56 protein-coding genes (2 of these 56 cut by a window edge) are annotated in these 57296 nt (G+C 72.9%); 38 read left to right on the forward strand and 18 right to left on the reverse strand.

Annotated elements, in window-relative coordinates; genetic code table 11:
- Both ABZU53_RS14245 and ABZU53_RS14250 read right to left on the reverse strand, forming a co-directional pair.
- Positions 1–413, reverse strand: partial view of an alpha/beta hydrolase gene (locus ABZU53_RS14245; protein ID WP_355066146.1) — the 5' portion only. Its footprint begins 640 nt before the window's first position; the window shows 413 of its 1053 coding nt (coding positions 1–413); the start codon lies at positions 411–413; its stop codon lies beyond the left edge, outside the window.
- A 97-nt stretch (positions 414–510) separates the two neighbouring features.
- Positions 511–951, reverse strand: coding sequence for an HPF/RaiA family ribosome-associated protein (locus ABZU53_RS14250; RefSeq protein WP_354858779.1), 441 nt, complete (start codon positions 949–951; stop codon positions 511–513).
- 304 nt (positions 952–1255) lie between these two features.
- Here ABZU53_RS14250 and ABZU53_RS14255 point away from each other — a divergent pair, with 304 nt between their 5' ends.
- From ABZU53_RS14255 to ABZU53_RS14265, 3 genes are all read left to right on the forward strand, one after another.
- Positions 1256–2029, forward strand: a complete 774-nt coding sequence (locus tag ABZU53_RS14255; protein WP_355066148.1) for a single-stranded DNA-binding protein — start codon at positions 1256–1258, stop codon at positions 2027–2029.
- A gap of 214 nt (positions 2030–2243) precedes the next feature.
- Positions 2244–3401, forward strand: coding sequence for a cobalamin biosynthesis protein (locus ABZU53_RS14260; protein ID WP_355066150.1), 1158 nt, complete (start codon positions 2244–2246; stop codon positions 3399–3401).
- Positions 3398–4939 (forward strand): cobyric acid synthase, encoded by a 1542-nt coding sequence (locus ABZU53_RS14265; protein WP_355066152.1) that lies wholly within the window; start codon positions 3398–3400, stop codon positions 4937–4939. The genes ABZU53_RS14260 and ABZU53_RS14265 overlap by 4 nt, the downstream gene beginning before the upstream one ends.
- A 10-nt stretch (positions 4940–4949) precedes the next feature.
- On the opposite strand, the gene ABZU53_RS14270 is transcribed toward ABZU53_RS14265, so the two are convergent.
- Entirely contained in the window at positions 4950–5351 is a 402-nt protein-coding gene (locus ABZU53_RS14270) for a rhodanese-like domain-containing protein (protein WP_354858820.1), read from the reverse strand.
- A gap of 468 nt (positions 5352–5819) precedes the next feature.
- Here ABZU53_RS14270 and ABZU53_RS14275 point away from each other — a divergent pair, with 468 nt between their 5' ends.
- The 5 genes from ABZU53_RS14275 (at position 5820) to ABZU53_RS14295 (ending at position 11041) form a co-directional block, all read left to right on the forward strand.
- Positions 5820–6482: a hypothetical protein gene (locus tag ABZU53_RS14275; RefSeq protein ID WP_355066222.1), complete on the forward strand. Its 663-nt coding sequence runs from the start codon at positions 5820–5822 to the stop codon at positions 6480–6482.
- Positions 6483–6550: 68 nt separating this feature from the next.
- Complete coding sequence (locus ABZU53_RS14280; RefSeq protein WP_354858790.1) at positions 6551–7696, forward strand: M48 family metallopeptidase; 1146 nt, start codon at positions 6551–6553, stop codon at positions 7694–7696.
- Positions 7697–7732: 36 nt separating this feature from the next.
- Positions 7733–9076, forward strand: a complete 1344-nt coding sequence (locus tag ABZU53_RS14285) for a dipeptidase (protein ID WP_355066224.1) — start codon at positions 7733–7735, stop codon at positions 9074–9076.
- 77 nt (positions 9077–9153) lie between these two features.
- Positions 9154–9360: a hypothetical protein gene (locus tag ABZU53_RS14290; protein WP_007464240.1), complete on the forward strand. Its 207-nt coding sequence runs from the start codon at positions 9154–9156 to the stop codon at positions 9358–9360.
- An 88-nt stretch (positions 9361–9448) separates the two neighbouring features.
- Positions 9449–11041: an ATP-dependent DNA ligase gene (locus ABZU53_RS14295; protein ID WP_355066226.1), complete on the forward strand. Its 1593-nt coding sequence runs from the start codon at positions 9449–9451 to the stop codon at positions 11039–11041.
- 43 nt (positions 11042–11084) lie between these two features.
- On the opposite strand, the gene ABZU53_RS14300 is transcribed toward ABZU53_RS14295, so the two are convergent.
- Positions 11085–11906, reverse strand: a complete 822-nt coding sequence (locus ABZU53_RS14300; protein WP_355066154.1) for an SURF1 family protein — start codon at positions 11904–11906, stop codon at positions 11085–11087.
- A gap of 173 nt (positions 11907–12079) precedes the next feature.
- Between ABZU53_RS14300 and ABZU53_RS14305 the strand changes: the two genes are divergently transcribed.
- A complete protein-coding gene (locus ABZU53_RS14305; protein ID WP_355066156.1) occupies positions 12080–13483 on the forward strand; it encodes a cobyrinate a,c-diamide synthase in 1404 nt (467 codons plus the stop codon).
- On the forward strand, positions 13480–14049 hold the full coding sequence (locus tag ABZU53_RS14310) for a GNAT family protein (RefSeq protein ID WP_354858796.1): 570 nt from the start codon (positions 13480–13482) through the stop codon (positions 14047–14049). The genes ABZU53_RS14305 and ABZU53_RS14310 overlap by 4 nt, the downstream gene beginning before the upstream one ends.
- A 9-nt stretch (positions 14050–14058) precedes the next feature.
- Here the strand turns inward: ABZU53_RS14310 and ABZU53_RS14315 are convergent, their stop codons facing one another.
- Positions 14059–16188, reverse strand: a complete 2130-nt coding sequence (locus ABZU53_RS14315) for a transglycosylase domain-containing protein (protein WP_354858798.1) — start codon at positions 16186–16188, stop codon at positions 14059–14061.
- A gap of 122 nt (positions 16189–16310) precedes the next feature.
- On the opposite strand from ABZU53_RS14315, the gene cobC reads away from it, so the two are divergent.
- Genes cobC through cobA form a run of 3 tightly spaced genes read left to right on the forward strand, consistent with a single transcriptional unit; the run spans position 16311 to position 19745 of the window.
- Positions 16311–17393, forward strand: a complete 1083-nt coding sequence (cobC, locus tag ABZU53_RS14320) for an Rv2231c family pyridoxal phosphate-dependent protein CobC (RefSeq protein ID WP_355066228.1) — start codon at positions 16311–16313, stop codon at positions 17391–17393.
- The gene (gene cobT, locus ABZU53_RS14325) at positions 17393–18472 is read left to right on the forward strand and encodes a nicotinate-nucleotide--dimethylbenzimidazole phosphoribosyltransferase (protein WP_355066229.1); all 1080 of its coding nucleotides are present in this window, start codon (positions 17393–17395) and stop codon (positions 18470–18472) included. The genes cobC and cobT overlap by 1 nt, the downstream gene beginning before the upstream one ends.
- 40 nt (positions 18473–18512) lie before the next feature.
- Positions 18513–19745: a uroporphyrinogen-III C-methyltransferase gene (gene cobA, locus ABZU53_RS14330; RefSeq protein ID WP_355066157.1), complete on the forward strand. Its 1233-nt coding sequence runs from the start codon at positions 18513–18515 to the stop codon at positions 19743–19745.
- 347 nt (positions 19746–20092) lie between these two features.
- Here the strand turns inward: cobA and otsB are convergent, their stop codons facing one another.
- The 4 genes from otsB to ABZU53_RS14350 form a co-directional block, all read right to left on the reverse strand.
- Positions 20093–22699, reverse strand: a complete 2607-nt coding sequence (gene otsB, locus ABZU53_RS14335) for a trehalose-phosphatase (RefSeq protein WP_355066159.1) — start codon at positions 22697–22699, stop codon at positions 20093–20095.
- Positions 22696–24096 carry a trehalose-6-phosphate synthase gene (locus ABZU53_RS14340; protein WP_355066161.1) on the reverse strand — a complete coding sequence of 467 codons (1401 nt, stop codon included), beginning with the start codon at positions 24094–24096 and terminating at the stop codon, positions 22696–22698. Before ABZU53_RS14340 ends, otsB begins: the two co-directional genes overlap by 4 nt.
- 143 nt (positions 24097–24239) lie before the next feature.
- Positions 24240–24563, reverse strand: a complete 324-nt coding sequence (locus ABZU53_RS14345; RefSeq protein WP_355066163.1) for a hypothetical protein — start codon at positions 24561–24563, stop codon at positions 24240–24242.
- Between the two features lie 58 nt (positions 24564–24621).
- Complete coding sequence (locus tag ABZU53_RS14350) at positions 24622–24906, reverse strand: hypothetical protein (protein WP_354858810.1); 285 nt, start codon at positions 24904–24906, stop codon at positions 24622–24624.
- 210 nt (positions 24907–25116) lie between these two features.
- Here ABZU53_RS14350 and ettA point away from each other — a divergent pair, with 210 nt between their 5' ends.
- From ettA to ABZU53_RS14370, 4 genes are all read left to right on the forward strand, one after another.
- Positions 25117–26793, forward strand: coding sequence for an energy-dependent translational throttle protein EttA (gene ettA, locus ABZU53_RS14355; RefSeq protein ID WP_355066165.1), 1677 nt, complete (start codon positions 25117–25119; stop codon positions 26791–26793).
- The gene (locus ABZU53_RS14360) at positions 26793–27239 is read left to right on the forward strand and encodes a thioesterase family protein (RefSeq protein WP_354858814.1); all 447 of its coding nucleotides are present in this window, start codon (positions 26793–26795) and stop codon (positions 27237–27239) included. The genes ettA and ABZU53_RS14360 overlap by 1 nt, the downstream gene beginning before the upstream one ends.
- Positions 27236–27967, forward strand: coding sequence for a hypothetical protein (locus tag ABZU53_RS14365; RefSeq protein WP_355066167.1), 732 nt, complete (start codon positions 27236–27238; stop codon positions 27965–27967). Before ABZU53_RS14360 ends, ABZU53_RS14365 begins: the two co-directional genes overlap by 4 nt.
- 132 nt (positions 27968–28099) lie before the next feature.
- A complete protein-coding gene (locus tag ABZU53_RS14370; protein WP_234582140.1) occupies positions 28100–28684 on the forward strand; it encodes a YbjN domain-containing protein in 585 nt (194 codons plus the stop codon).
- A 33-nt stretch (positions 28685–28717) separates the two neighbouring features.
- Here ABZU53_RS14370 and ABZU53_RS14375 read toward each other — a convergent pair whose 3' ends face one another.
- The 3 genes from ABZU53_RS14375 to ABZU53_RS14385 all read right to left on the reverse strand — a co-directional run bounded on the left by ABZU53_RS14375 (position 28718) and on the right by ABZU53_RS14385 (position 31888).
- Positions 28718–29107, reverse strand: a complete 390-nt coding sequence (locus ABZU53_RS14375) for a globin (RefSeq protein WP_354860608.1) — start codon at positions 29105–29107, stop codon at positions 28718–28720.
- Positions 29108–29215: 108 nt separating this feature from the next.
- Positions 29216–30595, reverse strand: a complete 1380-nt coding sequence (locus ABZU53_RS14380; RefSeq protein ID WP_354860607.1) for an MFS transporter — start codon at positions 30593–30595, stop codon at positions 29216–29218.
- 234 nt (positions 30596–30829) lie between these two features.
- On the reverse strand, positions 30830–31888 hold the full coding sequence (locus tag ABZU53_RS14385; protein WP_355066231.1) for a mechanosensitive ion channel family protein: 1059 nt from the start codon (positions 31886–31888) through the stop codon (positions 30830–30832).
- 265 nt (positions 31889–32153) lie between these two features.
- On the opposite strand from ABZU53_RS14385, the gene ABZU53_RS14390 reads away from it, so the two are divergent.
- The gene (locus ABZU53_RS14390; RefSeq protein WP_354860605.1) at positions 32154–32690 is read left to right on the forward strand and encodes an HNH endonuclease; all 537 of its coding nucleotides are present in this window, start codon (positions 32154–32156) and stop codon (positions 32688–32690) included.
- A gap of 61 nt (positions 32691–32751) precedes the next feature.
- Here the strand turns inward: ABZU53_RS14390 and ABZU53_RS14395 are convergent, their stop codons facing one another.
- Complete coding sequence (locus tag ABZU53_RS14395; RefSeq protein ID WP_355066169.1) at positions 32752–34344, reverse strand: DUF6194 family protein; 1593 nt, start codon at positions 34342–34344, stop codon at positions 32752–32754.
- A gap of 55 nt (positions 34345–34399) precedes the next feature.
- On the opposite strand from ABZU53_RS14395, the gene ABZU53_RS14400 reads away from it, so the two are divergent.
- Positions 34400–35179 carry a MerR family transcriptional regulator gene (locus ABZU53_RS14400; RefSeq protein ID WP_355066171.1) on the forward strand — a complete coding sequence of 260 codons (780 nt, stop codon included), beginning with the start codon at positions 34400–34402 and terminating at the stop codon, positions 35177–35179.
- Here the strand turns inward: ABZU53_RS14400 and ABZU53_RS14405 are convergent.
- The 3 genes from ABZU53_RS14405 to ABZU53_RS14415 form a co-directional block, all read right to left on the reverse strand.
- Positions 35125–35898, reverse strand: a complete 774-nt coding sequence (locus ABZU53_RS14405; protein WP_354860612.1) for a class F sortase — start codon at positions 35896–35898, stop codon at positions 35125–35127. The genes ABZU53_RS14400 and ABZU53_RS14405 overlap by 55 nt on opposite strands.
- 75 nt (positions 35899–35973) lie before the next feature.
- Positions 35974–36501 (reverse strand): hypothetical protein, encoded by a 528-nt coding sequence (locus ABZU53_RS14410; protein WP_355066173.1) that lies wholly within the window; start codon positions 36499–36501, stop codon positions 35974–35976.
- Positions 36502–36597: 96 nt separating this feature from the next.
- Positions 36598–37062 (reverse strand): Lrp/AsnC family transcriptional regulator, encoded by a 465-nt coding sequence (locus ABZU53_RS14415; protein ID WP_354860599.1) that lies wholly within the window; start codon positions 37060–37062, stop codon positions 36598–36600.
- Between the two features lie 148 nt (positions 37063–37210).
- Between ABZU53_RS14415 and ABZU53_RS14420 the strand changes: the two genes are divergently transcribed.
- The 14 genes from ABZU53_RS14420 (at position 37211) to ABZU53_RS14485 (ending at position 50312) form a co-directional block, all read left to right on the forward strand.
- Entirely contained in the window at positions 37211–38113 is a 903-nt protein-coding gene (locus ABZU53_RS14420) for a tryptophan 2,3-dioxygenase family protein (RefSeq protein ID WP_354860597.1), read from the forward strand.
- A gap of 14 nt (positions 38114–38127) precedes the next feature.
- Positions 38128–39408: a kynureninase gene (kynU, locus tag ABZU53_RS14425; protein ID WP_355066175.1), complete on the forward strand. Its 1281-nt coding sequence runs from the start codon at positions 38128–38130 to the stop codon at positions 39406–39408.
- Entirely contained in the window at positions 39405–40742 is a 1338-nt protein-coding gene (locus ABZU53_RS14430) for an NAD(P)/FAD-dependent oxidoreductase (protein WP_355066177.1), read from the forward strand. The genes kynU and ABZU53_RS14430 overlap by 4 nt, the downstream gene beginning before the upstream one ends.
- Positions 40743–40765: 23 nt before the next feature.
- Entirely contained in the window at positions 40766–42247 is a 1482-nt protein-coding gene (locus ABZU53_RS14435) for a 2-hydroxymuconic semialdehyde dehydrogenase (RefSeq protein WP_355066233.1), read from the forward strand.
- A 20-nt stretch (positions 42248–42267) separates the two neighbouring features.
- Positions 42268–43065: a fumarylacetoacetate hydrolase family protein gene (locus tag ABZU53_RS14440; RefSeq protein ID WP_355066179.1), complete on the forward strand. Its 798-nt coding sequence runs from the start codon at positions 42268–42270 to the stop codon at positions 43063–43065.
- A complete protein-coding gene (locus ABZU53_RS14445) occupies positions 43062–43997 on the forward strand; it encodes an acetaldehyde dehydrogenase (acetylating) (RefSeq protein ID WP_355066181.1) in 936 nt (311 codons plus the stop codon). The genes ABZU53_RS14440 and ABZU53_RS14445 overlap by 4 nt, the downstream gene beginning before the upstream one ends.
- Positions 43994–45052 (forward strand): 4-hydroxy-2-oxovalerate aldolase, encoded by a 1059-nt coding sequence (gene dmpG / locus ABZU53_RS14450; protein WP_355066183.1) that lies wholly within the window; start codon positions 43994–43996, stop codon positions 45050–45052. Before ABZU53_RS14445 ends, dmpG begins: the two co-directional genes overlap by 4 nt.
- Positions 45049–45822 (forward strand): fumarylacetoacetate hydrolase family protein, encoded by a 774-nt coding sequence (locus ABZU53_RS14455; protein ID WP_355066185.1) that lies wholly within the window; start codon positions 45049–45051, stop codon positions 45820–45822. Before dmpG ends, ABZU53_RS14455 begins: the two co-directional genes overlap by 4 nt.
- A complete protein-coding gene (locus ABZU53_RS14460) occupies positions 45819–46241 on the forward strand; it encodes a RidA family protein (protein WP_355066187.1) in 423 nt (140 codons plus the stop codon). The genes ABZU53_RS14455 and ABZU53_RS14460 overlap by 4 nt, the downstream gene beginning before the upstream one ends.
- On the forward strand, positions 46238–46762 hold the full coding sequence (locus ABZU53_RS14465) for a 3-hydroxyanthranilate 3,4-dioxygenase (RefSeq protein ID WP_354860585.1): 525 nt from the start codon (positions 46238–46240) through the stop codon (positions 46760–46762). The genes ABZU53_RS14460 and ABZU53_RS14465 overlap by 4 nt, the downstream gene beginning before the upstream one ends.
- Positions 46762–47769 carry an amidohydrolase family protein gene (locus ABZU53_RS14470; protein WP_355066189.1) on the forward strand — a complete coding sequence of 336 codons (1008 nt, stop codon included), beginning with the start codon at positions 46762–46764 and terminating at the stop codon, positions 47767–47769. Before ABZU53_RS14465 ends, ABZU53_RS14470 begins: the two co-directional genes overlap by 1 nt.
- 316 nt (positions 47770–48085) lie before the next feature.
- Positions 48086–49549, forward strand: coding sequence for an amidase (locus ABZU53_RS14475; protein ID WP_355066191.1), 1464 nt, complete (start codon positions 48086–48088; stop codon positions 49547–49549).
- Between the two features lie 72 nt (positions 49550–49621).
- The gene (locus ABZU53_RS14480) at positions 49622–49918 is read left to right on the forward strand and encodes a hypothetical protein (RefSeq protein WP_354860609.1); all 297 of its coding nucleotides are present in this window, start codon (positions 49622–49624) and stop codon (positions 49916–49918) included.
- Positions 49905–50312 (forward strand): DUF5130 family protein, encoded by a 408-nt coding sequence (locus ABZU53_RS14485; RefSeq protein WP_354860579.1) that lies wholly within the window; start codon positions 49905–49907, stop codon positions 50310–50312. Before ABZU53_RS14480 ends, ABZU53_RS14485 begins: the two co-directional genes overlap by 14 nt.
- Before the next feature lie 154 nt (positions 50313–50466).
- Here the strand turns inward: ABZU53_RS14485 and pepN are convergent, their stop codons facing one another.
- A complete protein-coding gene (gene pepN / locus ABZU53_RS14490) occupies positions 50467–53016 on the reverse strand; it encodes an aminopeptidase N (RefSeq protein WP_355066193.1) in 2550 nt (849 codons plus the stop codon).
- Positions 53017–53237: 221 nt separating this feature from the next.
- On the opposite strand from pepN, the gene ABZU53_RS14495 reads away from it, so the two are divergent.
- The 4 genes from ABZU53_RS14495 (at position 53238) to ABZU53_RS14510 (ending at position 56461) form a co-directional block, all read left to right on the forward strand.
- Positions 53238–53861, forward strand: a complete 624-nt coding sequence (locus ABZU53_RS14495; RefSeq protein ID WP_354860576.1) for a disulfide bond formation protein DsbA — start codon at positions 53238–53240, stop codon at positions 53859–53861.
- Positions 53862–54044: 183 nt separating this feature from the next.
- Complete coding sequence (locus ABZU53_RS14500) at positions 54045–54617, forward strand: hypothetical protein (RefSeq protein WP_355066195.1); 573 nt, start codon at positions 54045–54047, stop codon at positions 54615–54617.
- An 88-nt stretch (positions 54618–54705) separates the two neighbouring features.
- On the forward strand, positions 54706–55905 hold the full coding sequence (locus tag ABZU53_RS14505) for a DUF1015 family protein (protein WP_355066197.1): 1200 nt from the start codon (positions 54706–54708) through the stop codon (positions 55903–55905).
- Between the two features lie 88 nt (positions 55906–55993).
- Positions 55994–56461 carry a ribose-5-phosphate isomerase gene (locus ABZU53_RS14510; RefSeq protein WP_354861770.1) on the forward strand — a complete coding sequence of 156 codons (468 nt, stop codon included), beginning with the start codon at positions 55994–55996 and terminating at the stop codon, positions 56459–56461.
- A gap of 15 nt (positions 56462–56476) precedes the next feature.
- Here the strand turns inward: ABZU53_RS14510 and ABZU53_RS14515 are convergent, their stop codons facing one another.
- Positions 56477–56818 (reverse strand): hypothetical protein, encoded by a 342-nt coding sequence (locus tag ABZU53_RS14515; protein ID WP_355066199.1) that lies wholly within the window; start codon positions 56816–56818, stop codon positions 56477–56479.
- A 182-nt stretch (positions 56819–57000) separates the two neighbouring features.
- Here ABZU53_RS14515 and ABZU53_RS14520 point away from each other — a divergent pair, with 182 nt between their 5' ends.
- On the forward strand, positions 57001–57296 hold the 5' portion of the coding sequence (locus tag ABZU53_RS14520) for a hypothetical protein (protein ID WP_354861766.1). 250 nt of this gene lie beyond the right edge of the window; 296 of the gene's 546 nt are visible here — the first part of the coding sequence; it begins with the start codon at positions 57001–57003; its stop codon lies off the right edge, out of view.

Below are 57296 nucleotides of genomic sequence, written 5' to 3' on the forward strand. Positions count from 1 at the left end.
CCGGCGTCGCGGCGGGCGTCCGCCCAGAGCGAGATGATCAGGCCGCCGGTGGAGTGGCCCATCGCCAGGAGGGTGTCGTGCCCGTCGTCGGAGCGGATGATCTCGGCGGCGGCGTCCAGCTCCGGGAAGTAGTCGCTGATGTCGCGGCAGAAGTTCGGCGTCTGGTGCGCGAGCAGGCTGCGGCCGTACTTGCGCAGGTCGAGGGCGTAGAAGTCCCAGCCGCGCTCGGCGAAGAAGTCGGCCAGGTGGGTCTGGAAGAAGTAGTCGACGAAGCCGTGCACGTAGAGCACCGCCCGCCCGGTGGGGCGCTCGGCCCGCCGCCGGACCAGGGTCGCGACAACGGGGCCTTCGTCGTCGGTGCCCAGGTCGATCGTCTGCCGCTCGTACGGCGGCCCCAACACGTCCGGTTCCACGAACGCGACGCTACGCCGGCAAGCTACCCGGCGGTAGCCCCACGCTGCCTGCCCCGACCGGCCGTGCCTGCCGGCCGGGGCATGGCAGGGGTACGCGTCAGGCCGTCTCGGCGTCGGCGCGGCTCGGGTCGGCGGCGGGCAGCGCGTCCGACTCGTCGGTCGGGTCGACCTCGCCCTGCGGCTGCGGGATGTCCCGCAGGTGCTTGTTGTGCCGGGGCTCCTGCCGGGTCTTGGCGTCGTTGAGCCGCCGGCGCAGGTCGTCGCGGACGTCGTTGAGGGCGGCGTGCAGGTCCTCCTCGGCGGAGGTGGTGACGATCTTCTGCCGGCCGGCGATCCAGCACTCCAGGGTGACCTTCTGGCCCCGGGCCTCCCGGTCCTTCACCGACACCTCCAGCTCGGTGGCGTCGGCGTGGAAACCGGCCAGCCGGGCGTCGAGGGTGGCGAACTGCTCGGCGATCCAGTTGCGGTCGCCCTGGGAGAACCCCGCACCCACCCGCAGGCACTCGCCCACGGTCGCCGGGTTCGCCACGGCGCTCATCGCCGCACCTCGGAAACGGTTGCGGAGCCGAAAGTAGTGATCGTCATGGCGCTGACCTCTCGTCGACGTGGAGCTTGTCGGTGGTGCGTTGATCAAATCCATACCCAGTTCGGGCGGCTCCGGAACCGTCGGCGCCCGGACAGGTAGGTCGGCCGTACCACATCGGGGGTGTGATCAGGGCGTTGTCCACAGGTGGCCTCGTCATCCACAGGTCGGGGTGGTGGTGCTGGCGGTAGCCGGCGAGAGCACACAGGCTCGGTGCCGAGTCGACTCGCTGGCAGACCCCGGATCCCCTGGAGGGACGATGTTCGACACGTACGTCACGATTGTCGGCAACATTCTGACGGCGCCCGAGTGGCGGCGTACGACCCAGAGCAACACCCTGGTGGCCAACTTCAAGGTCGCCTCCACCGCCCGCCGGCTCGACCGCGACAGCGGTCGATGGGTCGACGGCAACTCGCTGCGCGTCCGCGTCAACTGCTGGCGCAAGCTGGCCGAGGGCGTGGCCGCCTCGGTGATGGTCGGCGACCCGGTGGTGGTCTGCGGCCGGCTCTACACCCGCGACTGGACCGACGACGCGGGCAACCACCGCACCCTCTACGAGCTGGAGGCGGTCGCCGTCGGCCACGACCTGTCCCGGGGGCGGGCCCGCTTCCTGCGCAACCGGCCGACCATGACCACCAGCACGGTCGAGGACGCGGCCATCGAGAGCCGCGTGCACGGCGAGCCCACCGAACCGGTGCCCGACGAGCAGGCGCCGGTGCTGCGCGACGACCGCCCGCTCGACGACGATTTCGAGTTGCCTGAGTACGGCTCGCTGCGTACCAGTCCGCTGGGCCACGGCCCGCTCGACGACGTCTCCCTTGAGGGCGGTGACTCTCTCGACGACGGCTTCCCCGGCGGCGACGGGCCCGCGGCCCTCGACGACGAGCTGGCCCTCGCGGTGAGCGCGGACGACTCCGACCTGGAGGGCGACCCCGACGACGAGTTGGGGCCGGTGCCCGAGGAGGGCCGGCCGGAGGCTCCGCCGTCCGGTCGGGGCCGGCGGGGCCGGGGGCGGGTTCCGCAGCTGGCGTGACGGTTCGCATCCGGCCGGAGTCGGTGTGACAGTTCGGCCCAGTCGCCTGAGGTCGGTGCCGACGACGGTGCGCGCCGGCGGCACGACGGGGGCGGGGTGGCGACGCGACCGGCGTCGTCACCCCGCGTGACGGAGGTGGGGTTCGATGGAGCACGGCGGCCGCGGCTGGCGCAGGGGGTGCTCGTCTAGGCTGGCCGGCCGGGGGGTGGTACGCGTGCGACGGACAGCGCCGGTGGCGAACGCGGTGGGCCTGGTGGCCGGTTACGCGTTGGACAGGCTGTTCGGCGACCCTCGCCGGTGGCATCCGGTCGCCGGGTTCGGCCAGGTGGCGGGCGCTCTGGAGAGTCGCCTGCACCGGCCGGACCGGACGGCCGGCGCGGTGTTCACGGCGCTGGCCGTCGGTGGGCCCGTGGTGCTCGGGGCGGTCGCTGCGGCGGCCACCCGGCACCGGCCGGTGAGCCGTGCGGTGCTCGTCGCCGCCGGCACCTGGACCGTGCTGGGCGGCCGTACTCTCCGACACGAGGCCGCCGTCATGGGCCGAACGCTTCGTGACGGTGACCTGCCCGCCGCCCGACGGCGCCTCGGCAACCTCTGCGGCCGGGACCCCTCGACCCTGGACGAGTCGGAGTTGGCCCGGGCCACCGTCGAGTCGGTCGCGGAGAACACCTCCGACGCGGTGGTCGCCCCGCTGGTCTGGGGAGCGGTCGCCGGCCTGCCCGGGCTGCTGGGCTACCGCGCCGCCAACACCCTCGACGCCATGGTCGGGCACCGATCGGAGCGTTACGCGCGGTTCGGCACCCCGGCCGCCCGGCTGGACGACCTGCTCAACCTGGTGCCGTCCCGGCTGACCGGGCTCCTCACCATCGCCGTCGCGCCGGTCGCGAACGGCGACCGGGAGCAGGCCTGGCGGGTGTGGCGACGGGACCGCAACGATCACCCGAGCCCCAACGCCGGCCAGTGCGAAGCGGCGATGGCCGGCGCGCTCGGCGTCCGCCTCGGTGGCCGCAACAGGTACTTCGGGCGCTCCGAGGTCCGCCCGTTCCTGGGCGACGGCCCCCGTCCCGAGGCACGACACCTCAAGCGGGCAGCCCGCATCTCCGGCGCTGTCGGCCTGGCCGCCCTCGGGCTGGCGGCCGCGTACCCGGTGACCGTCGGCCGCCTGGCCGGCGCCGTTGCCCGTCGCAGTCTGCGGGCCGTCGCGGCCGGGTCCGGGAACGGCCTGCGGTCCGGCGGGGCCGAGGGCGGCCTGCGGTCCGGCGGGGCCGGGGGCGCCCTGCGGATGGCTGGACGGAACGGCCGGCTGCTGTTCGGCGGGGTCGCGTCGGAGCGGGGCCTGTTCCGCGGTGCGGCGCGGCGGGTGAGCGGGCGGTGAGCGGCGGGCTGCTGGTCGCCGGCACCACCTCGGACGCCGGCAAGAGCGTGCTCACCGCCGGCATCTGCCGATGGCTGCACCGGCAGGGCGTGAAGGTGGCGCCGTTCAAGGCGCAGAACATGTCGAACAACTCGGCCGTCGTGGTCGGGCCGGACGGGCGTGGCGGCGAGATCGGCCGCGCGCAGGCCATGCAGGCCGCCGCCTGCGGGCTCGCCCCGGACCTGCGCTTCAACCCGGTGCTGCTCAAGCCCGGCAGCGACCTGGCCAGCCAGGTGGTTCTCCTCGGTACGGCGGTCGACACGATCACCGCCGGCACCTTCCGACAGGTGCGGCCCCGGCTCGCCGAGACCGCGTACGCGGCGCTGGCCGAGCTGCGGGCCGCGTACGACGTGGTGATCTGTGAGGGCGCCGGGAGCCCGGCGGAGATCAACCTGCGGGCCGGGGACTACGTGAACATGGGGCTCGCGCGGCACGCCAACCTGCCCGCCATCGTGGTCGGCGACATCGACCGGGGCGGCGTCTTCGCCTCGATGTTCGGCACGGTGGCCCTGCTCGACCCGGCGGACCAGGCGCTCATCGCCGGCTTCGTGATCAACAAGTTCCGCGGCGACCTCGGCCTGCTCCAGCCCGGGCTGGACATGCTGCGTCAGGTGACCGGCCGTCCCACGTACGGGGTGCTGCCCTGGTCGCTCGACCTCTGGCTGGACGCGGAGGACTCGCTCGCCTACGGCCGGGTGCTCGGCCGCCCCGCCGCTCCGCACGGCACCGACTGGCTGGACGTGGCAGTCGTCCGGCTACCCCGGATCAGCAACGCCACCGACGCGGAAGCGCTGGCCACCGAGCCGGGCGTGCGCGTACGCCTCACCGTCGAGCCGGCCGAGCTGGCCGCCGCCGACCTGATCGTCCTGCCCGGCTCGAAGTCGACAGTCGCGGACCTCACCTGGCTACGCGAGACCGGCCTCGCCGACGCGGTGACCAGACACGTGGCGGCCGGCAAGCCGCTGCTCGGCCTCTGTGGCGGCTTCCAGATGCTCGGCCGCGCCATCCACGACCCGGTCGAGAGCCGGCAGGGCAGCGTGCCCGGGCTCGGCCTGCTGCCCATCGAGATCACCTTCGATCCGCGCAAGACCGTCCGGCAGTCGGTCGGCACCGGCCCCGGCGACGTGGCGGTCCGCGGCTACGAGATCCACCACGGGTACGTCTCACAGACCGACCCCGCCCTGACCCCGTTGCTGACCGGGGCCGACGGCGACGGTGAGGGCGCGGTGCTCGGCGCGGTGCACGGTACGCACTGGCACGGGGCGTTCGAGTCCGACGGGTTCCGCCGCTGGTTCCTCACCGAGGCCGCCCGGCTGGCGGGTCGTACCGGGTTCCGGGTCGCGCCGGGCACCAGCTTCGCGGCAGCCCGGGAAGGCTCGCTCGACCTGCTCGGTGACCTCGTCGAGGAGCACCTGGACACCGACGCCCTCTGGCGCCTCATCGAGAGCGGCGCACCCCCCGGTCTTCCCTTCATCCCACCCGGCGCCCCGCGGCTCTGAGCAGGGTGGTTCAGGGCCGGATGTCGGCGGGGCGGTCCGTGGTGGGCAGGCCGGCCGCCAGCCACGCGTCGACGCCGCCGATCATGTCGGTGGCCCGGCGCAGGCCGAGGGTCTGGAGGCTGGCGGCGGCCAGGCTGGAGCTGTAGCCCTGGCGGCACACCACCACGATCTCCCGGTCGTAGGCGGTGGCCTCCGGGATGCGCCAGGCGCTGGCCGGATCGAGCCGCCATTCCAGCACCGTGCGGTCGATGACGACGGCGCCGGGCAGGTCGCCCTGTTCGCGGCGCTGTGCGTCGGTACGGGTGTCGACCAGCAGAGCGCCACCGCGGACCGCCTCGACGGTCTGCTGTGGAGTCAATCGGTGCAGCCCGGCGCGGGCCTGTTCGAGGAGGGCGTCAATGCCGGGGCTCATCACGTCTCGGAGCACCACCCGATCATGCCGACTCGGGTGCCAACACGCGCGGCGAACGGGCCGCCCGTCACCCGTCGCCCGCCCCAATTCCCCCGGTCGTGAGAATGACCGGCCCGGGGCGTCAGCCGGACGTGTCACCCCACCGAAACCGGCGTGATCGACTCGGTTTCCGTGATGTCGGGGTGTGCTGGCCGACGGGATACCCCGACATCAATGAGGCCGAGTTGATCTGGGCGGTGAACCCCCGTTGCCGGGGTGTGAGCGGGGCATACTTCGGTCGTGCACGGACTCGTCACCAGAGGGCTTGCCCACAGGGGCCCGCAGCGGCGCGGCCCCGACCGCACGGGGCCGGCACGGGATGAGGGCGGGGCTCAGGGCGGGAACGAGGGCGTAGACGAGGGCGGGGCCGCGGGCGTGGACGGGGCTGAGGGCAGGGCTCAGGGCGGGAACCAGGGCGTAGACGAGGGCGTGGACGTCGGCGGGTCGACCGAGCGATCCGCCGCGCCGGTGCCGCCGGTGGTGGTCGTCGAGGCGTACGCCGAGTTGGCCCGTCGGGTGCTCGCGGGCCCGGCGCGGTTGGGGCGGACCCGGCTGGTCGCGGTGGACGGGCCGAGCGGCGCGGGCAAGAGCCGGTTCGCCGCGCACCTCGCGGACGCCCTGGCGGCGCTGCCCGGCGGGCGCCCGCCGGTGGTGCACACCGACGACCTGCTCGACGGCTGGGACGACCAGCTCACCTTCTGGCCTCGTCTCGACACGGAGGTGCTGACCCCGCTGCGCCAGGAAGAGCCGGGCGCGTACCGGCGCTACAGCTGGGTGCGGCGGTGCTTCCTACCCCGCCCGGTGCCGGTGCCGGTGACGCCGGTGCTGATCGTGGAGGGGGTCAGCGCGGCCCGTGCCGTCGTCCGGCCGGAGCTGACCCTCGCCGTCTTCGTCATCGCGCCCGCGCCGCTGCGGCTGGCCCGTGCGGTCGAGCGGGACGGGCCGGAGATCCTGCCCGAGCTGCGCCGCTGGCATACCGGGGAGCGGGCGCACTTCGCCGCCGACGACACCGCGGCGCGCGCCGACCTGGTGGTCGACGGTGCGCCGACGCTGCCGCTGGACGCGTCCCGGTACTACGTGCGGGTCCGCTGACCGGGCATGGACGCCGGCCACCCGCTGCGGCACGATGCGAGGAGTCACGGCGAAACGGGGGCCCCATCATGACGGCAGCGGACGCGCCAGCGCGGCGCCGGATCACCCTCACCGGCATCAGCTCGCGGGCCTGGGAGCATCCGGCCGACCGGGGCGCCCTGGTCGCGCTGCGTGAGCTGCGTGGTTTCGACGACGTGGTGCGGGCGTTCTTCGGCATGTGGAACGAACGGGGTTTCCGGCTGTCCGTGCTGGCGTCCGGCATCCGCGTCGATCACCGGCAGTATCCGGCGGTGTGGCAGCGCTACACCGAGGCCGCGGCGGCGCTCGACGTGGCCGAGCTGCCCGAGCTGTATGTGACGCAGTCGCCCTGGCTGGGCGCCGAGGCGGTGGGTCTGGACCGGCCGTTCATCGTGCTGAACTCCGCGTGCGTGCAGCAGCTCGACGAGGACGAGCTGCGCTGCCTGCTCGGCCACGAGTTGGGGCACGTGGGCAGCGGGCACGCGGTCTACAAGACGATGCTCATGATCCTCACCCGGTGGGCGGCCAACCTGAGCTGGTTGCCGGTGGGCGCGTTCGCGCTGCGGGCGATCATCGCCGCGATGCTGGAGTGGTGGCGCAAGGCGGAGCTGTCCGCCGACCGGGCCGGCCTGCTCGCCGGGCAGGACCCGGCCGCCGCGCTGCGGCTGCTGATGAAGCTCGCGGGCGGCGGCGACCTGTCGCAGATCGACACGACCGCCTTCCTGGAGCAGGCCGCCGAGTACGCCGGCGGCGGCGACCTGCGCGACAGCCTGCACAAGATCCGGATGACGGCGTGGAGCACGCACCCGGCGCCGGTGGCGAGGGCCGCGCAGTTGCGGCAGTGGATCGACTCCGGGGCGTACGGGCGGGTGCTGTCCGGGGACTATCCGCGCCGCGACGACGACGCCTCGACAAGCGTCTCGGAGGAGATCAAGGCCGCCGCCGAGTCGTACCGGGAGGAGTTCAGCCGCTCCACCGACCCGCTGGTCGGGTTGCTGCGCCGCCTCGGCGACGGCGCCAGCGACGTCGGCGGGTGGGTGGGCGGCACGGCCGGTCGGGCCCGCTCCTGGATGGACGCCGCCACCGAGGCCGCCGGCCGCGCGCACCGCGCCGGCCGGGCCGCCCCGGGCGCGCGGGCGGGTTCCGACCCGGCGGGCGGCGGTGACGGTACGGGCTCGGCCAACACGCCTGGGTAAGGCCGGCATACGATTCCGGTCATGACCTCACCGATCATGTCCGAGTCCGAGGTGCGGGCCGCCGTCGAGCGGGAGATGCCCGGCGTACGCGCCGACCTGGAACGCCTCGTCCGCATCCCCGGCATCGCCTTCGAAGGCTTCGACCACTCACACGTGGAGCGTTCCGCCGAGGCGGTCGCCGAACTGCTGCGCGGCTGCGGCCTGGACGTCGACATCGTGCGCTCCGGCGGGCAGCCCGCGGTGATCGGCCGTCGGGCCGCCCCACCCGGTGCGCCCACCGTGCTGCTCTACGCCCACCACGACGTGCAGCCGGTCGGTGACCTGTCGCTGTGGGAGTCCGACCCGTTCGAGCCGGTCGAGCGCGACGGCCGCCTGTACGCCCGGGGCGCGGCCGACGACAAGGCCGGCATCATGGCGCACGTCGCGGCGCTGCGCGCGTACGGGGACGCGCTGCCGGTCGGCGTGGCGCTGTTCATCGAGGGCGAGGAGGAGTACGGCTCCGACTCGCTGGAGCAACTGCTGCGCGAGCACCGCGACGAGATCGCCTCGGACGTCATCGTGATTGCCGACTCCGGCAACTGGGACATCGGCGTACCGGCGCTGACCACCTCGCTGCGCGGCGTCGTCAACTGCTTCGTCGAGGTCCGCACGCTGGACCACGCCGTGCACAGCGGCATGTTCGGGGGTGTCGTCCCGGACGCGCTCACCGCGCTGGTCCGCCTGTTGGCAACCCTGCACGACGACGCCGGTGACATGGCGGTGGACGGGCTGGTCAGCCGGGAGGGCGCTGCCGTCGACTACCCCGAGGACCGGATGCGGGCTGAGTCCGGACTGGCCGAGGGTGTCCAGTTCATCGGCACCGGCCGGCTCACCGACCGGGTCTGGACGAAGCCGGCGGTGTCGGTGCTCGGCATCGACGCGCCGTCCACCGGCGAGGCGCCGAACGCCCTGGTCCCGGCCGCGAAGGCGAAGCTCAACGTCCGTCTCGCGCCGGGAGACGACCCGAAGCGGGCGTACGCGGCGGTGCGCGCCCACCTGGAGAAGCACGCGCCGTGGGGCGCCCAGGTGACCGTCACTCTGGAGCACGATGGCGACCCGTGCGTGATCGACGCGTCCGGGCCGATGTTCGACGCCGCCCGCTCGGCGTTCCGCGCCGCCTGGGACGGCACCGACCCGGTCGACATCGGCATCGGCGGTTCGATCCCGTTCATCGCCACGTTCCAGGAGATGTTCCCGGATGCGGCGATCCTGGTGACCGGTGTGGAGGACCCGCACGCCCGCGCGCACGGCCCGAACGAGAGCCTGCACCTCGGCGAGTTCGCCAAGGTCTGCCTCGCCGAGGCGCTGCTGCTGGGCAAGGTGGCCGCGGCAAGCAGTTAGGTGTCGGAACGACAACTTTGCGTCTGATCTGGGAGTTTGCGGCGTGTCGCCGGGCGGCTTGTTATAGCCTTTCGAACATGAGTACGAACGAGGTGATGGCCCGGTTGGGGGCCGCCGTCAGCGCACTGGGGGACGTCGACGTCTCCGCGTGGTCCGAGGACACGCTCAACGACCAGCTCGGTGAGCTGTCCGCCGCCCTGGTCGCCCTCGACTCGGTGCTCTCCCGGGTCGCCGGCGAGGTCCGCGCCCGAGGGTTGCGCATCGAGGAGCCCGTCTCCGCCTGATTCCCGCCGCCCCCTCGTGGGCTGCGGCACCGCGCCGACACCGCCCGGGCACGGCAATGCCCGGGCGGTGTCGGAGGTGGCTGGCAGGATGGGCTTCGTGCGGTTCATCGACCTGGCGGCCACCTCCGCCGCCGTGGGCGCCACCAGCGGCCGGCGGGCCAAGGTGGAGCTGCTCGCCGACGCGCTGCGCCGGCTCGACCCGGCCGAGGTGGAGCCCGGCGCCGGCTATCTCGCCGGTGAGCTGCGTCAGCGGCAGACCGGCGTGGGCTACGCGAGCCTGCGTGACCTGCCGCCACCGGCCACCGAGCCGACGCTGACCGTGGCCGCCGTCGACGCGGCCATCGAGCAGATCGCCGCCGTGCAGGGCGCCGGGTCGCAGGCCCGCCGCCGGGCTCTGCTCGGCGGCCTCTACGCGGCGGCCACCGCCGACGAGCAACGGCTGCTCACCGGCCTGTTCGGCGGTGAGCTGCGCCAGGGCGCCCAGGCCGGGCTGCTCGCCGACGCCGTGGCCCGGGCCGCCGAGGTGCCGGTGGCGATCGTCCGTCGGGCCCTGCTGCTCGCCGGTGACCTGCGTGCCGTGGCGGTGGCCGCGCTGGCCGGCGGCGAGGCCGAGCTGGCCGGGTTCGGCCTGCGGGTCGGCCGGCCGTTGGCGCCGATGCTCGCGCAGAGCGCTCCCTCGGTCGACGAGGCGCTGGCCGCGACCGGCACGCCGGCGGTGGTCGACGTGAAGCTCGACGGCATCCGCATCCAGGTGCACCGCTCCGGCGCCGACATCGCCGTGTTCACCCGCAGCCTCGACGAGATCACCAACCGGGTGCCCGAGGTGGTCGCGGCGGTTCGCGCCCTGCCGGGCCGGGAGCTGGTGCTCGACGGCGAGGCGATCGGCCTGGACGAGACGGGCCGTCCGCTGCCGTTCCAGCAGACCTCCAGCCGGGCCGCCCGGCGCACCACACCGAGCACCACCGGGCGGACTCCGGTCGCCCCGGCGGTGCTCGCGGCCGCCGCCAGCACCGGCGCGACGGTGCTCACTCCGTACTTCTTCGACCTGCTGCACCTCGACGGCCAGGATCTGATCGACCTGCCCGGCCGGGAGCGGTGGGCCGCGCTCGCCGGCGCGGTGGACGCGTCGCTGCTGGTGGGGCGCATGGAGGTCGACGGCCCGGAGCAGGCCGGCGCGGCGTTCGCCGCCGCGCTCGACGCCGGCCAGGAGGGCGTGGTGGTCAAGGCACCGGACGCCCCCTACGACGCCGGCCGGCGCGGCGCCGCCTGGGTCAAGGTCAAGCCACGGCACACCCTCGACCTGGTGGTGCTCGCCGTCGAGTGGGGCAGCGGCCGGCGCAAGGGCTGGCTGTCCAACCTGCATCTGGGCGCCCGTGACCCGCGTACGGGCGACTTCGTGATGCTCGGCAAGACGTTCAAGGGGCTCACCGACGAGCTGCTGCGCTGGCAGACCGAGCGGTTCCTCGACCTCGCGGTGGAGCGCGGCGACTGGGTGGTCAGGGTCCGCCCGGAGCAGGTGGTGGAGATCGCCTTCGACGGGGTGCAGACGAGCACCCGCTATCCGGGTGGGATGGCCCTGCGGTTCGCTCGCGTGGTGCGCTACCGCGACGACAAGTCCGCCGCCGAGGCGGACACCATCGACGCGGTCCGCGCCATCCACGCCGGTCGGCTGAGCGGTTGACGGGCCACGCCGGCCCTCGTGTCGCGCCGGGGCGGCCGCCCGCTCAGGCGGACGCGCTCGGTGTCGGCTCGGCCGCCCGGTCCAGCGGGGCGGTCGCGCTGTCGAGCCCGGCGGCCCGGCGTGCCTCGCGTCGGGCCACCCAGCCGTAGCCGAAGAGCGCCATCGCGGCGAAGAGCCACCACTGCACGACGTAACCGAAGTTCTGCCAGTTGTTGGTGTGCCCGACCGGCACGGCCTTGAACGCCCCGTCGGCGGCCGGGGTCTGGTCGTCCAGCAGCAGGTAGCCGCCGTAGACCGGGTAGGGCAGCTCGCGGGCCAGGCGCGGTACGGCGATCCGCCGCGTCTCCAGCCGGCCGTCGCGGCGGTCCACCGTGCCGGCGCCGCTCTCGGTCTCGTGCACCCGGCCGCTGACCGTCACGTCGCCGCCCGGCGGGGCGGGCACCGACGGCTGGGCGGTCGCCCCGCCCGGCGCGGGCGGGATCCAGCCCCGGTCCACCAGCAGCGCGCTGCCGTCGGGGAGCACCAGCGGGGTGAGCACCTCGAAGCCGACCCGGCTGTCGACCGTCCGACCACGGACCAGGACGGTGTTCGACGGGTCGTACCGGCCGGTGGCGGTGATCCGGGTCCAGACCTTGTCCTTCGCGGGGGCCGGGCCGGCGGTCCCGGGGCCGCCGGTGGGCGCGCGGAACGCGTCGGCCAGGGGCGCCGGGGCCATCCGCTCGCCCGCGTCGATCCGCTCGTTGATCTCGGTACGGCCCCGGTAGCGGTCCAGCTGCCAGTTGCCCAGCCACACCATGACGGCGGCGGCGACCAGGGTCAGCGCGAGGGCGCCCAACCAGCGTGGGCTCAGCAGGAACCGGTACACGGCACCGAGGCTACCCGTATGACCGGGGCCACTCACCGCGACCGGGCCGGGACGGTCCGCCGACCCCCGGTTGGCGGTGCTCGCCCGTCGGACCGGACGGGTATCGTCACGCCGACGGATCGACCTCCTCGGTTGTCCGTCGCGTACCCGCCGCCGCCCGCGAGGAGTCGATGATGACCGTCGTGCCGCGCCTGGTGCTCAGCGCACCGTCCTCCGGGCACGGAAAGAACGCGCTGGCGATCGGGCTGCTCGCCGCCCTGGCCGAGCGGGGTGTCGACGTCGCCGGGTTCAAGCTCGGCCCGGATCATGTCGACGCCGCGTACCTCGGTCTCGCCGCCGGTCGGCCCGGTCGGGTGATCGATCCCCGGCTGGTCGGCGTCGACCGGCTCGCCGCGCTTGTCGCACACGGCGCCGCGGGTGCCGCGCTCGCCGTCGTGCAGGGCAGCATGGGCCTGTACGACTCCGTCGGTGGCCGCCCGGAGCAGGAGTCCACGGCCGCCGCGGCCACCGCGCTGCGCAGTCCGGTGGTGCTGGTGGTCGACGTGGCCGCGATGGGGCAGTCGGTGGCCGCTTTGGTGCACGGTTTCCGCTCGTACGACGAGCAGTTGTGGCTGGGCGGGGTGATCCTCAACCGGGTGGCGTCGTCGCGGCACGAGGCGATGCTGCGCGAGGCGCTGGACGACGTCGGCGTGCCGGTCTACGGCGCGCTGCGTCGCCAGGACCTGCCGGCCGTGCTGCCGTCGCGCCGGCACGGGGTGGCGCCGGTGGTCGACTCCTCGACCGACGCGGTCCGTGCGGTGCGCCGGCTGGGCGAGGCGGTCGCCGCCACGGTCGACCTGGAGCGGCTGCTCGGGCTGGCCCGTTCCGCTCCGCCACTGCCGGCGGCGGCCTGGTCGCCGCAGGAGGCGCTCGGCGAGCTGGTCGTCCCGGCGCAGCGCCCGCTGGTGGCGCTGGCCGGCGGGCCGGGCGGCAGCTTCAGCCACCCGGAGACCGCGGAGCTGCTGTCGGCCGCCGGCGCCGAGGTGGTCACTGTCGATCCGCTGCGCGACGAGGCGCTGCCCGTCGGCACCCGCGCGCTGGTCGTCGGGGGTGCGCTGCCCGAGTCGTACGCCGAGCAGCTGTCGGCCAACCGGCGGCTCTGCATCGCGGTGGCCGAGCTGGCCCGCACCGGCCGGCCGGTGGTCGCTGAGGGCGCCGGCCTGCTGTGGCTGGCCCGGGAGCTGGACGGGCTGCCGATGTGCGGGGTGCTGGACGCGGTGGGTGTGAGCCGCGACGGCCTCGTGGTCGGCTACCGGGAGGCGACCGCCCAGACCGACAGCGTGGTCGCCGCGCGCGGCACGGTGGTCGTCGGGCACAAGGAGCACCGGGCGGTGCTCACCCCGCGCGCCGGTCAGCGGCCGGCCTGGAGCTGGGACGGCGGCACGCCGGAGGGTTTCGTGTGGCGCAACGTGCACGCCTCGCAGCTCACCCTGCACTGGGCGGGACACCCGGCGACCGCCGCCCGGGTGGTGGCGGCGGCGGTCAGCGAGCCGGCAGCCGACGCGGTGCCCGCGCAGCCTCCCGTGGTGCCCGCGTGATCGGTGAGTTGGCGGTCCGCCGGTTTCCGGCGTTGACCGTCTCCACCCCGCGTACGGAGGTGCGTCGGCTCACCGCGGCGGACGCGTCGGCCGCCGGGGAGATCTTCGCCGACAAGCTGACCCGGCGGTGGCTGCCGCTGGCCGACGACTCCGGCCCGATCGACGGGCACGCCTGGTGCACGGATCTGGCCCGGCAGCGGCGCGACAGCGGCGAGGGCGACCACTACGCGGTGGTCCGCCGGGAGGACGACCAGATGGTCGGCTCCCTCTGGACGCGGCGCACCGACTGGGGCGCCCGGCTCACCGAGGTCTCCTACGCGATGGCCCCCCACGCGCGGGGCTTCGGCCTGGCCGCCGAGGCGGTGGACGCGGTGGCCATCGCGCTGATCCTGGAGCACGGCTTCCAGCGGGTCGAGCTGCGGGTGGCACCCGGCAACCTGGCGTCCCGCCGGGTCGCCGAGAAGGCCGGCTTCAGCTACGAGGGGTTGCTGCGCAACGCCGGTTTCGTCGGCGGTGGCCGGGCCGACCTCGAACTGTGGTCGTTCGTGGCCGCTGATCTGCGCTGATCCGCGCCGTCATCCCACGATGGCGTCCGACGGTGGCGTGAACTGGCGGGTCGGCGTGCCCTTCAGGCCGTCGCGCAGGGTCTCGGCCACCGCCGCGATCGGGATCTGGGACTGCCCGTCACCGACGGCGTTGAACGGGTTGTCCGGGTCGGAGATGAAGCTCGCCGCGGCCAGCTCCGGGGTGTAGCCGACGAACCAGGCGGACCGGGTGCTGTCGGTGGTGCCCGTCTTGCCGGCGACCGGGCGGCCGACCGTACCCCGGACGCTGTCGGCGGTTGACCAGCCGCCGCAGCCGCCGCGTGCCGGACTGTCCCCGGTCGGGCAGCGGGCGGCGTCGGTGGCCGCCCGGGCGGCGTCGGCGCTGACCACCTGGCGGCAGCGCGGCTTGGCGACCTCACGGTGCAGACCGCCCGGAGTGGCGTACGTGGCCGGAGTGCCGTCCCGGTTCATGATCGCCTGCACCGGGATCGCCTCGCAGTAGCGGCCGTCGGCCGCGACGGCGGCGTAGGCGTTCGCCATCTCCAGCGGTGTGGCGTCGGAGACGCCCAGGGTGAACGCGCCCCACTTCTTGGCCTTGCCCGGGGACGCCTGTTCCCGGTCGACGTCGGTGCGCCAGCGCAGCCCGAGCTGTTCGGCCAGCCGGACCGCCCGGTCCGCGCCCACCTTCTCCTCCAGCCACACGAAGTACGTATTGACCGACTTGCCGAAGCCGGACCACATGGTCTGTTGCCCGGTCATCGCTCCGCTGGCGTTGGAGGGCGCCCAGCCGTCGTAGACCGACGACTTGTAGCGGTACGGGGCGTTGAACGAGGTGGACAGCGTCATCCCCGAATCCAGCGCGGCCAGCATCGGGAACATCTTGAACGTCGACCCGGCCTGGTAGCCCGGCAGGTCGCCGCCGCCGAGCAGCGGCGCCACCGTGTTCGGATAGTTCGCCTTCACCTTCGGCCCGGCCTCCGGGTTGGAGCTGGGTGGGTTGTCGGCCAGGTCCAGGGAGTAGTTCCGGTTCACCGCCATCGCCTTCACGCGCCCGGTCCCCGGCTCGGAGACCACGATCCCGTTGGCGAACGGGCTGCCGGTGCCCTCCTTGGCGCCGACGTTCTTCTCCGCCGCCTCCTGGATCTTGGGGTCGAGGCTGAGCACGATGCGGTAGCCGCCCCGACGCAGCTTGTCCATCCGCTCCAGCCGGTTGGCCCCGAACGCGGGCTGCGAACTCCACCAGTTCTTCAGGTAGTCGCAGGCGAAGCCCCAGCTCCGGTACTTCTCGATGAGCGAGGCGCAGTCGCTCGGCGGGGTGGTGAGCTTCAGCCGGATCGGCTCGGTCTTCGCGGCGGCGGCCGAGTCGGGGGAGAGGTAGCCGAGCTGACTCATCCGGTCCAGCACGTAGTTGCGCCGCCCGGTGGCGTCCTTCTGGTCGGTGTCGGCCGGGTCGTACTCGGAGGGGGACTTGACCAGCCCGGCGAGGGTGGCCGCCTCGACCGGGGTGAGGTCCTTCGGGGTCTTGGAGAAGAAGATCTCGCTGGCGGCGTAGATGCCGTACGCCCGGTGGCCGAAGTACGCGGAGTTCAGGTAGCGCTCGAGGATCTGCTCCTTGCTCAGCTCCTTCTCCAGGTCCAAGGCCATGCGCATCTCCTTGACCTTGCGCAGGCTGGTCTGCTGGGTGGCCTCCTGGACCTCCTTCGGGGTGTTCGCGCTGTCCCGCAGGGCCATCCGGACGTACTGCATGGTCAGCGTCGAGGCGCCCTGGGAGCCGCCGGAGCGGGCGTTGGACACGAAGGCGCGGGCCACGCCCTTCGGGTCGACGCCGTGGTGCTGGTAGAAGCGGTTGTCCTCGGCGGCGACGATCGCCTGCTGGATGTTCGGCGACATGTCCGACAGCTTCGTGTACTGCCGGTACTCCTCGTAGAACATGGTCAGCACGGTCTTGCCGTCCGGGGCGTAGAGGTAGGAGGTCTCGGCGGGCAGGGCGGTGGTCAGCAGTCTGGTCTTCTGCTCCGTGGCGTGCGCGGTGGCCTTCGCGCCGAGCCCGGTGAAGGCGACCACCGGGTACGCGACGGCGGCGATCACGATGCCGGCGATGAGGCCGGCGCGGAGAAGAGGAACGAGTCGACCAGCGGCAGCAAGGGGTCGGTTGCTCACGTGGCCAAGTTATGACATTTCCGATTCGTACATGAGAAGAACTCATAAACCCGCGAGGTGGTGACATGGCTTACGCCGACATCGACTGTTCCGCCGGCCACCTTCCCGGCAGGATCGCGGACATGCGCGATCAGTCTGCTGCCATCACCCCGCCCATCGGGGCCGAGCCGGACCTCGCGCACCACGGCGACGCCGAGGTGGGCGCCGGGCTGATCGACCTCGCCGTCAACGTCCGCCAGACGCCACCGCCGGCCTGGCTGGCCGACCCGATCGCCGCCACCCTCACCGACCTGGCCCGCTACCCCGACCCGGCGCCGGCCCGCGCCGCCGTCGCCGCCCGGCACCGGCGTCACCCGGACGAGGTACTCCTCACCGCCGGCGCTGCCGAGGGCTTCGTGCTGATCGCCCAGGCGCTGCGTGGCATCCGCCGACCCGTGGTGGTGCACCCGCAGTTCACCGAGCCGGAGGCGGCGCTACGGGCCGCCGGCCATTCGGTCGAGCGGGTGCTGCTGGACCCGGCCGACGGGTTCCGGCTCGATCCGTCCCTGGTGCCCGACGACGCCGACCTCGTGATGATCGGCAACCCGACGAATCCCACCTCGGTGCTGCACCCCGCGCGGACCGTGGCCGCGCTCGCCCGTCCCGGCCGGGTGCTGGTGGTCGACGAGGCGTTCGCCGACACCACCGGCGGCGCGCACCCCGGCGAGCCGGAGTCGCTGGCCGAGCGGCGGGATCTGCCCGGGCTGCTCGTCCTGCGCAGCCTCACCAAGACGTGGGGCCTGGCCGGCCTGCGGATCGGCTACCTGCTCGGCGCCCCGGAGCTGCTGTCCCGCCTGGCCGCCGTCCAGCCGCTGTGGGCCGTCTCCACGCCCGCGCTGGCCGCCGCCGCGGCCTGCGCCACCGGAGTCGCGGTCGAGGCCGAACGCGCGATCGCCGCCGACCTCGCCGCCGACCGCGACCACCTGGTCGCGCGCCTGGCCGACCTGCCCGGCGTACGCGTCGCGGGCCGCCCGGCCAGCGCGTTCGTCCTGCTGCACCTGCCCGACGCGAACCGGGTCCGAGAGGGCCTGCGCGACCGGGGCTGGGCGGTACGCCGGGGCGACACCTTCCCCGGGCTCGGCCCGGACTGGCTGCGGGTGGCGGTACGCGACCGGAACACCACCGACGCGTTCATCGAGGTGCTGCGCGAGACCATGGAGGCATGATGCTGGAGACCACGATTTCGGCCATCCGGCCACTCGACGAGGCGGCGATGGCCGCCGCCCGCGAGCTGCACGGCCGGCTGACCAAGCCGCCGGGCTCGCTGGGCCTGCTGGAGGATCTGTCGGTACGCCTCGCCGGGCTGGCCGGGGCCTGCCCACCGCCGGTGCCCGAGCCGGCCGCCGTGGCGATCTTCGCGGGCGACCACGGGGTGCACGCCCAGGGGGTCAGCCCGTGGCCGCAGGAGGTCACCGGGCAGATGATCGGCAACTTCCTGGCCGGCGGTGCGGTCGTCAACGCGTTCGCCCGCCAGGCCGGCGCCTCGGTCACCGTGGTCGACGTCGGGGTGGCCACCCCGCTGCCCGTCCCCGAGGCTTCCGGTCCGGCCGACCCGTCCGCGCCCCGACTGGTCACCGCCTCCGTGCGCCGGGGCACCCGGGACCTCACGGTGACCGCCGCGCTCACCCGGGACGAGGCCCTCGCGGCGGTGCGGACCGGCATCCGGATCGCCGACGAGCTGATCGACGCCGGGGCGGGCATCCTGCTCACCGGGGACATGGGCATCGGCAACACCACCCCGGCCGCCGCGCTGATCGCCGCGTTCACCGGCGTCGACCCGCTCGACTCCACCGGCCGGGGCACCGGGATCGACGACCCGACGTACGCCCACAAGGTGGCCGTCGTGCGGGCCGCGCTGGCCCGGCACACGCCCGATCCGGCCGACCCGCTGGGCGTGCTCGCCGCCGTCGGTGGCCTGGAGCACGCCGCGCTGGCCGGGCTGATCCTGGGCGCCGCCGCCCGCCGTACGCCGGTCCTGCTGGACGGCGTGATCGCGGTGTCGGCGGCGCTCGCCGCCGCCGCGTTCGCACCCGACGCGGTCGCGGCCATGGTCGCCGGGCACCGCTCGGCCGAGCCGGGCGCGACGGTGGCGCTGCGGCACCTCGGCCTCGACCCGCTGATCGACCTGGGGCTGCGCCTCGGCGAGGGCACCGGCGCGCTGTTGGCCCTGCCGGTGGTCACCGGCGCGGTCCGGGTGCTGCACGACGTGGCCACCTTCGACTCCGCCGGGGTGGCCGAGAAGTGACGGTGCCCAACGAGCGGGCGGTCCGGCTCGGTGGTGCGGCGTGAGCGCCAGCCCGTACCCGCTCGGCCTGCGGCTCGAGGGGCGACGTGTGGTCGTGGTGGGCGGCGGTGCGGTCGCCACCCGGCGGGTGCCGGCGCTGCTGGATGCCGGCGCGGACGTCCTGCTGGTGGCCCCGGAGCTGACCCCGGCGCTGCGGGCCCGGGTGGACGCGGGTCGGCTGCACTGGGTGCCGCGCCGGTTCGTGCCCGAGGACCTGGACGGGGCCTGGCTGGTCCAGGTGGCGATCGACGATCCGATGGCGGCGGCTGCGGTGAGCGCCGTCGCCGCCGAACGGCGGATCTTCTGCGTCCGGGCCGACGACCGGACCGCCGCCACGGCCTGGACGCCGGCGGTGACCCGCCACGGCCCGGTCACCGTGGCGGTGCTCGGCGGCGGAGATCCTCGCCGCGCGATGACCGTCCGCGACGCCATCCGCGACCTGCTCGCCGTACGCGACGCTGCTCCCACCCGGGTCCGGCCCTCCGCCGAGGCGACGACCGGCGCGACCGCCGGGCGGGTGGCGCTGGTCGGGGCGGGGCCGGGAGACCCGGAGCTGATCACCGTGAAGGGTTGGCGGTTGCTCACCGAGGCCGACGTGGTGGTCGCCGACCGGCTAGTGCCGGGTCTACTCCTGGACGAACTCCGCGCCGACGTCGAGCTGGTGGACGCCTCGAAGATCCCCTACGGCCCGTCCCGGGCCCAGGAGGAGATCAACCGGATCCTGGTCGACCGGGCCCTGGCCGGCGCCGTCGTGGTCCGGCTCAAGGGCGGCGACCCGTACGTCTTCGGCCGTGGCGGCGAGGAGCTACTGGCCTGCGCGGCGGCCGGCGTGCCGGTGACCGTCGTCCCGGGAGTGACCAGCTCGATCGCCGTTCCGGCGGCGGCCGGGATCCCGGTCACCCACCGGGGGGTGGCGCACGAGTTCACCGTCGTCTCCGGCCACGTGGCACCCGACTCGCCGGCCTCGCTGGTGCGCTGGGACGCCCTCGCGGGCCTGCGCGGCACCCTGGTGATCCTGATGGGGCTCAAGAACCTCGCCGCCATCGCCGAGACCCTGATCGCGCACGGCCGGTCGCCACAGACGCCCGCCGCGGTCGTTCAGGAGGGCACCACGGGCGCCCAACGGACGCTGCGGTCCACGCTCGGCGCGGTGGCCGCCGACGCGCTCACCGCCGAGGTGCGCCCGCCCGCGGTCGTGGTGCTCGGCGACGTGGTGGGTGCCCTCGACGGGTGACCGGTGGCACGGTCCACCCGGGCGCGGAGCGGCCCCGGGCGGTGCGGGCGGCAGAGCGGACCCCGGGCGGTGCGGGCGGCGGAGCGGACCCCGGGCGGTGCGGGCGGCGGAGACCGGCTGGTCCCCGCGCGCGTCCTTTGCTCTGCTTCAACCGACGCAACACCCAGAAGGCGTTTGTGTTGCGTGGAGTGAAGCAGAGCAAAGGACGCGCAGAGGGCGACGCGAGGGCCCTGACGGCGGCTCTCGGGTGACCGGTACCCGCCGGTGGGGTTTGACCGGCCGGCGTCGGCCGAATGACGAAGGGCCGGAGCAGCGCTGCCCCGGCCCTTCGTCGAACTGACTGTCGGCTACTGCTTGAGCATGTTGTCGAGCAGCAGGGCGCAGCGGATCAGCCCGAGGTGGCTGTACGCCTGCGGGTGGTTGCCCAGGCCGCGCTCGGCGAGCGGGTCGTACTGCTCGGGGAGCAGCCCGGTCGGGCCGGCGGTGAGCACCATCTGCGCGAACAGCTCCTCGGCGTCGGTGCGGCGGCCGGTGCGCAGGTACGCCTCGATCAGCCACGCCGTGCAGATGTGGAAACCGCCCTCACGGCCGGGCAGGCCGTCGTCCCAGTGGTAGCGGTAGACGACCGGGCCGCTGCGCAGGTCCGCCTCGATCTTCAGGACGGTGGACAGGAAGCGCGGGTCGTCACCCGGGAGCAGGCCGGAGAGGCCGATCCAGAGCGACGAGGCGTCCATGTCCTCGTCCCCGTACGCGACGCTGTACGCCTCGACGTCGTCGTGCCAGCCGTGCTCCAGCACGTTGGCGCCGATCCGGTCGCGCAGGTCCTTCCACTCCGGCCGGTCCTCGCCGCCGTGCTGGCGCATCACGTGCAGCGCCCGGTCGACGGTCATCCAGCACATCACCTTGGAGAAGACGTGGTGCCGGGGTGGCAGCCGCGCCTCCCAGATCCCGTGGTCGGGCTCGTGCCACCGGCGGCGAACCGCCTCGACCATGTTCTCCAGGACCCGCCACTCGTCGTCGCGGACCGAGCCGCGCGCGTCGGCGACCGCCGCGATCAGGTCGGCGATCGGGCCGAACACGTCGAGCTGGAGCTGGTGGTTGGCGAGGTTGCCGACCCGGACCGGCCGGGAGCCGGCGTACCCGGGCAGCGTGTCGATGACCGCCTCAGCGCCCAGCTCGTAGCCGTCGATGGTGTAGAGCGGGTGCAGTCGCTCCGGGTGGCCACCGGTGCGCTCGATGCAGCCGTCGACCCAGCGCAGGAACGCCTCGGCCTCCTCGATGGACCCGAGGTCGACAAGCGCGCGGGCGGTCAGCGCGGCGTCACGCAGCCAGCAGTAGCGGTAGTCCCAGTTGCGGACGCCGCCCAGCTCCTCGGGGAGGGAGGTGGTCGCCGCGGCCAGGATCGAGCCGGTGATCTCGTGGCAGAGCCCGCGCAGGGTGAGCGCGCTGCGGGCCACCAGGTCGCGGGAGGTGGACGGCAGCCGCAGCGAGGCCACCCAGTCCTTCCACGGCTGCTCGGCCGCGGCCTGCCGATCGTGGATCGGCACCCGGTGGTGCTCCAGGCTGTGCGTGCCGAAGCGCAGCTCCAGCACGACCTGCCCGCCGGCGGCCGACAGGTCGACGGTCGCCTTGGCGGTCTCGTACCCACCGTCGTTGTTGACCTGCCACTCGACCCCGGGGGAGTAGAGGGCTACCGGTTCGTTCGAGCCGAGCACCAGCAGGCCGTCGCCGAGCGGCTGCAACTGCACGGCGACCTGACCGAACTCGGGGCGCGGGGCGAACTCCACCCGGACCCGACCGCTGCCGGTGAGCACCCGGACCAGGGTCGAGTCGCCGGTGACCACCGCCGGGCCGTCCGGCGTCGTCTCGCGGGCCGGCTTGTCCAGCCAGTCGGTGACGGTGAGCCCGGACCACCGGGTCTCGACGGTCATCGTGCCGGAGCGGTAGCGCTGGCCCAGCGGGATGCCCCCGCGCTCCGGGGCGACGCTGAAGTGACCGGCCGGGCTGCCACCGACCAGGTCGGCGAAGATCGCCGCCGAGTCCGGCTTGGGGTGGCAGAGCCAGCTGACCTTCGCCTCCGGCGTGAGCAACGCGACCGTACGACCGTTGGCCAGCATGGAGTGCCGCTCGATCGGCACCGCCCGCTCGCCGAAGAGCCAGTGGCGGCGGGTCTCCAGCAGCAGCCCGAGCGCGCGGGCTGCCTCGATGGGCTCGGCCACCCGGAAGCCGGCCTTGGTCTCGCCGGGGCCGATCTTGATGCCGAGGTCCGGCCCGTGCAGGTTGCCGAAGGCGTTCTCGTCGGTGACGTCGTCGCCGATGAAGAGCACCGCGCTGGCCGAGAGCTGGGTCCGGAGCTGGTCGACGGCGGTGCCCTTGTGGGTGGCCACCACGGACAGCTCGATGACCTCCTTGCCCTGCGTCACCGTGACGCCGTCGAAGGTGGCCGGGCCGTTGCGGACCGCCTCGATGGCTGCGGCGGCGACCTGCGGGTCGACGCCCCGGGTGTGCACCGCGACGCTGGCCGGCTTGCGTTCCAGCCGGATGCCGGGGTGTTCGGCGGCGATCTCCCGCAGCGCGTTGCGCACCTGGGTGCGCACCGCGACCAGCTCGGGGGAGAGGCGCTCGACGAAGCCGATGTCGAACTCGGAGCCGTGACTGCCGACGAGGTGCACCTCGCTGGGCAGCCGGGAGAGCGCGGCCAGGTCCCGCAGGGCCCGGCCGGAGACCACGGCCACGCTCGTCTGCGGCAGCGCGGCGAGCGCGCGGATCGCCGCCACCGATTCGGGCAGCGGTACGGCGGTGCTCGGGTCCTCCACGATCGGCGCGAGTGTGCCGTCGTAGTCGCAGGCGATCAGGAGCTGCGGAACCCGGGCGATCCGGCCGATGGCGGAGCGCAGCTCGGGGTCCAGCACCCCCGTGGTGATCGCCGCTCCGTCGGTGACGGACGTGTTCACGCGGCCTCCGCCTCGGGAACTCCGAGTTCGGAGAGGAAAGACTTGGCCCAGTGCCCCACGTCGTGGGTACGCAGGTGACGTTGCATTGTCCGCATCCGGCGGCGTGCCTCGGTTTTCTCCACGTGCACGGCCCGGAGCAGGGCGTCCTTGACCGCGTCCGGGTCGTGCGGGTTACACAGGAAGGCCTGGCGCAGCTCCGTTGCGGCGCCAGCGAACTCGCTGAGCACGAGCGCACCGCCCTGGTCGGCGCGTGATGCGACGTACTCCTTGGCGACGAGATTCATACCGTCTCGCAGCGGGGTCACCATCATCACGTCCGCAGCAACGTACATCGCGGCCAGTTCACTGCGACTGTACGACTGATGGAGGTAATGCACGGCCGGCACGCCGACTCGGCCGAATTCGCCATTAATGCGACCAACTTCGCGCTCTACCTTGACCCGAAGTGCCTGGTAGTGCTCGACGCGCTCGCGGCTCGGCGTGGCCACCTGCACCATAACGGCGTCCGGAACTGTCAACTTTCCGTCAGCGAGCAACTCGCGGAACGCCTTGAGCCGCAACTCGATGCCCTTGGTGTAATCCAGCCGGTCCACGCCCAGGATGATCGTCTTCGGGTCGCCCAGCTCGGCGCGGATCTGCTTGGCCCGCGCCTGGATCGCCGGGTCGGCGGCCATCCGTTCCATCTCCTGGGTGTCGATCGAGATGGGGAAGGCGCCCGCCTTCACCTGTCGCCCGTCGACCTGGATCATCTGCCCCTCGTAGCGCAGGCCGAGGAGGTGCCGGGCCAGCCGTACGAAGTTCTGCGCGGCCAGCCGCTGCTGGAAGCCCACCAGGTCCGCGCCGAGCAGACCGCGCAGGATCTCGGTGCGGAACGGCATCTGCATGAACAGCTCGATCGGCGGGAACGGGATGTGCAGGAAGAACCCGATCCGCAGGTCCGGACGCAGCTCGCGGAGCATCGCGGGGACCAGTTGGAGCTGGTAGTCCTGCACCCAGACCGTCGCGCCCTCGGCCGCCACGTCCGCCGCAGCCTCCGCGAACCGGGCGTTGACCAGCCGGTACGCCTCGCGCCACCGGCGCTTGTAGGCCGGGGTCTCCACCGCGTCGTGGTAGAGCGGCCAGATCGTCGCGTTCGACTGGCCCTCGTAGTAGCGCTCCAACTCCTCGGCGCTCAGCGGCACCGGATGCAGCCGGATCCCCTCCAGGTCGAACGGTTCGGGGGCGGCGCCGGTGCCGCCGGCCCAGCCGACCCAGGTGCCATGCTGTTCGGCGAGCACAGGATGCAGCGCGGTGACCAGCCCGCCTGGGCTGCGTCGCCACTGCCGTCCCTCGGGTGTGCTCACCTCGTCGACCGGCAGACGGTTCGCCACAACGACAAAGGAGCTACGGACGGTCACGATCGGCCACCTCCGGGTGCTGACGGGTCCACCGCGATGAGCGTACTGAGCGTAGCTGCGGCGTCTTGTGCCCCGTGCCGGAGTCTCCTACCCGCCTCGGTCTGGCCGAATCCTACAGGTGATCTTGTCGACAGCCGTGGCGGTCAGAGATCGATGATCGGCCATTCCTTGGGCAGTACCTCACCAAGCAGTTCCCGCCGATCCGTCATGACCGGTACGACCGCTCGGGCTGCCGCTTCGATCGCAACCTGGGCGAGATCGATGCTGCCCAGGAGGCGGGACCAGCCGCCCAGGATGGGGCACATGTTGTGATCGACCGGCGCGACAACTACAGCTTCGAGATCGGAGACAATGTCCAGCAACGGCCAGCCGTCGCTGGACACTCGGCGATATGCGGCTGTCAGGCACATGGCCGGAATGATCACGGACTCCCGGCGGTAGGCAACCTTGGCGATCTGGATGCCCACAGCCGGCTCTCCTTCGGAGTAGGCCAGCAATGCGGTGGTGTCGAGTACGAGTCCCGCGTCAGTCACGAACCTGTAGCCGTCCCCGCGACGCCTCGTTCAGCAGCGCGGCGGCCTTGGCGCGCAACTCGGGAGTTATTGCCTGGCGAGCCTGATCCAACTTGCGCCCGGCCTCCTCGAGGCCCTCGTCGGTGATCTTGAAACCGATCTGCTCCAGAATCCGCCGGGTTCGTTCACCGACCATTCGTTGGCGGATGCTCTCCGTCACGAAGGCGGACACGTTGGGCTCGGTGGCCAGCCGTTCTGCGACGTCGTCCGGGATGCTGATGGCGATCTTTTTGGTCACACTCAAGACGGTAGTGAGTTATACCGACTCCGGCAATGCGGCTCGCCGGCGTACTCCTGGGGCGGGGTGATGTGGGCGAAGCGCGCCGTACCTGTCAGGATTGACGATGGCGTGCGCGCGGCCGGCTCCCGGCCGGCGGCGGGTGCAGGTCCCAGCCCGCGCCGCGCCGCCGACTCAGGCGACAGCAAACCGACGGAGGTAGCCCGCACCGTGGCCCAGTACATCTACGTCCTGGAAAAGGCGCGCAAGGCGCACGGCGACAAGGTCGTGCTCGACAACGTGACGCTGAGCTTCCTGCCGGGGGCCAAGATCGGTGTGGTCGGCCCGAACGGCGCCGGTAAGTCCAGCCTCCTCAAGATCATGGCAGGGCTGGACAAGCCGAGCAACGGCGAGGCCCGGCTGATGCCCGGCTACACCGTCGGCATGCTCGCCCAGGAGCCCCCGCTCAACGACGCCAAGACCGTGCTCGGCAACGTCGAGGAGGCGGTCGCCGAGACCAAGGCCAAGCTGGAGCGGTTCAACAAGATCGCCGAGCAGATGGCGACGGACTACTCCGACGAGCTGATGGAGGAGATGGGCAAGCTCCAGGAGGAGCTGGACCACGCCGACGCGTGGGACATCGACTCCAAGCTCGAACTCGCCATGGACGCGCTGCGCTGCCCGCCGCCGGACGCCGATGTGACCCAGCTCTCCGGTGGTGAGCGCCGCCGCGTCGCGCTCTGCAAGCTGCTGCTGGAGGCGCCCGACCTGCTGCTGCTCGACGAGCCCACCAACCACCTGGACGCGGAGAGCGTCTCCTGGCTGGAGCAGCACCTGGCCAAGTACGCCGGCACCGTCATGGCGATCACCCACGACCGGTACTTCCTGGACAAGGTGGCCGGTTGGATCCTGGAGCTGGACCGCGGCCGGGCCATCGGGTACGAGGGCAACTACTCCACCTACCTGGAGAAGAAGGCCGCCCGGCTGGCCGTCGAGGGTCGCCGCGACGCCAAGATGAAGAAGCGCCTCACCGAGGAGCTGGAGTGGGTCCGCTCCAACGCCAAGGCCCGGCAGACCAAGTCCAAGGCCCGCCTGGACCGGTACGACGAGATGGCCAACGAGGCGGAGAAGACCCGCAAGCTGGACTTCGAGGAGATTCAGATCCCGCCGGGCCCGCGCCTGGGCAGCACGGTGATCGAGGCGAACGGCCTCAGCAAGGGCTTCGGCGACCGGCTGCTGATCGACGACCTGTCGTTCTCGCTGCCCCGTAACGGCATCGTCGGCATCATCGGCCCGAACGGCGTCGGCAAGACCACGCTGTTCAAGACCATCGTCGGGCTGGAGGAGCCGACCGGCGGCGAGGTCCGGGTCGGCCCCACCGTCTCGCTGTCGTACGTCGACCAGAACCGGCAGGGCCTCGACGGTGACAAGACCGTCTGGGAGGTCGTCTCCGACGGGCTGGACTACCTGATGGTGGGCAAGGTCGAGATGCCCTCGCGGGCGTACATCGCCGCGTTCGGCTTCAAGGGACCGGACCAGCAGAAGCCGACCAAGGTGCTCTCCGGCGGTGAGCGCAACCGGCTGAACCTGGCGCTGACCCTGAAGATCGGCGGCAACGTCATCCTGCTCGACGAGCCGACCAACGACCTCGACGTGGAGACGCTCTCCAGCCTGGAGAACGCCCTGCTGGAGTTCCCCGGCTGCGCCGTGGTCATCTCCCACGACCGGATGTTCCTGGACCGGGTCTCCACGCACATCCTGGCCTGGGAGGGTGACGACCAGGACCCGGCCAGGTGGTTCTGGTTCGAGGGCAACTTCGAGGCGTACGAGAAGAACAAGATCGACCGCCTCGGCGCGGAGGCCGCCCGGCCGCACCGGGTGACCTACCGCAAGCTGACCCGCGACTGATGTCCGACCGGTTCGTCTACCACTGCACGCTGCGCTGGTCCGACCTGGACGCGTACGGCCACGTCAACAACTCGCGCTTCCTCACGCTCTACGAGGAGGCGCGGGTGGCGTTGATGTTCGCCGGCGGCCGGGCCTGGGGAGTGGGTTCGTTTGCCGACGGCGTGGTGATCCGCCGGCACGAGGTCGACTACCTGCGCCCGGTCGACTACGCGCTGGGTCGGGCCACCGCGGAGGCCGCGCCCACCGTCCGCATCGAGCTGTGGGTGGAGGAGATCAAGGCTTCACGGTTCACCGTCGCGTACGAGCTGTACGACGGCGAGGTGCTGGCCAGCCGTGCCCGCTCGGTGCTGGTGCCGTTCGACCTGACCCGCCAGGTGCCCCGGCGGATCACGCCCGAGGAGCGGGATTTCCTGCTCACGTACGCCCCGCAGGGCGGCGGGGCGTGACGCTGCCCGGCACCGCCGGCCCGGACCGGGTGGCGGCGTCGCCGTCCGGGCACGGCGTGACCGGCGTGGCCGACGCGGGTGCCTTCCTGGCCCGGCTGGTCCGGCTGGACCCGGCGGCGCCGGTCCGGCTGCGGCCGGCCGGCGCTCCCGGCCGGGTCGCCCTGTTCGCCCGGCTGCCCTGGCAGGTGCTGGTGGCCCGGACGGTCGCCGGTGGGGCCGCCGGAGACGTCACGGTGGGCGCCGCCGACCTGCTGGCCGAGCTGGAACGCGGTGGCGCGACGTTGCCGGCCCGCCGCGACGCGCAGTGGCGCTGGCCGCTGCCACCGGCGCGAAGCGAGCCGGTGGAGGTGCTGCCCGCAGTCGAGCTGCGGCGGATCGCCGACGCGGCGGCGGGCACCCTGCGCACCGCGAGCGAGCAGGGGGTGGCGGGCCGCGCGGTGGGTCAGCGCGCGTTGCGCGACGCGCTGCTCGACCACGTGGCCGTGCTGGTCACGCCGGACGATCCGCCGGGCCCTGCCGTCGAGGTGCCGCAGCGGCTGGTGCAGGGGCTGGTCCGGATGGGCTTCCTCGGCGCGATCGACGATCCGGCCGGTCCTGGCGCGCGCTCCGAGGTCCAGGTGCGGGTGGCGGGCCGTTGGGTGGGCCTGGTGGGACCATACGGAGCGGCCTGGTTGCAGAAGGCCACCGATCTTGCCGTGACGCCCCTCGCCACTCGTCCGAACGGATGACCCCTGCTCATTCTTCTGGGCCGGTGCGGCCGTTGGGGGGATGCTTCAACCCGGCTGTCCGGGTACCGTCCATCCTCGGATCCAACGCACCGTAGGCGGCTGGATCCGCTGGGGAGTGAGGTGCGACGAGCGATGCCGTGGTGGTCATGGCGCCCCGGTCCCGCCGACGGCGGCGATCCGGAAACCCGAAGCGGGATCACAGTGGAGAGCGCGGTCCGGGTCGGCCCGCCGAGCCCTCGCCAGCCGGGGGACGACTGCCCGGGCAGCGACCGGCCCGTACTGACCGAGATGCCGGCGACCATCGAGCCGGTGAGCCTGCGCCGCGTCTGTGACGCACTCGACCTGCTCGACGTGCGCTACCTGGCCGACGGCGACGGCAACCTGCTGGCCATGTGGGAGCGGCACGCCGTGCTGGTGACCCTCGAAGGCCCCGAGGACGAGATCCTGGTGATGCGGGCCCGCCCGCACGCCACGGTTCCGCCGGACTGGGCCGACCGGGCCTACCGGGTGGTCAACGAGTGGAACCACACCCGCCGCTTCTGCAAGGCGTACATCGGCGACCCGACCGAGCGCGGGCAGCTGCCGATCTACGCCGAGTTGCAGGTGCCGCTGGGCGCCGGCACCCACGACGCTCTGCTGGTCGAGATGCTCGACTGCGGCGCGGCAGTGGCCGCCAGCTTCGTGGACTGGCTGCACGACGAAGGCGCCCTGCTCTGAGGCGCCCCGCAGCGTCCGTGCCGGAACGCGCCGTCAGGCGCCCTCGGCCGGGTCCTCCATGACGTTGACCATGAAGTACGCGGCCCGCTCCAGATAGTCCCAGAGAGCGACGGCGAGCTGCGGCTCCAGGTCGAGCCGGTCCACCGCCTGGCGCATGTGCCGCAGCCAGGCGTCCCGCTCGGCCCCGCCGATCCGGAACGGCGCGTGCCGCATGCGCAGCCGCGGGTGCCCGCGTTGTGCGGAGTACGTGTTCGGCCCGCCCCAGTACTGCATCAGGAACAGGGTGAACCGGTCGGCCGCCGGGCCCAGGTCCTCCTCCGGGTACATGGGTCGCAGCAGGGGATCGGTGGCGACGCCGGCGTAGAACTCGTCCACCAGCCGGCGGAAGGTGGGTTCGCCGCCGACCGCTTCGAAGAGGGTCATCGACGCATCGTTACGGTCGGATTCACCTGCGGGGTTCACCGTTCCATCCTGCCAGGTGCGTCGGCCGTCGGCCCGACCCGGAGGCCGTGCGCCGGCTCACGCGGTGGATCAGGTGACCGCGTGCCGGCGGTGGCCGTCCGCGGGCCGGAGGTCGGTGCCCGCCGGCGTGCCGTCGGCGATGGTGCCGCCCGGATCGGGGGTCGGCTCGGCGTTGGCCGCGGCGGCCTTGGCGATGGCGTCGTCCACCGTCTGCTTGCCCGGCCAGCGCAGGGCGGCGATCGTCATCAGCAGCACCCCGGCGGCGCTCCAGACCCCCACCACCACCGGAATGGAGAACCGCTCGGCGAGCAGCCCGGTGACCAGCACCGCGAGACCCTGGATGACCTGGACGCCGGTGGCCATCACGCCGAACGCGCGGGCCCGGAATCCGTCCGGCAGCGCCTGGACGAAGAGCCCGTTGGCCATCGGCATCATCCCGGCGACCGCGAACCCGCACAGGGCGGCCAGCAACGCCACCACCAGCGGTGGAGGGTCGAACAGCGCCGGCACCAGCACCAGCGGGGAGAACACCGCGAGGGGCCGCATCAGGGCCAGTCGGCGGGTCGGGCCGAACAGCCGGCTCACCAGCAGCCCACCCAGGACGTAGCCCACCGGGTTGGCGACCATGATCACCGCTTGCGCGGTGCCCGGGGCCATGCCGCCGGAGGAGCCCTTGTTGGCCCAGGCCGCGGCCAGCCCCTCCGGAACGATCGAGAACAGCAGCGCGCTGAACACCAGCACCGCGATGGCCCGCAGCACCGGCGTGCCGAACACGATCTGGAACCCCTGGGCGGTCTCCCGGAGCAGGTGAGAGCGGTGCGCGCTGGTCATCGTCGCTGGCCGGTTCCGCACGCCGAGGCGGACCAGCAGCGCCGAGAGGCCGAACGTGACCGCGTTGAACAACAGCGCGACCGTCGGGTCGATGGAGGCGACGGCGGCGCCGAGCAGGTAGCCGACGACCTGGGCCGCCTGACCGATGCTGGCGTTCAGCGACAACCCAACCACCAGCCGGTCCCCGGCGAGGATCTGTGGCATCAGCGCGGACTTCGCGGCCTGGCTCGGCGGGTTGGCGAGCGTGGCCGCGAAGATGAGCACCAGCAGCGCCGGAACGGGCAGGTCGGGGAGGGCGATGAGCAGCATCAGCGCCATCCGGATGACGTCACACGCCACCATCACCCTGCGGTACGGGTGCCGCTCGGCCAGGGCGGCGAGCAGCGGGCCACCCAGCAGCCACGGCAGGTAGCTGACCGCGAACGCGGCGGCGGAGAGCGCGACGGACCTGGTCTGCTGGTAGACGAGGAGGGTCACGGCGGCCTTGGCGACGTAGTCACCGACCCAGGAGAGAGCCCCGGCCGCGAAGACGGCCCGGAACTCGCGCTGGGCGAACACTTCGCGAAAAGTGGCCGGGCCTTCCGCGGAAGGTCGCTCGTCGGGCACCGTCGCCTCCATCGGCCCCCGGAACGGCAGCTCGTGGCGGCCGGGCCGGGAACACTCGTCAGATCTACGGATCAGCGAGGATGTGACCACGCTCCGGCGGGAACGCGTGCTCCGGATTCTGCCCGATCGTCTGACAACTAGCTAGGGCGAACGGATCGTTCGTCGCATCCCCGACTGAACGAACGGACGATACTCCAGGGGCCGGGCGGCTGGCGACCCCTGTATTGCCGGCCAGTCTCGCCGGTGTCAGGTGGCGCCGCCCTGGCCGGTCTCACCCTCCGGCAACGGCCGGCTCGACACACCGGGATAGATGCGGGCGGCGGCGATCTGCGCGGTGATCCCCGAATTCTCCAGCGCCTCCGCCAGCCTGCGGCGCAGCTCCCGGCTCACCGCGAACTGGCCGTCGGCCGTCGTCTTCACCACCGTACGGATCACGGCGCCATCCACCGTCATCTGCTCGACACCCAGCACCTCCGGGGCCTCCACGATCTCCGGCGACAGCTCCGGGTCCAGCGCCACCGAGGCGGCGGCCGTCCGCAGCACGGCGCTGGCATCCTCCGTACCGCTGAAGCCGATCGGCAGGTCCACGACCACCAGCGCCCAGCCCTGGCTCTTGTTGCCCACCCGGATGATCTCGCCGTTGCGGATGTACCAGAGCACGCCGCGTCCGTCGCGGACGGTGGTGACCCGCAGCCCGACCGACTCCACGACACCTGTCGCCTCGCCCAGGTCGACGTTGTCGCCCACGCCGTACTGGTCCTCGATCAGCATGAAGAGCCCGGCGATCAGGTCCTTGACCAGGCTCTGCGCGCCGAAGCCCAGGGCGACGCCGGCGATCCCGGCGCTGGCCAGCAGCGGGGCGAGGTCGAAGCTGAACTCGCGCAGGATCATCAGCAGCGCGATGCCGAAGACGAACGCGGTGGTCAGGCTGCGCAGCACCGAGCCGATCGCCTCGGCTCGTTGCCGGCGGCGCTCCGGCACGAACTCGGCCGGGTCTACCGCGGCCGTGGGCACCCGCTCGCGCAGCGGCCGCAGCATGGTCGGCACGGCGCCGTTGGTGGTCGTCCGGACCAGACGGTCGATCGTCCGGTGCAGCGCCCAGCGGGCCACCATCGCCAGCGCCACTATCAACAGCACCCGCAGCGGCTTGAGCAGGATCCAGTAGCTGCCCTCGGCGAACCAGGCCGACCCGGTGATCCGGTAGATCGTCTCGCAGGAGGTGCTGCCCTGACAGTTCACCGACACGGCGTCGGGCAGGGCAAGGGGCGTTTCGCTGGCGGCACTCACCCTGTCTTCGTACCGCAACGCCCCGGACCGGCCGCCGCCGACCCACCGGCCGGGTGAGATGCGCCCGAGCGCCGGGTCGGACCGGGGCGAACCGGCCATCGTGACAGGTGCGGGAAAGAGCTTCACGTCCGACCCCGGATTAGTACGTGCAATCCGGGGTCCGATCAGGGACTATTGGCGCAACGGACGTCGGTGATCGAGCGGGCGTCGACGGTGCGGGCCCTCGTGCCCAACTCCGGTCGGCGGCGTTCGCAGCAGCCGCTGAACCGGGAGGGTGAGCGCGATGCCTGACATACGACCCACGGTGGGCTCCGGCGCGCTGGTCCTCAACGCCACCTACGAGCCCCTGTGTGTCGTGTCGGTGCGACGCGCCGCGATCCTCGTCCTCTCCGCCAAGGCCGTCTGCGTCGCCGACGGTGACGGCATCCTGCACAGCGCCCGCGACGCGCTGCCGGTTCCGTCGGTGGTCCGTCTGACCCGCTTCGTCCGGGTGCCCTACCGCACCCACGTCGGGCTGTCCCGCCGAGCGATCTTCGCCCGGGACGGCTGGCGGTGCGCCTACTGCCGAGGGCCGGCCGAGACCATCGACCACGTCTTCCCGCGCAGCCGGGGTGGCCGGCACGCCTGGGAGAACGTGGTCGCCGCGTGCGCCCGGTGCAACCACACCAAGGGCGACAAGACCCCGGCGGAGCTGGGCTGGCGGCTGCACGCCCTGCCGACCGCGCCGAAGGGCACCGCCTGGCGGGTCCTCGGGCACCGCGCTCCGGACCCGCGCTGGGCCGACTGGCTCGACCTGCGCGAGCCCGAAGCGGCCGCCTGACCAGTCTGCGCGAGCCCGAAGCGGCCCGACCTGCCCGGCGGCGCGGAACCGCCGGTCGGGCTCAGTCCTGCTGCGCGGCCGCTCGGCGGGTCGCGCGCTCGTGCCGGTCGACCGCCCGGGTGTGCGCGACGGTCAACAGCCGGTCGATCTCGGGCAGCATCTGCGGCCCCGGCATCACGATGCTGGCGAAGCCGTACAGCGCGTACCCCGGGTGCGGCGTGACCGTGTCCAGCCGGGCGAAGTCGAAGGCGTCCCGGTGCTCCTCGAACGCCTTCGGTGGGAAGCCGAACGTCCTCTCGAACTCGGCCCGGCCCAGGTCCAGGTTGAGGCGGAAGACGCCGGGGCGGTCCAGCTGCGCGGCTTCGTCGAAGCCGGGCACGTCGTGCTCGACGATGGTGGCGAACGGCTGGCGGCGGTCCGGGCCGACGTAGAAGAACTGGTCGCCCCAGGCGCCCTCGGGTGATCCGTCCTCCTCGCTCGCCATCACCTGCTCGACGTCGGGCAGCGCGCGGATCCGGTCGGCGAGCACTGTCGCGTCGACGCCGGTCGGGATGTGCAGCACCGCGTCGGCGTGGTCGATGGTGGCCTGGTCCAGCGGGAAGTAGCGGTAGTCGTGCGCTCGCCGCTCGGCCGGCCCGATCTCGGCCGCCCGGACGTACCCGGGGAGGGTGAGCTTCTGCTGGAGCCTGCCCTCGTAGGTCGACGCGGCGGGCACGTCGATGCCGAGCGCGGGGCTCGCGCCGAGGCTGCCGACGATCACCGCGTACCGCTCGCCCAGCAACGCTCCGACGATCGCGCCGGCACCGGCCCACGACACCTCCGTCGCGCCCACCGTCATCGTGCTCGGGTGGCGCTGGAGGTGCGTGTTGTGCGCGAAGACCAGCGTGGGTCCACGGTGTGCCTCGACCGCCCGGATCGCGAGCAGGTTCTCGGCCATCAGCGCGTCCCGGACCGCGGCCAGGTGGGCGAAGCGTTCCTCCTGGACCAGTGGCGCCGCGGCCGCCGCGTGGTAGCGCAGCACCGCGACCGCCGACGTGGCGTGGACGAATGCCGCAGGCCAGCCCTCGGGCCGTCGGTGTGCCCGCAGGTACAACTCGGTCAGCAGGTCGTCGGCGAGCACCCGCAGTCGCTGGGCGTCGGACGAGCGTCCGACCGACCGGCCCGGCTCCCAGATCGCGGCCGTGTCGCTCCAGCGGGCCTCGTCCCCGACGAGGTCGTCGATCTCGACCGACCGGTCGAGGTCGAGGTCGAGGAATTCGCACACCCGCAGCAGGTGACGCCGCGGGCTCGGGGCGCCCTCGATCTCCAGCGGGGCGTCGAAGCCATGAAATCTCAGGCGCTCGGCGGCGGGCCGTCCGTCGTTCCACTCGCGCATCCGCAGCAGCAGGTCACGGTTGGCCGGCGCGGCGCCGAACCCGTGGCTGAACCCCTCGGCGAGCGCGCGGTCGAGCGTCATGGCCCCGCCCTGCACGAACGCGTCGGCGAGCAGTCCCGCGGCCCGGTCGCTCTCCAGGGCGATCGACCGGTAGCCGTGCTCGGCCAGCGTCAGGAAGGCGTCGTTGCGGATCTGGAGGAACGCGGATTCACCGTGCGTCGGCTCGCCGAGCGCGAGCAGCGTCGGCGAGCCGGCAAGCAGGTCAACAAGGGTGGTCATTGCATCAACCGTATCGTTGCACCAGCGGTGGAGACTTCAGACCGATGGAGCGCGGGTGACAACCACAAAACCCTCAAACCCCGGGGTACGCCGACCGGTCGATCTCGCGCGCCGTCACGGACTGTCGGCGCAGGCCGTCCGTAACTACGAACGGGACGGCGTGCTGCCACCTGCCGAGCGCACCGCGACCGGGTACCGCCAGTTCACCGAGGTGCACGCCACAGCACTGAGCGCCTACCTCGCGCTCATCGTCGGTCACGGCTACGCGGCCAGCGGCGACATCATGCGCGCCGTCAACCGGGGCGAGATCGACACGGCGTTGCGCACGATCGACAGCGGTCACGCGCTGCTGCAACGCGACCGGGAGACCCTGGACGCGGTCGAGGCGGCGGTCACCACTCTCACCGCGAGGGAGCCCGCGCCGCAGGGCCGGAGAGCCGTGCCGATCAGCGTGCTCGCACACCGGCTCGGCGTACGACCCGCGACCCTTCGCAACTGGGAGGCGGCCGGAATTCTGCGGCCGGAGCGCGACCGGGTGACCCGCCACCGCGTCTACTCGCCCGACGACGTCCGGGACGCGGAACTCGCCCACCTGCTGCGCCGGGGCGGGTATCGGCTCGACCACATCGCCGACGTGCTGCGACGGGTACGCGACGCCGGTGGCGCCGAACCGCTCGCCGCGTCGCTCGGCCAGTGGCGCCGACGGCTCACCGAGCGCGGTCGGGCCATGCTCACCGGGGCCGCCCGGCTCGCCGAGTACCTCGACGCTGGCGCCGGCGATCAACCACCACGGGCCTTGACCAGCGAGGCGAAGACCACCAGGTTGTCCGAGTAGCCCCTCTCGCCGCCCACCCACCGGCCGCCGCAGGTGATCAGCCGCAGGCTGGGGCGGCTGAAGTCGCCGTACACCTCGTCCACCGGCAGTCGGTCCTTGTCGAACCGCTCCATCGAGTCCACCTCGAAGACCGCGACCCGGCCGTCGGAGCGGGTGACCTCGATCTGGTCTCCCGCGCGCAGTTCCCGGAGCTGGTGAAAGACGGCCGGGCCGGTGGTGGTGTCCACGTGTCCGACGATCACCGCCGGCCCGTACTGGCCGGGGGTGGGGCCCTGGTCGTACCAGCCGGCCTCCTGGGCGCGGCCCACGTCGGGCACGGCGATGGTGCCGTCCGGGGCGAGGCCCACGTCGTGCAGCGGAGCCCGCAGGTCGATCTTGCTGATCGAGAGAGCGGTCGGGCGGCTGGCCGGCAGCACGGGGAACTTCTTCGGCGGCGGCCGCAGGCCGGCGCTGATCCGGTCCGGCAGCAGACTCACCCCGGTCACCTGCTCGACGCCGAGCATCGCCACGATCAGCACCATCAGCGTGGCCACGGCCAGGACCGGCAGTCCCGGCCCGGTGCCGAGCCGACGCCGGAGCAGCGGCGACCCGGCGGGACGGCTCGGCGGCAGCGGGCGGGCGTCCGGATCAGTGGTGGCGACGCTGGCGGACACCGCCTGTCCGGCGACCCGGCGCAGCCGAACCGAGACCCGGGCCACCAGCCGTCCGGAGGCGCGCAGGGCCGCTGCGGCCCGGAGGCGGGCACGGTGGTCCGACCGCGCACGCGCGGATCTGCGGGTCATGGCAGGTCCGGCTCAGGAGCCGGCTCCGGTCCGACGCCGACCGCCCACCATGCCGAGCGCGACCGCGGCGGCCACCACTGCCACGCCGCCGACGACCAGGATCGATCCGATGCCCCGGCCGCCCGCGGTGCCGCCGCCCCCCGTCGCCGGCCCCTTGCTGGGCGAGGCCATGTTCAGCACGGTCAGCATCGTCTGGGCCGTCTGGTTGTTCTGGCACCGCAGGTCGACCTGGTAGTCACCGGGTTCCTTGTTGCCCGGAACGGTGACCTCCCCCTTGAGGAAGCCGTTGTCCGGTCTGAGCACCACGCGCCCGAACGCGTCGGACTGCACGGTGGCCTGTCGATTGTTGCTGTTGTTGTTGTCGCAGCTCGCGCGGATCGTGACCCGGCTGCCCGCCGGGACGCTGTTCGGCGTCACCTCGACGGAGGTGTTCTCACCGGCACGCGCCGGTGCGACCGACAACAGGACGAACGCCCCGATGAGCCCCACCAGTGCCAGTGCGGACGAGAGTGCGCGGTTGATCGTGCGAAGTCCCTGCATGATTTCCCCCCAACCGGCGACGACCGCCGGAACCCTCCCCTGGGCACGCGGGCTGAGTTCCCGTTGGCCCGGAGGCAAACCAGCGGGCGGGCAGGGTCAGCGGCGGCGGGAGCTGGCACCGGCGGGCGGGAGCGGGGTGATCGGCTGCCAGTCCAGCGGGGACGACAGGACCATGGTGCTCGACGGCTGCCCGTACGGGGCGAGCCGGTCGATGACCGCTTCGAAGTCGCCGATCGAGCCGGCGGCCACCTTGAGCATGCTGCACGCGTCGCCGGTGATCCGGTGGATCTGGAGAATCTCCGGCCAGCCGGACACCTCCGGGTCGTGCAGGATGCACCGCGCGCCGTAACAGGACATCCGGATCAGGGCGACCACCGTACGGCCGGCCCGGGTCAGGTCCACGTGGGCGTGGTAGCCGGTGATCACCCCGGCCTCCTCCAGCCGGCGGACCCGCTCGGCGACCGCTGGTGGGGACAGGTGCACCCGGCGGGACAACTCACTGAAGGAGAGCCGGGCGTCGGCCTGCAACTCGCGCAGCAGCGCCCAGTCCATGTCGTCCACGCTCGAACCTTACTTTCGTGAACCGGATTCGCCCAGCTGCCTTCGGTTCGCCAGGTCAGGCCGACAAGTGCCGTTGATCCGGCATTCCGCAGGCCGATCCAGCCGCGAGATCATGGCGTCGGCAGCTTCGGGGGAAGGGAGACGACTGGTGGATCAGACGGATTGGCGGGCGCCGAACCGCGTCGCCACGGTACGACCGGTGACCCCGCGCCAGCGGGCAGCCCGCGCCGCGCGCAACGGCGGCGAGCCGACGCTGGAGTTCGCCGAGCTGGTGCCCTACGACGCGTACGTGCGGGCCACCGCCCTGCACCAGTTGCAGCAGCCCCTCAGCGACGACCCCGGCGAGATGTCCTTCCTCATGGTCAGCCAGATCATGGAGCTGTACTTCGGGCTGACCTGCCACGAGCTGCGGGAGACCCAGCGTCTGTTGCGCGCCGACCGGATCTGGGACGCGCTGGCCCCGCTGCGCCGCGCCACCCTGCACCTGGAAGGGCTCAACGCCGCCTGGCAGGGCCTGCGCTGGATGACCCCGGCCGACTTCAACCGGTTCCGCAACCTGCTCGGCGAGGGCTCCGGCTTCCAGTCCGCGATGTACCGGCACCTTGAGTTCCTGCTCGGGCTGCGCGACCCGGCGCTGATCCGGCCGTTCCGCAGGCAGAGCGAGGTGCACGCCGCGCTCAGCGCCGCGCTGGCCGCCCCGAGCCTCTGGGACGACGTGGTCGCGCTGCTGGCCCGGCGCGGCTTCGACCTCCCCGCCGATCTGTTGAACCGGGACGTGGCGGTCGAGCACGACCCGCAGCCGGAGGTCGAGGCGGCCTGGGTGCGGATCTACGCCGACGGCGGCCCGGACAACCACCTGCGGCTGCTCGGCGAGGCGCTGAGCGGCGTCGCCGAGGAGTTCGGCGACTGGCGGTGGAACCACGTCAAGGCGGTACAGCGGACAATGGGCGCCAAGGTCGGCAGCGGCGGCTCCGCCGGGCTGGCGTGGTTGCAGCGCAGCATGGCCCGGGTGGTCTTCCCGGAGCTGTGGTCGGCCCGCACCGCGATGTGACCGGAGAGCGAGACATGCACACCCCAGAGAGCGAGGCACACCGCCTCGACCAGGCCGACCCGGGCCACCGACACCTCTTCCACGTGCCGCCCGCCGACGGCGGCGACCACCCCGAGTCGGCGTACCTCGCCGGCAACTCGCTCGGCCTGCAACCCCGGGCCACCCGCGACGAACTCCTCGCCGACCTGGACGCCTGGGGGCGGCTCGGCGTCGAGGGGCACCTGGAGGCGGAACGCGCCTGGCTGCCGTACCACGAGCTGTTGACGGGCCCGGCCGCCCGACTGGTCGGCGCCCGGCCCGCGGAGGCCGTGGTGATGAACTCGCTCACGGTCAACCTGCACCTGCTGATGGTCAGCTTCTACCGCCCGGCCGGCGTCCGCACCCGCATCGTCATCGAGGACAGCGCGTTCCCCTCGGACAGCTACGCGGTGCGCAGCCAGGCCCGCTTCCACGGGCTGGACCCGGACGACGCGGTGGTCCGGCTGCGCCCGCGTGCTGGCGAGGACGCGTTGCGCACCGAGGACGTCACCGGCTACCTGGCCGCCGAGGGTGACCGGGTGGCACTGGTGCTGCTGGGCGGGGTCAACTACCTCACTGGCGAGCTGCTGGACATCCCGGCGATCACGGCGGCCGGTCGGGCGGCCGGGGCGGTGGTCGGCTGGGACCTGGCGCACGCCGTGGGCAACGTGCCGCTCGCCCTGCACGACTGGGACGTCGACTTCGCCGCCTGGTGCTCCTACAAGTACCTGAACTCGGGGCCGGGCGCGCTGGCCGGCGTCTTCGTGCACGAGCGGCACCTCGGCGATCCCGACCTGCCGCGCTTCGAGGGTTGGTGGAGCACTGCGGCGGCGACCCGGTTCGAGATGACGCCGGTGTCCCGGCCGCCGTCCACCGTGGAGGCCTGGCAGATCTCCAACCCCCCGATCTTCGCGATGGGCCCGGTGCGGACCTCGCTGGAGCTGTTCGACGCGGTCGGCATGCCGGCGCTGCGCGCGCGCAGCCTCCGACTCACCGGCTGGCTGGAGTCACTCCTCGACGAGGTCACCGCCGACCGGCCGCTGCGCGTGGTCACCCCGCGCGATCCGGCCCGCCGGGGTTGCCAGCTGTCGGTACGCGTCGGCGCCGGCAACGCCGCCGAGCTGACCAAGCGGCTGCGGCACGAGCACGGCGTCATCGCCGACGCCCGGGAGCCAGACATCGTCCGCTTCGCCCCGGTGCCGCTCTACTCCACGTACCTCGACTGTTGGCGGGCCGCCGCCGCACTCGCCGCCACCGTCGGGCCGGTGAACCCGTGACGAAGCGGCGCGACGAGATCGCGATCATCGGCGCCGGCCTGGCGGGCTGCCTGGCCGCCTGCTTCCTGGCCCGGCGTGGCTACCCGGTCGCCCTCTACGAGCGTCGGCCGGACCCGCGTGCCGGCGCGGCCGAGCGGGGACGCTCGATCAACCTGGCGCTCTCCGAGCGCGGGTTGGACGCGCTGCGCCGGATCGGCCTGGCCGAGCAGGTGATGACCGACGCGCTGCCGATGCGCGGCCGGATGATCCACCCGGTCGAGGGGCAGCCGCAGTTCCAGTCGTACAGCGCGGCCGGTGACCGGGCGATCAACTCGATCAGCCGGGGCGCCCTCAACAACGCCCTGCTGGACGCGGCCGCCGCGCTGCCCGGGGTCCGGATCGTCTTCGACCACCGGCTCGTCGGGCTCGATCCGGCCGACGGCACCCTGAGCTTCGACACCCCGCAGGGCACGGTTGGCGCGAAGGCGTCGGTCGTGTTGGGCGCCGACGGCGCCGGCTCCGCGGTACGCGGACAACTGCTGGCGTACGGGCTGCTGCGCGAGAGCGTGGACTTCCTCGACTACGGCTACAAGGAGCTGACGATTCCGCCGCTGGGCGGCGACTTCGCCCTGGATCCGGACGCGCTGCACATCTGGCCACGGGGCACCTCGATGATGATCGCGTTGCCGAACCCGGACCGGTCCTTCACCTGCACGCTGTTCTGGCCCAACGACGGCGCCGGTAGCTTCACGTCGCTGAGAAGCCCGGCCCAGATCGAACGGCACTTCACCGAGCACTACCCGGACGTGGTCCCGCTGGCCCCGAACCTGGTCGAGGACTACCAGCACAACCCGGTGGGCGTGCTCGGCACGGTGCGCAGCGCTCCCTGGCAGGTCAACGGGACTGTCGGCCTGCTCGGCGACGCGGCCCACGCCATCGTGCCGTTCTACGGCCAGGGCGCCAACTGCGCCTTCGAGGACGTCGTCGAGCTGGACCGCTGCCTCGACGAGTGTGCCGACGAGTGGTCGGCGGCGTTGCCGCTGTTCCAGCGCCGCCGGCAGGAGAACGCAGAGGCCATCGCGCAGATGGCGCTTACCAACTTCGTGGAGATGCGCGACAAGGTCGCCTCGCCGGTGTTCCAGACCCGGCGGCGGGTGGAGCACGCACTGGAACGGGCACTGCCCGGCCGGTACGTTTCCCAGTACGAGCTGGTGTCCTTCTCCACCACCCCGTACGCCGAGGTGCGCCGCCGGGTCCGCCGGCAGCACCGGGTGCTCGGCGCGGTCGCGGGTGGGGCCGCGCTGCTGCTGGTCGGCGCGATCGGCGCTGCACTGAGCCGAGGGAGGCGCGCATGACGGGCACCTGGGATCCGCGACTGATGGCCGGCCGCGCGCCACGTGGCCCACAGCGGCTACGCAACTTCGTGGGCGGCGAGTTCGTCGACAGCGGGTCGACGTTCACCAAGGTCAGCCCGGTGACCGGCGAGCCGGTCTTCGAGGTGGTCGAGGCGGAACGGTCCACGGTGGACGACGCGGTGGCCGCCGCCCGCGCGGCGCTGCGCGGGCCGTGGGGCCGGATGGGGGAGCGGGAACGCGCCGAGGTGCTGCGCCGCGTCGCGGACGAGCTGGAACGTCGCTTCGACGATCTGGTCACCGCCGAGGTCGCGGACACCGGCAAGTCCATCGCCCAGGCCCGCACGCTGGACATCCCGCGCGGCGCGGCGAACTTCCGGGCGTTCGCGGAGATCGTGGCGACCGCGCCCACCGAATCGTTCACCACGGTCACCCCGACCGGCGGCCGGGCGCTGAACTACGCCGTGCGCAAGCCGGTCGGCGTGGTCGCGGTCATCGTGCCGTGGAACCTGCCGCTGCTGCTGCTCACCTGGAAGGTCGCCCCGGCGCTCGCCTGCGGCAACGCCGTCGTGGTCAAGCCCAGCGAGGAGACGCCCGCCTCGGCGACGCTGCTCGCCGAGGTGATGGCCGCCGCCGGCGTACCGGACGGGGTGTTCAACCTGGTGCACGGCTTCGGACCGGACTCGGCCGGCGAGTTCCTCACCCGCCACCCGGGCGTCGACGCGATCACCTTCACCGGCGAGTCGGCCACCGGCGGCGCGATCATGCGGGCCGCCGCCGACGGCGTGAAGGCGGTGAGCTTCGAGCTGGGCGGCAAGAACGCCGGCCTGGTCTTCGCCGACGCCGACCTGGACACGGCGGTGGCCGGCTCGATGCGCTCCAGCTTCACCAACGGCGGGCAGGTGTGCCTGTGCACCGAGCGCATCTACGTGCAGCGCCCGGTCTTCGAGGAGTTCACCGCCCGGCTGGCGAAGCGGGCCGGCGAGCTGGCGTACGGCTGGCCGACCGACGAGGCCACCGCCACCATGCCGCTCATCTCCCCGCAGCACCGGGCGAAGGTGCTCGGCGCGTACGAGCTGGCCCGCGCCGAGGGCGCCGAGGTGCTCACCGGCGGCGGCACGCCCACCTTCGGCGACGCCCGTGACGGCGGGTCGTACGTGCAGCCGACAGTGCTCACCGGTCTCGGCCCGGATGCCCGTACCAACCGGGAGGAGATCTTCGGCCCGGTCGTGCACGTGGCGCCGTTCGACACCGAGGACGAGGCGTACGCCCTGGCCAACGGCACCGAGTACGGCCTGGCGGCGACCGTGTGGACCCGGGACGTGGGCGTCGCGCACCGGGCCGGGGTCCGGCTCGACGCCGGCATCGTCTGGGTCAACACCTGGTTCCTGCGGGACCTGCGCACGCCCTTCGGTGGGGTGAAGGCGTCCGGCATCGGCCGCGAGGGCGGCGTGCACTCGTTGAACTTCTACTCCGAACTCACAAACGTCTGCGTGGACCTGTCGTGAGCCGTAGCGAGGGAGCGGGCATGGAAGCCGACATCGAGGCCGCCAACCGGGAGCTGGCCGAGGCCCGCAGCACCGGCAAGCCGTGCCCGCCGCTGCGCGGTCGGCTGCTGCCGGAGGGCGACGTCGAGTCCGCGTACCGCGTGCAGCAGCTTCAGGCGCGGGCCTGGCAGGGCCGCGGCGAACGCCGGGTCGGCGCGAAGATCGGGTTGACCTCCCGGGCGGTGCAGGAGACCTTCGGGGTGTTCCAGCCGGACTTCGGGATGCTGACCGACGCGATGGCGGTCGGCGACGGGGTCGAGGTGCCGATCGACCGGCTGCTCCAGCCGCGGGTCGAGGCGGAGATCGCGTTCGTGCTCGACAAGGATCTCGCGGATCCGCAGATCACGACCGTCGACCTGATCCGCGCCGTCGACCACGTGCTGCCGGCGATCGAGATCGTCGACTCGCGGATCGCGGGCTGGGACATCTCCATCGTGGACACGGTCGCCGACAACGCCTCCAGCGGGCTCTTCGTGCTCGGCACCACGCCGCGCCGCCTCGCCGACGTCGACCTGCGGCTGTGCGGAATGGTGCTGGAGCACGCCGGTGAGCCGGTCTCGGTGGGCGCGGGCGCGGCCTGCCTGGGCAACCCGCTGCACGCTCTGCACTGGCTGGCGAGCACCCTCGCCCGCGCCGGTGACCCGCTGCGCGCCGGGGACGTGGTGCTCTCCGGGGCGCTCGGCCCGATGGTGCCGGTCACCCCGGGCGCCGCGTACGAGGCCCGGATCTCCGGCCTCGGCTCGGTACGGACATCCTTCAGCGACAGGGGCGGCCAGTGACCACTGACGTGGCGGTGCTGGGATCGGGAAACATCGGCACCGACCTGATGATCAAGGTGTTGCGGCTGAGCGGCAGCCTGCGGATGGTGGCGATGGCCGGCATCGACCCGGCCTCCGACGGCCTGGCGCGCGCTCGCCGGCTCGGCGTCGCCACCACCGCCGACGGAGTGGACGGGCTGGTCGCGATGCCCGAGTTCGCCGACGTCGAACTGGTCTTCGACGCCACCTCGGCCGGCGCGCACCGACGCCACGACGAGGTGCTGCGCGCACACGGCCGGACGGTGGTCGACCTGACCCCGGCCGCGCTCGGCCCCTACGTGGTGCCGCCGGTCAACCTCGACGAGCACCTGCACGAACCGAACGTCAACATGGTGACCTGCGGCGGGCAGGCCACCGTGCCGATCGTCGCCGCCGTCCGCCGGGTCACCCCGGTGGCGTACGGGGAGATCGTCGCGTCGATCGCGTCGAAGTCCGCCGGGCCGGGCACCCGGGCCAACATCGACGAGTTCACCGAGACCACCGCTCGCGCCATCGAGGTGGTCGGCGGTGCGGAGCGGGGCAAGGCGATCATCGTGCTGAACCCGGCGGACCCGCCGCTGCTCATGCGCGACACCGTCTACTGCCTCTGCCCGGACGTCGACGCCGACACCGCCGCCATCGCCGCCTCGGTGGCGGACATGGTGGCGACGGTCCAGGAGTACGTCCCCGGCTACCGGCTCAAGCAGGACGTGCAGTTCGACCGCGTCGAGGCGTACGTGCCGACGCTCGGGCGGCAGCTCACCGCGTTGCAGGTGTCGGTCTACCTGGAGGTGTCCGGGGCGGGCCACTACCTGCCGGCGTACGCCGGGAACCTGGACATCATGACCTCCGCCGCGCTGCGCACCGCGGAGCGGCTGGTCGCCAGGCGTCCTTCGGAGGTGGCCGCGCCATGACCGACCTGTACATCCAGGACGTGACGCTGCGCGACGGCATGCACGCCATCGCCCACCGGTACACCGTCGAGCAGGTGCGCACCATCGCCGCCGCCCTGGACGCCGCCGGGGTGGCCGCCATCGAGGTGGCGCACGGCGACGGGCTCGCCGGGTCGAGCGTGAACTACGGCCACGGCGCGGCCAGCGACGCCGAGTGGATCTCCGCCGCCGCCGAGGTGATGACGAACGCGAAGCTCACCACCCTGCTGCTGCCCGGCATCGGCACGATCGCGGACCTTCGGGCGGCGAAGGCGCTCGGCGTGACGAGCGTCCGCATCGCCACGCACTGCACCGAGGCGGACATCTCCGCCCAGCACATCTCCTGGGCTCGGGAGAACGGCATGGACGTGGCCGGGTTCCTGATGATGTCGCACATGAACGACCCTGCTGGGCTCGCCGGGCAGGCCAAGCTCATGGAGTCGTACGGGGCGCACTGCGTCTACGTCACCGACTCCGGCGGCCGGCTGCTGATGTCCGACGTGGCGCAGCGGGTCGACGCGTACCGGCAGGTCCTCGACCCGGAGACGCAGATCGGCATCCACGCCCACCACAACCTGTCGCTCGGGGTGGCCAACAGCGTGCTCGCCGTCGAGCACGGCCGCATCCTCGGCGCCGGGCCGCTCGGCTCGCCGTCCGGCCGGACCGTGCGCGTCGACGCCTCCCTCGCCGGCATGGGCGCGGGCGCCGGCAACGCGCCGCTGGAGGTTTTCGTGGCGGTCGCCGAGCTGCACGGCTGGAAGCACGGCTGCGACGTGTTCGCGCTGATGGACGCCGCCGACGACATCGTCCGCCCGTTGCAGGACCGGCCGGTCCAGGTCGACCGGGAAACGCTCTCCCTGGGGTACGCGGGCGTCTACTCCAGCTTCCTGCGGCACGCCGAGCGGGCCTCGGACCGCTACGGCGTCGACGTCCGGTCGATCCTGGTCGAGCTGGGCCGCCGTCGGATGGTCGGCGGCCAGGAGGACATGATCGTCGACGTGGCACTCGACCTGGCCGGCAAGGAGCAGCAGTCATGATCGGCGTGGACATCACCGGGATCGCCGACAAGCTGGGCGCGGCGGCCGACACGGCCACCGCGATCGGTCAGCTCGCCGCCGAGACCGGTCTTGACGTGGACACCGCGTACGGCGTGCAGGCCGCGCTGGTGCAGCGCCGGCTGGAACGCGGCGAGCGGCTGGTCGGGCTGAAGATGGGGCTGACCAGCAGGGCGAAGATGGCCCAGGTCGGCGTGGACGAGGTGATCTGGGGGCGGCTCACCGACGCGATGCGGGTGCCCGACGGCGGTTCCGTGGACCCGGCCGCGTACATCCATCCCCGGGTCGAGCCGGAGGTGGCGTTCCTGCTGGACCGGCTGCCGGAGCCGGGCGAGCCGGTCGGCGACTTCGCCACGGCGGTCCGCGCGGTCGCCCCGGCCATCGAGCTGATCGACTCCCGGTACGCGGATTTCCGCTTCTCGCTGCCGGACGTGATCGCCGACAACACCTCGGCCGCCGCGTTCGTGGTCGGGCCGTGGTCGCCGGTGCCGTCGGGCCTCGACAACCTGGGCGTGCTGCTGGAGGTCGACGGGCGGGTGGCCCAGGTCGGCTCGACGGCGGCGATCCTCGGCGATCCGCGCCGGGCGCTCGACGAGGGCATCCGGCTGGCCGGCCGACACGGGGTGCGGTTGCAGTCCGGCTGGGTCTTCCTGGCCGGTGCCGCCACCGCCGCGGTGCCGCTGCGTCCCGGTGCCCATGTCCGCGCCGTCGTCGAGAAACTCGGCACGGCTTCGCTGCGGGCGTCGTCGTGACCGCCCGGGTGGTGGCCGGGAAGGCCGTGCCGCGGGGGGCTTTTCCGCACGTCAAGGTCGCGGGTGGGTTCGTATTCATCTCCGGTACGTCGTCGCGGCGGCCGGACAACAGCTTCGCCGGTGTCGAGGTCGACGCGTTCGGCACGACGAACCTCGACATCCGGGTGCAGACGCGGGCTGTGATCGAGAACATCGGCGATCTGCTGCGCTCGGTCGGCGCGGACCTCACCGACCTCGTCCAGGTGACCACGTACCTGGTCAACATGAACGACTTCGGTGGTTACAACGAGGTGTGGGCGGAGTTCTTCGACGCGTCCGGACCGACCCGCACCACGGTGGCGGTGCACCAGTTGCCGCACCCGCACCTGCTCATCGAGATCCAGGCCGTGGCCCTTCTTCCCTCGGGAGGTCAGTCGTGAGTGAGATCGCCGAGCCGTTCAGCTTTCCGGGCTGGATCGCGGAGAACCAGCACCTGCTGAAGCCGCCGGTGGGCAACAAGGAGATGTTCCCCGGCGGGGACGACTTCATCGTGATGGTGGTGGGCGGGCCCAACCAGCGCACCGACTTCCACGTGGACCCGTACGAGGAGTTCTTCTACCAGGTCAAGGGCAACATGCACATCAACCTGATGACCCCCGAGGGTCCGCGTACGGTGCACGTGCGCGAGGGTCAGATGTGGATGCTGCCGCGCAACACCCCGCACTCGCCGCAGCGACCGGAGGCCGGCTCGATCGGTGTGGTCGTCGAGCGGGTCCGCGAGGAGGGCACGCTGGAGACGTTCCAGTGGTACTGCCCCGAGTGCGGAAACCAGGTGCACGAGGTGGAGTTGCAGGTCCGCGACATCGCGGCCGACCTGCCGCCGGTGTTCCAGGCATTCTACGCAGATGAGGCGGCACGCACCTGCGCCAACTGCGGCACTCTGCACCCGGGCAAGGGCTGATGCCCGCTGGTGTCGTCGACGTGCACACGCACGTCGTACCGAAGGGGTGGCCGGACCTCGGCGCGGCGTGCGGCGGGTCCGGCTGGCCCTGGTTGCGGGTCGACTCCGAGCGCGCCGCCATGATCATGGTGGGGGAGACGGAGTTCCGTCCGGTCGGCGCCGAGTGCTGGGACGCGTCCCGCCGACTGGCCGACATGGACGCCGACGGTGTCGCCGTGCAGGTGATCTCGCCGACGCCCGTCTTCTTCAGCTACGACCGTCCGGCCGACCAGGCCGTGAAGGTCGCCCGGATCTTCAACGACCTGACCCTGGAGATCACCGCGGCCGGCGGCGACCGGCTGGTGCCGTTCTGTCAGGTGCCCCTGCAGGACCCGGACGCCGCCTGCGCGGAGTTGGATCGCAGCCTGGCCGCCGGGCACGTCGGCGTGGAGATCGGCAACCACGTCGGCGACCGGGATCTGGACGACGCCGGGGTGGTCACCTTCCTGCAGCACTGTGCCGAGGTGGGTGCGCCCGTCTTCGTCCACCCGTGGGACATGCCGGACGGCCCGCGTCTGAACCGCTGGATGGCCCGGTGGCTCACCGGGATGCCCGCCGAGACGCACCTGTCGGTGCTGGCGATGATCCTGGGCGGCGTCTTCGACCGGGTGCCCGAGACGCTGCGGATCTGCTTCGCGCACGGCGGCGGCAGCTTCCCGTTCTGGCTCGGCCGCGCCGACAACGCCTGGCACCGACGTGGTGACCTGGTTCGGGGCGCGTCCGTCGCCCCGCCCAGCAGTTACGTCGACCGGTTCAGCGTCGACTCGGTGGTCTTCGCGCCGCCCGCGCTGCGGCTGCTGGTCGACACAATGGGGGAGGACCGGGTGCTGGTCGGCAGCGACTACCCGTACCCGCTGGGGGAGCGCCCGGCCGGTGCGGTCGTCGACGCGGCCGACTTCCTCACCGACGCCCAGCGCGACAAGCTCCGATCCACCAACGCCCTGCGCTTCCTGCACGGGCGGCGCTGACGGCGTACCCATGGTAGTGCCCCCGGACGACGGACGGCCGCGACGGGCCGACGGGCCGACGGACCCTGTTCTGTTGCCTTTGCTCTGCTTCAATCCACGCAACACCACGTGTCCGATAAACGGACATCGGCTGTTGCCTCCGTTGAAGCAGAGCAAAGGACGCCGGCAGGAGTCGGCCCGCCGCCGGGCGGGCGACCGGTGAGGGGGGTTGCCTCCCGACACGGCCGGTTCGGTATCGGGAGCAGTACCCTCCGCCGCGAAGGGCGACCGCCGTGTCGACCCGCCGACAGCCGCTCCCACCGGGCAGGATGAGGACATGGCCGAGCCGCACGACCTGACCGCGCTGGAACAGGCCGCCGCCATCGCCCGCGGCGAGCTGTCCAGCGTCGAGCTGGTCGAGCACTCCCTGCGCCGGGTGGCGGCGCTCGGCGACACCGTGGGCGCGTTCGTCACCGTCACGCCGGACCTCGCCCGGCAGGCCGCGCGCGCCGCCGACGCGGTGCCCGTCGAGGGGCGCGGCCCGCTGCACGGCGTACCGACCGCGATCAAGGACCTCACCCTCACCGCCGGGGTACGCACCACCTTCGGCTCGGCGGCGTTCGCCGACTTCGTCCCGCCGGTCGACGCCGACGTGGTCCGGTTCATCAAGGCCGCCGGCCTCGTCAGCCTCGGCAAGACGACCACCTCCGAGCTGGGCTGCTCGCTCTACTCGGAGGGCCGCGTCGCACCGCCGGCCCGCAATCCGTGGCAGCTCGCGTACACCGCCGGTGGGTCCAGCGGCGGCGCGGCGGCGGCGGTCGCGGCCGGGCTGGTGCCGATCGCCCAGGGGTCCGACGGCGGCGGCTCCCTGCGCATTCCGGCGTCGCTCTGCGGCCTGATCGGCTACAAGCCCAGTCGTGGCGTGGTCTCCGGCGGGCCGCTCGGCTCCGGCGCGTTCGGGCTGCCCACCAGCGGTCCGCTCGGGCGGACCGTCGTCGACGTCGCCGCGCTGCTCGACGTCATGGCCGTGCCGGTGCCGGGCGAGCCCTACCTGCCGCCGCCCGCGCCGCCCGGTGGATACCTGGCCGCCGCCCGCCGGGCCGAGCCCGGCCGGCTGCGGATCGGCGGGTTCACCACGCCGATGCTCGCCGACGAGCCGGTGCACCCCGACTGCGTGGCCGCCGTCGACCGGGCCGCCGCCCTGCTCACCACCGCCGGCCACGAGGTGGTCGAGGTGCCGCCGCCGCTCGGGCCCCAGGCGTGGCCGCTGTTCGAGATCATCTGGTACGTGCTGGCACTCGCCCCCGTGCCCCCGCACCGCGAGGCGGAGCTGCTGCCGCTGACCCAACTGCTGCGGGCCCGGGGCGCCAGCGTCTCCGCGGGCGCGCTGGCCGCCACCCTCGGCGAGCTGCAGGCGCAGGTACGTCTCGGCGCCGCCCGCACCGCCGGTTGCGACCTGCTGCTCTGCCCCACCCTGGCCGCACCGCAGGCACCCGTCGGCTGGTTCACCGCCGACGGCGACCCGGCGGCCGATTTCGACCGGCAACGCCGCTTCTCGCCCTACTGCGCCATCTTCAACGTCACCGGCGATCCCTCCGTGTCCCTGCCGGTGGGCGCCACGGCCGACGGCCTGCCCGTCGGGGTGCTCCTCACTGGCCGGTACGGCGACGACGCGCGGCTCATCGCGACCGCTGCGCAACTGGAGCACGCCAGTGACGGATGGGATCGGCACCCCGCAATCTGGCGGGCCGTCGACTCCGCTAACGTGAATGGTGACGGAGTTGGCCGGTCACCATCATGATCGTCCATCCGACCCGATTGTTCGAGGTCCTTCTTCCGCCTGGGGGCGTTGGGATTGTCTGTTACCGAGACGTTGCTGGTCTTCGTCGGCATCCCGGTGGCCGCGGTGCTGGTCATCGCCGGCCTGTCGTACGCCGGTAGCCGCGGGAGTGCCACCGGCGGTGGCGGTGGCGCCAAGCGCTACCGGCCGGGCCGGCCCTTCGACTTCACTCCGGTCTGGTTCCTGGGCCGCCCGGAGCAGCTGGCCGACTCGGCCGGCACCGCGCTGACCGCGGGGGCGCAGGCGCCCGCGCTGACCAGCCACAAGCTAGAGCAGGCCAGCGTCGAGGCGCCGGCCGGTGGAACCGGAGGCGCAAGTGACCGTTGGTGAGAAGCAGACCGGGACGGAGAATCCGCCCGAGGTGCTGGACGGGCCGTTCTCGACCCGCCAACTGCTGCGCATCGACGAGGCCCTGCGCCTGGCCGACCAGGGCACCGGCCTGGTCTTCTCGGTGTTCGTCGGCGGCCTCGACGAGCCGATCCGTGAGCACGCCCAGCGGCTGCACCGCCAGCTCGCCGAGCCCGACAAGTCGGTGCTGATCGCCGTGTCGCCCAACCAGCGCCAGCTGGAGATCGTCACCGGGCGGTACGCCCGCAAGCGCATCCCCGACACGTACGCCAAGCTGGCCGCGCTCTCCATGGCCGGCGCGTTCAGCGGCGGCGACCTGGCCGGCGGCATCATCAACGGCCTCGACCAGCTCGCCAGCCACGCCGGCAAGGGCTGAGCCCTTTCTCGTACGTCGAAGCCCGACCCGCCGCACGGCAGGTCGGGCTTCGTCGCGTTGCGTGCCGTTGCAGCGCGCCAGGTCAGCGATATGGGGGTGTCCGCGCGGGCGGACACCCCCATATCGGCGATGTCGAGTCGATCAAGCGAGCTGGTCAGCTCTGCTGGGCGTCCTTCGCGCGGGCCTTGAGCGCCCGCACCACACCGTCGCGACCCTCGGCGACCAGTCGACGCAGCGGGCCGGGGTTGCCGTCACCGGCCAGCCACGCGTCGGTGGCCGCCACCGTGTCGTCGTCCACCAGGTACGTCGGGTACGCCAACTGGGCGAACTCCTGCGCCGGCTCGCTGTCCCGAGTGGCCCACACCTGGCCGACCGCCGCGAAGTACTTCTCCCGGTACGGGGCGACCAGCTCCACCTGCGCCGGGTGGGCGAAGCCCTGCAACAGCGCCCGGTGCCGCCAGTTCGGCAGCGCGTCCGGGCCGGTCAGCAGCGCCCACACGGCCGCCTTGTTCTCCGTGGTCGGCACCAGCGCGTGCGCGTACGCGGCCTCCCGCTCGCCGCTGGCGGTGCGGTCACCGGCCAGCTCCGCCTCGATCTCGGCGGCACCGGCCGCGCCGTTGGCCACCAGCGCCCCGAGCACCGTCCAGCGCAGCTCGGTGTCCACGGTCAGCCCGGCCGGCACGCCGGTGCCGTCCAGCCAGCCGCGCAGCGTGGCCAGGTCCTCTTCGGACCGGGCGGCCGAGGTGTACGCCCGGGCCCAGGCCAGCTGGAAACCGCTGCCCGGCTCGGCGGAGGCGAGCGCGTCCTTCGCCGTACGAGCCAGCCCCGCCCAGCCGGTGGCCGCCCACGCGGGGTCGGCGTAGAGGGTGAGCGCGGTGGTGGCCTGGCGCAGGGTGGCGGTCACCAGGTTGATGTCGGTCTCCGCGGACAGCCCGGCCAGCACCAGCGCCACGTAGTCGCGGGTCGCCAGCTCGGCGTCTCGGGTCATGTCCCACGCGGCCGTCCAGCAGAGGGCGCGGGCCAGCGACGAGTCGAAGCCGCCGATGTGCTGCACCACCGTGGCCATCGACCGGTCGTCGAGGCGCAGCTTGGTGTAGCTCAGGTCGTCGTCGTTGAGCAGCAGCACGTCGGCGGCTCGAACGCCGCGCAGGTCGGCGAGGTCGGTCCGCTCGCCGGTCACGTCCACCTCGTAGCGTTCGCGGCGGACCAGCCGTCCGTCGGTCAGGTCGTACAGGCCCACGCCGATCCGGTGGGTGCGCAGCGTCGGGTACGCCGCCGGCGCCTCCTGCCGGACGACCACCTGCTCGTAGGTGCCGTCGGCGCCGATGGTCACCTCCGGCCGCAGCGTGTTGACCTGGGCGGTCTCCAGCCACTGCGCGGCGAACTTGCGCAGCTCCCGGCCCGAGGCCGCCTCCAGCTCGGTGAGCAGGTCGTCGAAGGTGGCGTTGCCCCAGGCGTGCTTGCCGAAGTACGCCCGCAGCCCGGCCACGAACGGCTCCTCACCCACGTACGCGACGAGCTGCTTGAGCACGCTCGCGCCCTTGGCGTAGGTGATGCCGTCGAAGTTGACCTCGACGGCCTCCATGTCCGGCATCTCGGTGTAGACCGGGTGCGTGGAGGAGAGCTGGTCCTGCCGGTAGCCCCAGTTCTTCCGGATGGACAGGAACGTCGTCCACGCCTCGGTGAACCGGGTGGCGTTGGTGTTGCACCAGTGGCTGGCCCACTCGGCGAACGACTCGTTGAGCCACAGGTCGTTCCACCAGCGCATGGTGACCAGGTCGCCGAACCACATGTGGGCCAGCTCGTGCAGGATCGTGTTGGCCCGCTGCTCGTACTCGAAGTCGGTGACCTGGGAGCGGAACAGGTAGTGCGACTCGGCGTGCGTGACGCAGCCGAAGTTCTCCATCGCGCCGGCGTTGAAGTCGGGCACCCACAGCTGGTCGTACTTGGGCAGCGGGTAGCGCACGCCGAACTTCTCGTGGAAGAAGTCGAAGCCCTGCTTGGTGATGAGGAACAGATCGTCGGAGTCCAGGTACTGAGCCATCGACGCCCGGGAGAACACCCCCAGGTCGATGCCGTCGTGGCTGTCGCGCACCTCGTGGTACGGGCCGGCGCACAGCGCCGTGATGTACGTGCTCATCCGCGGCGACTCGGTGAAGTGGAGGGTCTTGAGCCCCTCGCCGGCCGGCTCCTCGCGCTGCACCGGCATGTTGGACACCACCCGCCAGTGCTCGGGGACGGTGGCGTGCCAGGTGTAGACGCTCTTCAGGTCGGGCTGGTCGAAGCAGGCGAACACCCGCTGCGCGTCGGCCGTCTCGAACTGGCTGTAGAGGTACGTCTCGCCGTCCACCGGGTCGACCGTGCGGTGCAGCCCCTGCCCGCTGTTGGAGTAGGCGAAGTCCGCGTCGACGACCAGGGTGTTCTCGCTGTCCAGCCCGGACAGGGTCAGGCCCTTCTCAGCCGACCAGTCGGACAGGTCCACCGGGGCGCCGTTCAGCGTGGCGGACCGCACCGACTCGGCGGCCACCTCGATGAACGTGCTCGCCCCCGGTTCGGCGCAGCGGAACCGGACCTCGGTCGTCGAGGAGAACGTGCGGCCGTCGGCCGCCAGCACGGCGGTCGACAGGTCCAGACTGATGTCGTACCCGGTCACCTCGAGCAGGCGTGCCCGCTCGGTCGCCTCGACCTGCGTCAGGTTACGCACTCCCGGCACTGTTCGTCTCCATCCCACGTCTCGCCGTACGCCCGGCGGCGCCCGTCTGCCGACCGCTCGTGACGTCCGGCCCGATCCGAGTCTTCCACGTACGGGCAGCCGGCGGTGGGCGAGGTCACGCTCTCATTCGGGTGCCGGTCGATGGGCCGTGGGGTGAGGATCGAGGTGAGACGCCGGACTGCCGGCGTCACCCGTCGCGAAGGGACCTCACCGTGACCGATCGTGTCACCGCCGACATGTGGTTCGACCCGATTTGCCCGTGGGCGTGGATCACGTCCCGCTGGCTGCTGGAGGTCGAGCAGGTCCGCGAAGTGGACATCCGCTACCACGTCATGAGCCTGTCCGTGCTCAACGAGGGCAGGGACCTGCCAGAGCAGTACCGGGAACTGATGGACAACGGCTGGGGCCCGGTGCGGGTGTGCATCGCCGCCGAGCAACGCTACGGCAGCGACGCGCTGCGCAAGCTCTACACCGCGCTGGGCACCCGCATCCACCTCGGTAAGGAGCAGCTCGGGCCGGAGCTCTACGTCGCCGCGCTGACCGAGGCCGGCCTGGACCCGGCGCTGGCCGCCGCCGCCGACAGCACCGAGTACGACGAGGCGCTGCGGGCCAGCCACGAGGCCGGCATGCGCCCCGTCGGGCAGGACGTCGGCACCCCGGTCGTCCACGCGCCCGGCCCGGACGGCAGCCCGGTCGCGTTCTTCGGCCCGGTGATCACGCCGCGCCCGAAGGGCGAGGCCGCCGGCCGGCTCTGGGACGGCGTCCTCCTGGTCGCCGGCACCCCGGGCTTCTACGAGCTCAAGCGCACCCGCGAGCAGTCCCCGATCTTCGACTGACCGCGACCGCCACGCGCCCCCGTCCGGTCCCCAGCTCGTGGGACCGGGCGGGGGTGCGCCGCGCCGGGTGGTGGGTACGCCTCGCGGTCACAGCGTCACCGCTGGGCGGGCGGCGTCGTTTCCCTCGGTGTCCGCCGCAGCGACCCGCAGGGCCGCACCCCGCAGCTCGTGGAGGCAATCCCGATGGCCAAGCACCGTGCGTCCGGTGACGATCAGTTGACCCGACAGGGGGTGATCGAGACTCCCGGCGCGGCGTACTGGTCGGTAGACGACTCCCGCTGGCCGACGGTCCGCCCCGACCTTCCCGCCCACGTGGTGGACCTGCTCGCCCCGCCCATCGTGGTCGGCGTGGCCCGGGTGCCGGTCACCTCACGGCTGACGCCCGCACCGGTCACACCGGCACAGCCCGCACCGGTCACACCGGCGCAGCCCGCGACGCCCGTCGTGTCGACGCCGGTGGTGCCGGCGGCGGTCGGATCGTCGGCCGTGGAACCCGTCGTGGTGGCTGCCGCGCCGGCTGAGCCCGCCCCGCCCCCGCCGGCACCCACCGCCCCGCGTCCCGTGCCGACGCCGCCGCTGAACCCGCGACCCGTTCCGGCGCCACCCCCGGAACCGCGTCCCGTGCCGGGACCGCCGGCCGCACCCCGGCGCAACGCCATCACCGGGCCCGTCGCGAACGGCCGGCGCGGCAACGCCGGACCGGTCGTGGCCGGCCGACACCGGCGGCACAACGGCGCGTCCGGCCGCGCCGGCTGACATCACGTCCGGGCCCGGCACTTTCATCTGGTGGACGCCGCGCGGGTCCCCGTCGCCAGCGACGTCGCCGCCGGTAGCGTCAGTGGGCATGACGGTCGTACATCCGATCGCCCGGGCCTGGATCACCACTGGCGGCACCGGCGCGCAGAACTACGACGAGTTCGCCGACGACGCGGAGATCACCGCGATCATCGAGGCGAACCCGCACAGTGCCCTCGGCATCGAGATGCCGCATCGGGCCCCCGGCAGCCTGGGCAAGTCGTTCCTCGACGCGCTGCCGGACTCGGTGGCCCGCCTCGCCGAGGCCAAGGCCGACGGCAGCTACACCCCCGCCGAGCAGGTCATCGTGCTGTACCGGATCAGCGCCCCGGGCGAGGAACCGGCGTACGGGCTGTTCGCGATGGTCGACACCGACCAGATCTCCACCCGGGCCGACGAGCCGGGCCTGGTCATCCGCAACGAGGACGTCTTCATCGCCAAGGTGCGCGAGCGTGTCGCGCTGGCCGATGCGCTGGGTCACCTGCTCTCACCCGTACTCCTGCTGCAGACCGGGAGCGGCGACGAGCTGCACGCCGCGCTCGCGGCGGCGACCGACGCGGCCGGGGTGCCCGCCGCGACCGACACCGACCAGGCAGGGCGCACCCACGCCATCTGGCTGGTCGGCCCCGGCCCGGAGCAGGACGCGCTGACCGCTCTCGCCGGTGGCGGCGAGCTGGTCGTCGCCGACGGCAACCACCGCAGCCTGGCCGCCCAGACCGGCGGGTTGTCGCGCTTCCTGGCCGTGGTCACCACCCCCGCGTCGGTGGCCATCCAGCCGTACAACCGGCTGGTCAGCGAGCTGACCACCACGCCGGCCGAGCTGCTCGACCGGTTGCGCGCGGCGGGGGCCGAGGTCGAGCCCATCGACGGCCCGGTCGAGGTCCCGGCGGCCGGCGGCACCGTCCACCTCCGGCTGGCCGGCCAGGGGTACGCGGTGCGCCTGCCCGCCACCGCCGACGCCCGCCTGGAGAACCTGGATCACGCCCTGGTCGAGCGGCTGCTGCTGCGCGACGCCCTGGGGTTGGATCCGGGCGACAAACGGATCACCTACGTGGGCGGTGACTACCCGGCGAGCTGGCTCACCGAAGAGGTCGACGCCGGGCGGGCCGAGCTGGCCGTCCTCATCGCGCCGGTGACCGTGGCGGACTTCGTCGCGGTGAACCTGGCCCGGGAGAAGATGCCCCGCAAGAGCACCTGGTTCACCCCGAAGGCGCGCGGCGGCCTGGTGGTCGCCGAACTGCCGCGCTGAGTGACCATCCGCCCGACCGTGTGACGAACCCTGCTCTCCGACGCCGCCCCTGCGGCGTCGGAGAGCGCGGCCTGACAGACTGCCCGGTATGCGCGTCTACCTGGGATCCGACCACGCCGGTTTCGAGTTGAAGGTGCACCTGGCCAATCACCTGGCCAAGCAGGGGTACGACGTGGTCGACGTCGGCCCGCACAGCTACGACCCGGACGACGACTACCCGACGTTCTGCCTGCACACGGGTGACCGGGTGGTGGCCGACGAGACCTCCCTGGGGGTGGTCATCGGCGGGTCCGGCAACGGCGAGCAGATCGCCGCGAACAAGGTCGTCGGCGTACGCGCCGCGCTGGCCTGGAGCGTCGAGACGGCTCAGCTCGCCCGCCAGCACAACGACGCGAACGTCGTCGCGGTGGGCGCCCGCCAGCACACCCTGGACGAGGCCACCGGCATCGTCGAGGCGTTCCTGAACACGCCGTTCTCCGGCAACGAGCGGCACGCCCGCCGGATCATCCAGGTCGCCACGTACGAGCAGACCCGGGAACTGCCCGACCTGCCCTGACCCGGGCCGCCGCCCTCAGCGCGGCGAGCGGGGCAGCTCCTCGCGGGGCACCCAGTTGCGGCGGACGACGACCACCCGGGCCTCCGCCTCGGCAAGGTCGTCGTCGGTGGGCCGGGCGGCGTCCCGGGCCCGCAGCGCGGCGCTCAGCCCCACCTGGGACGAGCCGGAGCCAACCAGCCCCCGTAAACCCCGCTCGCCGTCGCGGTCGTCGCCGCCGGGCCCCCGACGCCGCGGCGGCGACTCCACGCCGTCGTGTACGCCGGCCGTGCTGACCGTCGAACCGTCGGCGCCGCGCCCGGCCGGGTCGGAGTCGGACTGGTGGCGCAGCCGTCGCCTGCGTCGCTCCGGATCACCCATCAGCCGACCGTACCTCGCCCGGTGTGGAATTCGGCACGTCGTGCCGGGTTCGCGCCGGACGGCGGTCGGCGACCGATTTGCCGGCTGGCTACCCTCGGATTCGGGCGGTGATCGTGCCGCCGGTCGGGTTCGCCGGCTGGCTCCTCGAATTCGGGGGTGCCGCCGGTCAGGGGGAGGACGAGATGGCAGACCAGACGCAGCCGTGGGCGGAGCGAACCGTGGAGGTCCCACCGCAGGCCGGCGTCGGGGTGCCGCCGCAGCGGGACGGGTTCCGCCGGGGTGTGGCGCCGGTGGGTCAGCCGCGTAACCCACGGACCGAACCGTTTCCGGTGGTCGAGCAGGAGCCGACCGGTACGGGCTGGCCGGGCGAGCCGGCGGCGCGCCGGCCGTTGAGCTGGCGCCTGGCCCAGTTACGTCGCGGCGGCGAGTGGAGCGCGGCGGGTGGCCTGTTCGCGTTCGTGTGCTGGGGGATCTGGGC

It is taken from the genome of Micromonospora sp. NPDC005194, assembly GCF_040608335.1.
GTDB lineage: Bacteria > Actinomycetota > Actinomycetes > Mycobacteriales > Micromonosporaceae > Micromonospora.

Coding starts and splice junctions, on each gene's coding strand:
- ABZU53_RS14390 (WP_354860605.1), top strand. CDS start 32,154: ATGCCTGACATACGACCCACGGTGGGCTCCGGCGCGCTGGTCCTCAAC.
- ABZU53_RS14395 (WP_355066169.1), bottom strand. CDS start 34,344: ATGACCACCCTTGTTGACCTGCTTGCCGGCTCGCCGACGCTGCTCGCG.
- ABZU53_RS14270 (WP_354858820.1), bottom strand. CDS start 5,351: ATGAGCCCCGGCATTGACGCCCTCCTCGAACAGGCCCGCGCCGGGCTG.
- ABZU53_RS14500 (WP_355066195.1), top strand. CDS start 54,045: ATGGCCAAGCACCGTGCGTCCGGTGACGATCAGTTGACCCGACAGGGG.
- ABZU53_RS14410 (WP_355066173.1), bottom strand. CDS start 36,501: ATGCAGGGACTTCGCACGATCAACCGCGCACTCTCGTCCGCACTGGCA.
- ABZU53_RS14285 (WP_355066224.1), top strand. CDS start 7,733: ATGTCCGAGTCCGAGGTGCGGGCCGCCGTCGAGCGGGAGATGCCCGGC.
- cobC (WP_355066228.1), top strand. CDS start 16,311: ATGCGCGATCAGTCTGCTGCCATCACCCCGCCCATCGGGGCCGAGCCG.
- ABZU53_RS14290 (WP_007464240.1), top strand. CDS start 9,154: ATGAGTACGAACGAGGTGATGGCCCGGTTGGGGGCCGCCGTCAGCGCA.
- ABZU53_RS14435 (WP_355066233.1), top strand. CDS start 40,766: ATGGCCGGCCGCGCGCCACGTGGCCCACAGCGGCTACGCAACTTCGTG.
- dmpG (WP_355066183.1), top strand. CDS start 43,994: ATGACCGACCTGTACATCCAGGACGTGACGCTGCGCGACGGCATGCAC.
- ABZU53_RS14280 (WP_354858790.1), top strand. CDS start 6,551: ATGACGGCAGCGGACGCGCCAGCGCGGCGCCGGATCACCCTCACCGGC.
- ABZU53_RS14515 (WP_355066199.1), bottom strand. CDS start 56,818: ATGGGTGATCCGGAGCGACGCAGGCGACGGCTGCGCCACCAGTCCGAC.
- ABZU53_RS14380 (WP_354860607.1), bottom strand. CDS start 30,595: ATGGAGGCGACGGTGCCCGACGAGCGACCTTCCGCGGAAGGCCCGGCC.
- ABZU53_RS14295 (WP_355066226.1), top strand. CDS start 9,449: ATGGGCTTCGTGCGGTTCATCGACCTGGCGGCCACCTCCGCCGCCGTG.
- ABZU53_RS14470 (WP_355066189.1), top strand. CDS start 46,762: ATGCCCGCTGGTGTCGTCGACGTGCACACGCACGTCGTACCGAAGGGG.
- ABZU53_RS14360 (WP_354858814.1), top strand. CDS start 26,793: ATGTCCGACCGGTTCGTCTACCACTGCACGCTGCGCTGGTCCGACCTG.
- ABZU53_RS14505 (WP_355066197.1), top strand. CDS start 54,706: ATGACGGTCGTACATCCGATCGCCCGGGCCTGGATCACCACTGGCGGC.
- ABZU53_RS14305 (WP_355066156.1), top strand. CDS start 12,080: ATGACCGTCGTGCCGCGCCTGGTGCTCAGCGCACCGTCCTCCGGGCAC.
- cobT (WP_355066229.1), top strand. CDS start 17,393: ATGCTGGAGACCACGATTTCGGCCATCCGGCCACTCGACGAGGCGGCG.
- kynU (WP_355066175.1), top strand. CDS start 38,128: ATGCACACCCCAGAGAGCGAGGCACACCGCCTCGACCAGGCCGACCCG.
- ABZU53_RS14440 (WP_355066179.1), top strand. CDS start 42,268: ATGGAAGCCGACATCGAGGCCGCCAACCGGGAGCTGGCCGAGGCCCGC.
- ABZU53_RS14255 (WP_355066148.1), top strand. CDS start 1,256: ATGTTCGACACGTACGTCACGATTGTCGGCAACATTCTGACGGCGCCC.
- ABZU53_RS14510 (WP_354861770.1), top strand. CDS start 55,994: ATGCGCGTCTACCTGGGATCCGACCACGCCGGTTTCGAGTTGAAGGTG.
- ABZU53_RS14375 (WP_354860608.1), bottom strand. CDS start 29,107: ATGACCCTCTTCGAAGCGGTCGGCGGCGAACCCACCTTCCGCCGGCTG.
- ABZU53_RS14370 (WP_234582140.1), top strand. CDS start 28,100: ATGCCGTGGTGGTCATGGCGCCCCGGTCCCGCCGACGGCGGCGATCCG.
- ABZU53_RS14475 (WP_355066191.1), top strand. CDS start 48,086: ATGGCCGAGCCGCACGACCTGACCGCGCTGGAACAGGCCGCCGCCATC.
- ABZU53_RS14250 (WP_354858779.1), bottom strand. CDS start 951: ATGAGCGCCGTGGCGAACCCGGCGACCGTGGGCGAGTGCCTGCGGGTG.
- ABZU53_RS14455 (WP_355066185.1), top strand. CDS start 45,049: ATGATCGGCGTGGACATCACCGGGATCGCCGACAAGCTGGGCGCGGCG.